This window comes from Streptomyces sp. NC-S4 (genome assembly GCF_054353315.1).
In genome coordinates, this window is the sequence record NZ_CM135937.1 from 5,996,418 (window position 1) to 6,054,088 (window position 57,671).

A 57,671-nucleotide genomic window follows, 5' to 3' on the forward strand; every position below is an offset into this window, starting at 1 on the left:
TAGGCGGCCTGGAAGTCGTGGGTGTCCGACCACAGGTGCGGCAGGTCCTCGCCGTCGAGGACGCGGCGGAACCAGTGCCTCTCGACCTCGGCCATGTGCCGGACCAGCCCCAGCAGGGACAACGTGGACGGGGGCATCGAGGCGCGCCGCAACTGCTCGTCGGTGAGGTCCTCGCACTTCCAGGCGAGGGTGGCCCGGTGGTAGTCGAGGAAGGTCCTGAGGGTCTCGCGTTCGTCCCCGGTCAGGGGCGGGCTGATGCGTTCCATGGCAGCGATCTTGCCCGCTGCGCCCGGGCGGGCATAGGGCTGCGCCCGGGCGGGCGCGGAGCCGGTCCCGCCCCGTCCTACGAGGCGCCGTCGGTCCACATGTACGGCACCGTCACGCCCAGGACCCCGAAGCCCAGCCGCTCCAGGATCGGGCGGCTGTCGTCCGACGCGTCCACCTGCAGGTAGGCGATGCCCAGCTCCGCCGCAAGGCGGGCGCGGTGGGCGACCAGCAGGCGGTAGATGCCCCGGCCACGCCACTCGGGGATCGTGCCGCCGCCCCACAGGCCCGCGAAGGCCAGGCCCGGCCGCATCTCCATCCGGGCGGCGCTCACCGGCGTCCCGCCCGCCATGGCGAGCACCGCGGCGATCGTCTCCGGCTCCTCGCGGAGCTTGTCGAGCAGCTGCTCCCGGATCCGCGGCCGCTCCGTCCCGAAGGCCCCGGCGTGGACCTGCATCATCAGGTCGACGCCCTCCTCGTCCGTCACCACCCGCAGGGTGATCCCCTCCGGCGGCTCCACCGGCAGCTTCGCGAGCTCGGAGGTCAGGCCCACCATCAGGGTCTCGGGCGGCTCCGGCACGAAGCCCGCCGCCCGCAGCCGGTCCCCGAGGTCGGCCGGCCGGTCGTAGTCGTACAGCTTCCACTCGAACTCCGGACAGCCGCGCCCCGCGAAGAACGCCACCTGCGCCGTGATCTCCGCGTCCGCCGTCGCCTCGTCCAGGTCCGACCAGAGCACGCCGTTCCAGCCGAGCGCGGGCGCGACGTGCCGTACGACGGCACCCGCCCGCTCCACGTTCGCCCGCGGGGCGTCCGCCAGCGCACCCTCGCGCACCTCGGCGTCGAAGCGGGCGCGCACCTTCATCAGTTCATCAAGATCGATCGTCATCGTCCCAGCTCACCAGTGCCGGGCAGGCGCCACAACTGCATTAGCCTCACCCCGTGAACCACGACTCCACCATCTACACCGGCAAGGCCACCCCCGACGCCGCCGCCGACCGCGGCTGGCTCCTCGGCCACTTCAAGGACCCCTCCGACCCCCGTCACAGCGAGGACGTGGAGATCAAATGGGGCGTCCACCCGAAGGGCGACGAACGGGAGCGGTGGGCGACCGCAGAGAAGCGCACCGCACTGCTGGTGCTGATCAGCGGACGCTTCCGGCTGGAGTTCCCCGGGCGCACCGTCGTCCTCGCCGAGCAGGGGGACTACGTGCTCTGGGGGCGCGGCGTCGACCATTCCTGGTACGCGGAGGAGGACGCCGTCGTCCTCACCGTCCGGTGGCCCTCGATCCCGGGCTACCGGGTGGACGAGCCCGAAACCCGGCCGGAGGCCGGTGCCTAGAGGTCCCCGCGCTGTGACGATGCACACGAAACGGGCCAACGATCACTGAACGCTGAGATCGTGGAAGGTGTAGACCCTCTGCGCCGAGCCTTCCCGGGGTGATCCCCCGGAGCCCCGGCCGGGGCTTCACGCGTTCATGCGTTCTTTGCGACGGGCTGCCTCCCGGTAAAGATCCGAACCACCAGGGAGCACGTCCGTTGGCTGTAATCGCACGCTGGTGCATGCGCCACCGCCTCCTCGCCGTCCTGATCTGGCTGCTCGCGCTCGGCGGGACCGCGACGGCCGCAGTGACCGCCGGGTCGGCGTTCTCCAACGACTACGAGGTCCCCGGCACCGAGTCCGGCAGGGCGAACACCCTCCTGCGCGAGGCCTTCCACGGCCAGGGCGGCGACACCGACACCATCGTGTGGCGGGCCCCGGACCGGCAGAGCGTGCGCACCCCGGACATAGAGCAGCGCATGACCAGGGCGCTGGAGGCCGTCGCCGGGCTCCCCGGCGTCGGTTCGGTCGCCGGACCCTACGGTCCCGGCCCCGAGAGCGCCGCCCGGATCAGCCCCGACGGGCGCACCGCCTACGCGGTGGTGACCTTCGACCAGCAGGCCGACTCCGTACCCAAGGCCCAGGCCAGGGCGGTCGTGGACGCGGCCAAGAACCCCACCACCGAGGCCGGCGGCCTCCAGGTCGAACTGGGCGGCCGCGCCATCCAGCTCACCGAGGCCCCCACCGCGCACCTCGCCGAGGTCATCGGAGTCGTCGTCGCGGCCCTGGTCCTCTTCCTCGCCTTCGGCTCGCTCGCCGCGAGCCTGATGCCCATCGCGACCGCCCTGGTCAGCGTGGGCACCGCCTATTTCGGCATCACCCTGCTCGGCCACGCGATGCCGGTCGCCGACTTCGCCCCGATGCTCGGCACCCTCATCGGCCTCGGCGTCGGCATCGACTACGCGCTGTTCATCGTCACCCGGCACCGCAAGGGCCTGGCGCGGGGCAGCACGGTCGAGGAGGCGGCCGTGAACGCCGTCGCCACCACCGGCCGGGCCGTCGTCTTCGCCGGTGCCACCGTCTGCATCGCACTGCTCGGCATGCTGGTGCTGCGGCTGAACTTCCTGAACGGCGTCGCGATAGCGGCCTCCGTGACGGTGGTCCTCACGGTCGCCGCCTCGGTCACCCTGCTGCCCGCCCTCCTCTCGTACATAGGCATGCGCGCCCTCTCGCGCCGCGAGCGCCGCAGGCTCGCCGCCGAGGGGCCGCGCCCCGAGCAGACCTCCGGCTTCGCCGCCCGCTGGTCCGCCTTCGTCGAGCGGCACCCCAAACTGCTGGGTGCCTTCGCCACCGCGGTCATGCTGGTGCTGGCCCTGCCCACCCTGTCCCTCCACCTGGGCACGTCCGACCAGGGCAACAACCCGGCCACCTCCACCACCCGGCAGGCCTACGACCTGCTGGCGGAGGGCTTCGGCCCCGGTACCAACGGCCCGCTCACCGTCGTCGCCCGGCTGGACGGCGCAGGCGACCGCCTTGCCGTGGACCGGCTGGCGCAGGCACTGCGCACGACCGAGGGCGTCGCCTCCACCGGCCCCGCCGTCCTCAACCGCAGCGGCGACACCGCCGTCCTGACCGTCGTACCGGACTCCGCCCCGCAGTCCCGGGCCACGAGCGACCTCGTCGACCGACTCCGCCAGGACGTCATCCCGGCCGCCGGGCACGGCAACTCCATGGAGGTCCACGTCGGCGGTGTGACGGCCGCCTACGACGACTTCGCCGAGGTCATCATCGGCAAGCTGCCGCTCTTCGTCGGTGTGGTCATCGCCCTCGGGTGCGTGCTCCTGCTGCTGGCCTTCCGCTCCATCGGCATCCCGCTCAAGGCGGCGGCCATGAACGTCGCCGCCGTCGCCTCCTCCTTCGGCGTCGTGGTCGCGGTCTTCCAATGGGGCTGGGGCAGCGAGCTGCTGGGCCTGGGCAGCGCCGGCCCCATCGAACCCTTCCTGCCCGTGATCATGGTGTCCGTCCTCTTCGGACTGTCGATGGACTACCAGGTCTTCCTCGTCAGCCGGATGTACGAGGAGTGGCTGGAGACCGGTGACAACCGGCGGGCCGTGCGCGTGGGCCTCGCCGAGACCAGCCGGGTCATCAACTCGGCGGCCGTCATCATGATCTCCGTCTTCCTGGCCTTCGTACTCAGCGGCGACCGGATCATCGCGATGTTCGGCATCGCGCTCGCCGCGGCCGTCGCCCTCGACGCCTTCGTGCTGCGCACCCTCCTCGTCCCGGCCCTGATGCACATGCTCGGCGGGGCCAACTGGTGGCTGCCCGCCTGGCTCGACCGGCGCCTGCCCCGGATCAGCATCGAGCCCCCCGAACACCGCCCGCATGCGAGACTTCCGAAGCAGCGGCCCGCCGCGGACCCGGCCACGAGAGAGGACGGTGCCGAGCCCGCCCCCGCCTCCCGGTGATCCGGCCACCCGCCGCCCGAGCCCCAAGGAAGCCCCAGCATGTTCTCGATGGACCTCGCCGAAGACGCCCTGTTGTTCCCGCTGGAGGCCCGGCACGCCCAGGAGTTCTTCGCGCACATGGAGCGCGGACGCGAGTTCATCGGGCAGTACATCGGCTTCCCGGACCGGGCCGCCGACCTCGACTCCGCCCGGGCCCTGCTCGCCAAGTACGCGGCGACGGCGGCGGAGGACGGCGCCCGGTTCTTCGGCATCAGGCTCGACGGCACCCTGGTGGGCGGGGTCCTCTTCCCGGCGTTCGAGGCGGACAACGGCAACTGTGAGATCGGCTGCTGGCTGGAGCCCGACGCGGCCGGCCGGGGCCTGGTCACCAAGGCCTGCCGGGTCCTGATCGACTACGCCTTCGGCGAGCGCGGCATGCACCGCGTCGAGTGGCACGCGGCCTCCGGCAACAAGAAGAGCCTCGCCGTGGCCGCGCGCCTCGGGATGACCCGCGAGGGTGTCCTGCGGGAGAACCACCTCCACCGCGGGGTCCGCCAGGACACCGAGATCTGGTCGATCCTCTCCCACGAGTGGGCCGCGACCCGGTCCGCCTGAGCCCGCCCCGGGCCCGGTCCGGGGGCGGCCCGCCACGGGCTCCGCCGACCGCGGGGCCCCCGGCGGCGGGCACCCGCGGATTCTCAGAAAACTCTCAGACAGGGCGCCTACGGTGCCCCGCATGGACACCACGAAGACCCCCGCCCCGAACGCCGCCGAGGCGGACACCACCCCGGCCGACCTCAAGAAGGCCGAGACCCCCCAGCCGGCCGAGGCCGAGGCCGACTCCGCGGTCACCGACGAGGTCACCGACACGGACCCGGACGACGAGGCGTTCGCCGACGACCGGGCCGAGGACCGGGAGCCCGGCCATGTCGGCTCCGCAGCCTTCGCGATCGTCGCCGCGGGTCTCGGCGTCGTCGCCCTCAGCGGCAGCTGGGTCGCGGGCATCGTGTCCGAGCGTGCGAGCGTCACCGCCCGGCTGGAGCTGACCCAGGCCGCCGACGCCAACGCGCAGATCGCCGCCCAGTTCGTCGACCCGTGGCACACCACCGCGATGGTGAACGGCGTCTTCTCCGCCCTCGCCCTGATCATCGCCACCTTCGTGCTGGCCCTCCCCGCCTTCAGCAGCCCCGAGCGCACCCTCCCCACCTGGGTGCGGTCCGTCTCCTGGGCGGGCATCGGACTGGGCGCCCTCGGCGTGCTGCTCTTCGTCCTCATGTACTTCGACCTCCTCCTCGCCATCCCCAAGGCGGCCGGAGCCGGCGCCTAGGTACTGCCTTAGGCCCGCACGGACCGGACCGGGGCTCCCGGGCCCCGGACTAAGACCCCCTGCCCCCTGCAGATGCGGCATGCGACCGATGTGCCGGTGCCCCCTGGGGCGCGAATCTTGGATCACACCGAACGAGGTGCCCGAGCAACGCGACCAGGGAGCAGAGATGTTCGAGTACGAGATCACCAACGCGGTCCGCAGCACCGACCTCCTCCGTGAGGCGGCCGAATACCGCACGGCCCGGGCGGCGGGACGGGCGCACCGCGCCTCCTCTCCGGACCAGGAACACCGGAGGCGGGTGAGAACGCTCCGGAGCCGGTTCACCCGCTCCGCCCGCTCGGCGTGCTCCGCGCCGCACACCGCGTGAACTGACACGTGATGAGAAGTGCAGCGGTGGTGAGTGCCGCCGGACAGGACGTCTGTGCGATGCTCGGCGGCGTGGAGACCAGATCTGTCAGCCCGGTGTTCGTCGGCCGAGCCGATGAACTGGCCGTACTCACCGACGCACTGACCCGGGCCGCCGGGCAGGAACCGCAGGCGATGCTGATCGGGGGAGAGGCCGGAGTCGGCAAGACCCGCCTCACCGAGGAGTTCCTCTGCGAGGCGGACCGCCGCGGGGCCGTCGTCGCCGTCGGAGGCTGTGTGGAGATCGGGGCGGAGGGCCTTCCCTTCGCCCCGTTCTCGACGGCCCTGCGCACCCTGCACCGGCTGCTTCCCGAGGAACTGGCCGCCGCTGCCGTCGGCCAGGAGGACGAACTCGCCCGCATCCTCCCCGAACTCGGCGACACCCCGCGCGGCCCGCACGACGAGGAGAGCACCGCCCGGCTCTTCGAACTGACGGCCCGGATGCTGGAACGCCTCGCCGCCGACCGCACCGTCGTCCTCGTCCTGGAGGACCTGCACTGGGCGGACACCTCCACCCGGCACCTGCTCTCCTACCTCTTCCGCACCCTCGTCAGCGGCCGGCTCGTCATCGTCGCCACCTACCGCGCGGACGACGTGCACCGGCGCCACCCGCTGCGCCCGCTCCTCGCCGAACTCGACCGGCTCCGCACCGTCCGGCGCATCGAGCTGTCCCGCTTCAACCGGGCCGAGGTGCGCCGCCAGCTCTCCGGCATCCTTGCCGCGCAGCCCGACGAGGACTTCGTGGACTCCGTCTTCGACCGGTCGGACGGCAACGCCTTCTTCGTCGAGGAACTCGTCGCCTCCAAGGCGAGCGGCTGCCGCACCGGACTCACCGAATCCCTGCGCGACCTGCTCCTCGTCCGCGTCGAGGTGCTGCCCGACGAGACCCAGGGGCTGGTGCGCATCGTCGCCGAGGGCGGCTCCACCGTGGAGTACCCGCTGCTGCGCGCCGTCGCCGGGCTCACCGAGGACGAGCTGATCGAGGCGCTGCGCGCCGCCGTCGGCGCCAACATCCTCCTCGCCACCCCCGACGGCGACGGCTACCGCTTCCGGCACTCCCTGGTCCGCGAGGCCGTCAGCGACGACCTGCTGCCAGGGGAGCGGGCCCGCGTCAACCGCCGCTACGCCGAGGCCATGGAGGCCGACGGGTCGCTGGTCCGCGCCGAGGAGCGGGTCATCCGGCTGGCCAGCCACTGGTACCACGCGAACGATCCCGCCCAGGCGCTGCCCGCCGTGCTGGCCGCCTCCGTGGCGGCCCGCCGCCGGCACGCCTACTCGGAGCAACTGCGCCTGCTGGAGCGGGCCATGGACCTGTGGGACAGCGCCCCGGAGGGGGTGCGCGAGGCGCTCCGCCCGGCGGACTACACCGAGGTGTACCCCCCGTGCGGCTGCGACCCGGCCACCACCGCGCTCAAGCGGCTCGACCTGCTGGCCGAGGCCACCGTGGCGGCGCGCTACGGCGGCGAGCGCGACCGCGCCCTGAAGATCACGAAGACGGCGCTGCGCCTGCTGGAGGACGACCCCGACCCGCTGCGGGCCGCCTGGTTCTGGACCGAGCGCTCCCGGCTGATCGTCGGCCTCGGGCGCGGCGACGGCTGGGAGGAGATCGCCAGGGCGCAGGACCTCGTCCGGGGGCTGCCCCCGTCCCAGGTGCACGCCGAGGTCCTGGTCCGGGCCGCGAGCTGGGGCATGCTCCACAAGCCGGGCCCCGGCAACCTCGCCGCCGCCGAACGCGCCGTCGAGTACGCGCGGATGGTCGGCGCCGAGGAGACCGAGCTCAACGCCCGGATCACGGTCGGAGCACTGCTCACCGACTCCGGCGACGCTCCGGGCGGTCTCGCCGAGATGCACGCGGTCCGGGAACGGGCCACGGAGCTCGGGCTCACCATGCTGGCGGGCACTGCGCATATCAATCTCACCTCTCAGTTGGAAAGTCTGGGCCGGTCCCGCGAAGCCGTGGAACTGGCCGAACAAGGGGCCGAACTGGTCCGCAGATCCCGGCTCATGGACAGCGAGGCCTGGGTCTGCGGGAACAAGGCCGAGAGCCTCTACAGCCTCGGCCGCTGGGAAGAGGCCGCCGAGGCGGCCCGGCGCACCCTGCTCGTCGGCCGGAGCGCGGCCCCGCGCGGCTGCGCCTCCGCACGGCTGGCCTATCTGGCACTGGGCCGGGGCGAGTTGACCGAGGCCGCACACCAGCTGGCCGCCGCCCACGTCCACTTCGGCAGCCACGGGGCCCAGCCCCAGCCCCAGCACCGGATCCCGCTCCACCGCCTCACGATCGGCGTGGCCGCGGCGGAAGGCCGGATCGCCGACGTCCGCGCCGAGGCCTCCGCTGCCGCGGCCGGCGGATTCCCGCTCGGTCAGCACCGCTACGCCTGGCCGCTGCTGCTCGCCGCCGCCACCGCGGAGGCGGACGCCCGGGGACTCCCGGCCGCCGAGGCCGGCCGGGACGCGGCTCTGGACGTGCTGCGCACCGCCGCCCGCTGCCTCGCCACCCCGGTCCCGGTGTGGACCGCCCACGCCGAGTACGTCCGGGCCGAGCTGCTCCGTGCCGAGGCCCGGGACACCGTCGCCGACTGGACCGCCGTCGAGCGGGCCGTCCGCCCGCTGGAGCGCCCGTACCTGCTGGCCCGCGCCTGCCACCGGCTCGCGGAGGCCCTGCTGGCCGCCGGTGACCGGGAGCCCGCGGCCGCCCTGCTCCGCGAGGCCTACGCCACCGCCGAGCGGCTCGGCTCGCGCACCCTGCGCGAGGACCTGGGCCTTCTGGCCCGGCGCGCCCGCCTCCCGCTGAGCGCCACCGACAGCTCCGCCGCCCCGCAGGCCCCGGAGACCGATCCGGTCGAGGCGCTCGGGCTGACCAGCCGCGAGCGGGACGTGCTGCGTCTGGTGGCGGCCGGCAGCACCAACCGGAAGATCGCCGAAGAGCTCTTCATCTCACCGAAGACGGCCAGCGTCCACGTATCGAACATCCTGGCGAAGCTGGGTGTCACCGGCCGCGGCGAGGCGGCCGCCCTCGCCCACCGGCTGCGTCTCTTCGCCCCGTCGGCCCCGGTCAGCCCTCGTCCGCAGGCTGCTCGTCCAGGCGTATGAGCACCTTGCCGGAGTCGAGGTCTATCGGGCCCCGTCCCGGATCGTTGTCATTGACGTCGGTCCGGGACAGCTCCAGCCGCTTCTTCTCCTCGTTCGTGTGCTTGCGTCCCGGGTTGAACAGCTCCTCGATCATGTTGAACACCGTGCCCACCGCCCTCTACGTCCCCCGCGGGGAATTGCCGGTCACCGCACCGTCAGGGTCAGGATCCTGTCGTCGCCCGCTTCCGGGGACCCGCGTCCGTCGGTCTCGCTCGTGACCAGCAGCAAGCGGTCCCCGCCGAGGGGTACCACCGTCCGCAGCCGCCCGTACTCGCCCTCCAGGAAGGGCTCGGGCTGCGCCACCAGCTCCGTCCCGGCCAGCGGGATCCGCCACAGCCGCTTGCCCTTCAGCCCGGCCATCCACACCGAACCCTGCGCCCACGCGATCCCGCTCGGCGAGGCCTCGTCGGTCTTCCACACGGCCACCGGATCCCGGAAGCCGGGCTTGCCCGCCTTCCCCTCGGCCTCGGGCCACCCGTAGTTGGCGCCGGGCTCGATCAGATTCAGCTCGTCCCAGGTGTTCTGGCCGAACTCGGCCGCCCACAGCCGTTTGTCCTTGTCCCAGGCGAGCCCCTGCACATTGCGGTGCCCGTAGGAGTAGACGACGGAATCCGCCTCCGGGTTGCCGTGCACCGGATCCCCGTCCGGGGTCATCCGCAGGATCTTGCCGCCCAGCGACTTCTTGTCCTGCGCGAGCCCGGTGTCACCGGTCTCGCCCGTCCCCGCGTAGAGCATCTTGTCCGGACCGAAGGCGATCCGGCCGCCGTTGTGGATGAGGCCCTTGGGAATTCCCCGGAACACCGTGTCCGGAGCGCCCAGTTGCTGCCCGGCGGCTCTCTGTTCGTCGTACCGCAGCCGGGCGATGCGGTTGTCGGACTCGGTCGTGAAGTACACGTACACCAGCCGGTCCGACGCGAAGGTGGGCGACAGCGCGAGGCCCATGAGCCCGCCCTCCCCGCCCGGGGCCACCCCCGGCACCTCGCCGATCAGGGTCACCGCGCCCGAACCCGTCGCGACCCTGCTGATCGTCCCCTTGTCCCGCGAGGCCACCAGCAGGTCCCCGTCCGGCAGCGGGGCCACGCCCCAGGGCGACTCCAGCCCCTTGGCCACCTCGCCGGTCACCGTCACGGCCCCCTTCGCCGGCGGGCCGGCTGCCTCCGGCGACGCGGACGGTCTCCCCGACGGCCCCGGCGACCCGGAGCCCGCCGCGGCCGTGCCCGGTGGGGAGCCGCCCGGCCCCGTACCCGGAGCGCCCTCCGGCGAGCACCCCGCCGCCAGCAGGGCGCCGCAGCCGGCCAGTGCGAGCGCCGTCAGCACACCGCGGCCCCGCCCGCCCCGACCCTCGGATCCCGCCTGCCCGGGAGAACTTCCGTATCGCATGGCCCTGCTCCCTTCCGGTCCTCCGATCGTGCCCTTCATCCCTCTCAACAGCTCCGGCACTTCCCGAAGTTCCACCACTCGTACACTCGATCGAGTGGTTGTCCGGCCGCCCTCGGATCGACCCCGGCCCGCGCCGGTGCCGGCTCAGTCCCAGGCTCCCACCTCGACCGGAAGGGCCGCGATCTCGGCCAGGTCCCCGGCCGAGAGCCGGACCTCCGCCGCCCGCGCGTTCTCCGCCGCCCACGGCGCCCGGTCGGCCCCCGGCACCGGCACCACCTGCGGTCCCTGCGCCAGCACCCACGCCAGGGCCACCTGCGCGACCGTGACCTGGGGGCCGTGCCGCCGGGCCACCTGCCGCAGCCCCGCCAGCAGCACCTGGTTCGACGCCATCGCCTCCGCCGTGAACCGCGGATGACGGGCCCGCACGTCCTGCGGCTCGAACCCCTCACCCGGCGTGAGCGTCCCCGTGAGGAACCCGCTGCCCAGCGGCATCGCCGCCAGGAACCCCACCCCGCGCGCCGCGCACCACGGCAGCAGCTGCCACGCCGCCTGCGGCGACCACACCGACAGCTCCGCCTGCACCGCGCTCACCGGGAACACCTGCTGCAGCCGCTCCAGGTGCCGCAGGGTCGTCCGGTACCCGCGGTCCCCGCTGCGCCCGGCCCCGGGACCTGCCCCGGCGCCCAGCGCGCAGTACCCGAGCGCCCGTACCTTGCCGGCGCCCACCAGCTCGGCCATGGCCCCCCAGGTCTCCTCCACGGGCACGTCCGGATCCACCCGGTGCAGCTGGTAGAGGTCTATGACGTCGGTCCGCAGCCTCCGCAGCGAGGCGTCGCAGGCCCGCCGAAGATAGCCGGGCCGCCCGTCGGCGACCACGTGCTGGTCACCCGCCCGCAGTCCCACCTTGGCCGAGACGAACGCCTCGGACCGCCGCTCACGCAGCACCCGCCCGAGCAGCAGCTCATTGGTGAACGGCCCGTACACGTCGGCCGTGTCCAGCAGGTTCGACCCCAGGTCCAGCGCGGTGTGCACGGCGGCCAGCGACTCCTGTCCCCGCCGCCGCGAAGGCGCGTACGCCCAGCTCATCGGCATACAGCCGAGGCCGACGGCGCCCACCGTCAGCGCCCCCGCCCCGATCGACCTGCGCTCCACCTCTGCGTCCCCCTCCGGCTCCGGCCCTCAAACTAACGGCTTGATCCGGATGCCTTGGCATAGCCTCGTGATCATGACTGCAATGACCCCGGATGTCTGGCTCCCGTTCCCCGCCGAGGAGATCGAGGGCCTCCCCGACTCGTTCCGGTACCGCCTCTGGGACGGCGAGGACGCCTTCCCGGCCGACCCGGCCGACTGCGTCTTCTACGTGACGCCCTACATGAAGTCCCCCGAGGTCACCGTGCGCCCGCTGGCGGCGATGTCCGCGGTCCGGGTCGTCCAGACCCTGACCGCCGGCATCGACGACGTGCTGGGCCGCCTCGGCGACCTGCGCCCCGGCGTGCGGCTGTGCAACGCCGTCGGGGTCCACACGGCCAGCACCGCCGAACTCGCCCTCGCGCTGACCCTCGCCTCCCTGCGCGGCATTCCCGGCATGGTCCGCGGCCAGGACCGCGAGGAGTGGCGTTCCGGGTTCTACGACGCCCTCGCCGACAAGTCGGTTCTGATCATCGGCTACGGATCGATCGGCTCCGCGATCGAGGACCGGCTCCAGGCCTTCGAATGCGGCCCTGTCGCCCGGGTGGCGCGCACGGCCCGGACCACCGGACGCGGCCCCGTGCACACCCTCGCCGACCTGCCCGCGCTCCTGCCCCGGGCCGACGTGGTGATCCTCGTGACACCGCTGACCGACGCCACCCGGGGCCTGGCCGACGCCGGCTTCCTCAGCAGGATGAAGGACGGAGCCCTGCTGGTGAACGTGTCGCGCGGTCCCGTCGTCGTCACCGAGGCCCTCCTGGCGGAAGTGGAGTCGGGCCGGCTGCGCGCGGCGCTCGACGTCACCGACCCGGAACCACTGCCCGCCGGCCACCCGCTCTGGCATGCTCCGAACGTCCTGATCACCCCTCATGTCGGGGGCAGCAGCTCGGCGTTCGAGCCGAGGGCCAAGCGTCTGCTGGCCCGCCAGCTCACCCGGTTCGCGGCCGGTGAGCCGGTGGAGCACACGGTACTGATCACCGAGTGACGCACGATGCGCACGCTCTGCGATTGTTCGAACGCGCTGAGTGGACACAACTCCCCGATTGGTAACGGAGAGTAGAGAGACTATGTCCCTGAGTGACGAAAGTGGTGTATCGTCCGGAAGAAGGGGCTGCGCCACGAACGTCTGGCGCTGGGGAGTGATCGGACACTTTGGGGGGCGACGGGCGATGTACGGCCAATGGACAAAGGATCCGACGCGGCACAGCCGCCGGAGGCGACGCTGCCGAGACTGGGCTGCACCGGAACCAGCCGACGAGGGGGACCGGTGAGTCCGCCGGGGGCGGCACTCCTGAACCGGCCGTCCGTCTCGGGCGGAGGCAAGGGCCTGGCGATGCAGCTGCTCCTCGCAGTGGTCAGCGGCGGGTACGCCGTCGGTGCCGCCCTCAACTGGGGCTCGGAGGAAGTCGCCGAGATCATGGGGGACTTCGGGCTCAGCGCGGCCGGCTTACTCGCCGCCGTCTCCTGCTACTCCTACGCGAGGGCGATCGACAGCCGCGAACGCCCCGCCTGGCTGCTCTTCGCCTTCTCCTCCCTCATGGGTGCCGGCGGCAACGCGGTCTGGGGCTGGTACGAGGTGATCCTGGGCGAGGAAGTGCCGAAACCCTCGCTCGCCGACTTCGCCTTCCTCTGCTTCGCCCCGCCCGCCATCGTGGGCCTGCTCGTCCTCGCCAAACGCCCGGTCACCCGCGCCGGCTGGGTGTGCCTCGGACTCGACTCCTGGCTCATCGGCGGCTCCCTGCTCACACTGTCCTGGAGCCTGGCCCTCGCCCACGCGGCGCGGACCGCCCAGTCCGGCGCCCCCGGCAGCGTCCCGCGCGCCGCGCTCTCCCTCGCCTACCCGCTCCTGGACATCGCGCTCGTCTCGATGGTCCTGGTCCTGCACTTCCGGCGCAGCGAGACCAACCGCTCCGCCGTCAACACCGCCATCGCGGCGCTGGCCCTGACCGTACTCAGCGACGCCCTGTTCACCTCGCCCCTGCTGAGCGCCGAATACCAGTCCGGACAGCTGCTCGACGCCGGCTGGTTCGCGGGCTCGCTGCTCCTCGCGTACGCGCCCTGGGGTGCCCGGCGCCTCCACCCGGGCCCGGAGCCGGCCGGGCGCCAGCGCGCGGACCGGGCGCACAGCCGCCCGATCACCGGCTCGCTGCCCGCCCTCACCCCGTACCTCGCGGCCGCCGTGTGCACCCTCGGCATCCTGTACAACGTCGTGGACGGCCGGAAAGTGGACCGGATGGTCGTCTTCACCGGATGCACGGTCGTGCTCGCCCTCGTCATCCGCCAGGGCATCATGCTCCTCGACAACATCGCGCTGACCCAGGAACTGGCCCAGAAGGAGAACCACTTCCGCTCCCTGGTCCAGGGCTCCAGCGACGTCATCATGATCGCCGCCCCCACCGGAACCCTGCGCTACGTAAGCCCCGCGGCCGCCGGGGTCTACGGCCGGGAGGCGGAGGAGCTGGTCGGCACCGAGCTCGCCGCACTGATCCACCCCGACGACCTCGGCCGGGTGGTCCACGAGGTACGCCGCTTCCTCGCCGCGCCGCCGACCGAGGAGCCCACCACCCGCATCGAGTGCCGCTTCCAGTCGGGCGGCGGCGAGTGGCTCAACGTGGAGTCCACCGTCAACCGCCACCAGGGCGGCCTCATCCTCAACAGCCGGGACGTCACCGAGCGCGTCCGGCTCCAGGCCCAGCTCCAGCACAGCGCCGAACACGATCCGCTGACCGACCTGCCCAACCGGGCCCTGTTCACCCGGCGCGTGCGCCAGGCCCTGACCGGCCGGCGCGCGGGCGACCACAGCACCGCCGTGCTCTTCATCGACCTCGACGGCTTCAAGGCGGTCAACGACACCATCGGCCACCAGGCCGGCGACGAGCTGCTCGTCGAAGCCGCGCGCAGGCTCCAGGACTCGGTCCGGGCCGGGGACACCGCGGCCCGCCTCGGCGGTGACGAGTTCGCCGCGCTGATCCTGGGCGACGGCAACCGTGACCCCGGCGCCCGCGAGTACCAGGTGCGCGAGATCGCCGACCGGCTGCGCACCACCCTCTCCCAGCCGTACCGGATCGGCGGCAGCGAGGTCCGCGTCGCCGCGAGCATCGGAGCGGCCTTCGCCGACCCCGGCATCACCCCTTCGGACCTGATGCGCAACGCGGATCTCGCGATGTACCGGGCCAAGGCCGGCGGCAAGGACCGCGTCGAGCTGTACGCCCCCCAGATGCAGGCCGAAGTCGTGCGCAAGGCCGAGCTGGCCGGGCGGCTGCGGACCGCGCTGCACGAGGGCGAGTTCGCCCTGCTGCACCAGCCCGTGGTCTCGCTGGCCACCGGCGAGGTGTCGGCCGTCGCCGCGCAGGCCCGCTGGCGCTCCGCCCAGGGGATCCTCTTCACCCCGGCGGAGTTCCTCAGGGTCGCCGAGTACAGCGAGGGCGGAGCCGGTGGGCCCGCCGGTCCCGGCGCCGCCGGCCATGACGCCTCACGCACCGCCGAGCTGGGCCGATGGCTGCTGGAGGAGGCCGTGGAGCAGGCCGCCGACCGGCACCGGGCCGGGCACGACGTACCCGTGGCCGTCCGGATGACCGCCCAGCGGCTCCTGGACCGGGCCATGCCGCTCGGCTCCGTGGAGGCCCTGCTGACCCGGCACGGGCTGCCCTCCGGGGCCCTGGTGCTGGAGCTCGCCGTATCCGACCCCAGGGTGCCCTTCGATGATCTGGAGCGCCGCCTGAGCGCCCTGCACCGGCTCGGGGTGGGTATCTCCCTGGACGGCTTCGGCAGCGGCTACGCGGCCATCAGCGCCCTGCGCCGCCTCCCGGTGGACATGCTCAAGCTGGACCGGGGCCTGGTGGAGGGGGTGGTCGAGTCCGCTCGGCTGCACAAGATCACCGCCGGTCTCTTGCGTATCGCAAACGACCTGGGCATGCGGTCGGTGGCGGACGGGGTGGACCTGCCCGAGCAGGTCCTGGCGCTGCGCGCGATGGGGTGCACGCACGGCCAGGGAATGGCCTTTTCCGGCCCGCTCGACGAGTACAGGCTGCGCCGTGCGCTGGTGCGCGGTACGTTCCCAGTACCGGGCGGAGCGGCTCAACCGGCACTGGCCGGCGGCTCCCCCGGGGGCTCGATGGCCATCCATAGAGGCTCACATAATGAGACGCCCGTCCCACCTACTTGACATCACCCTCCCGCCAGAGGGAGGGTCAGTGCCATGCGCACCCGAATTCTCGTACTTGGAAAGCGCGTCGGCTGAAGCTGGGGCCTGCATGTCCCCGCTCAACACCCCGACGCGCTCCCCTCGCTTGCCTCCTGGCACGAGGGGTTTTTTGTTGCACTGGCACAGAGTCGAATCCGCGTAAAACCCTCAGCTTCGAGAAGAGAATGCCGATGACCGAGCAGGCCACCGGGGCCCACCATCCGCAGCCGCGGCCCCGTTCCGGCGGACAGCAGTCCGCCGCAGTTGAGCACGTCACGGGTGCGCAGTCCCTCATCCGCTCTCTCGAAGAGGTGGGGTGCGACACCGTCTTCGGTATTCCGGGCGGCGCCATCCTCCCCGCGTACGACCCGATGATGGACTCCAAGAAGGTCCGTCACATCCTGGTCCGCCACGAGCAGGGGGCCGGCCACGCCGCCACCGGCTACGCGCAGGCCACGGGGAAGGTCGGCGTCTGTATGGCCACGTCCGGACCGGGCGCCACGAACCTCGTCACCCCGATCGCCGACGCGCACATGGACTCCGTCCCGCTCGTCGCGATCACCGGCCAGGTCTCCTCCAAGGCGATCGGCACCGACGCCTTCCAGGAGGCGGACATCGTCGGCATCACGATGCCGATCACCAAGCACAACTTCCTGGTCACCAAGGCCGAGGACATCCCGAAGACGATCGCCGAGGCGTTCCACATCGCGGCCACCGGCCGCCCGGGCCCGGTCCTCGTCGACATCGCCAAGGACGCCCTGCAGGCGAAGACCACCTTCTCGTGGCCGCCCTCCCAGGACCTCCCCGGTTACCGGCCGGTCACCAAGCCGCACGCCAAGCAGATCCGCGAGGCCGCCAAGCTCATCTGCCAGGCCAAGCGCCCGGTCCTGTATGTCGGCGGCGGCGTCATGAAGTCCGGCGCGACCGCCGAGCTGAAGGTCCTCGCCGAGCTGACCGGCGTCCCGGTCTGCACCACCCTGATGGCGCTGGGCTCCTTCCCCGACAGCCACCCGCTGCACGTCGGCATGCCGGGCATGCACGGCTCCGTCACCGGCGTCACCTCGCTGCAGAAGTCGGACCTGCTGATCGCGCTCGGCACCCGCTTCGACGACCGCGTCACCGGCAAGCTGGACAGCTTCGCCCCCTTCGCCAAGATCATCCACGCGGACATCGACCCCGCCGAGATCGGCAAGAACCGCGCGGTCGACGTCCCGATCGTCGGAGACGCCCGCGAGGTCATCGCCGACCTGATCCAGGCGGTCCAGGCCGAGCACACCGAGGGCAACGCCGGCGACTACACCGCCTGGTGGAACGACCTCAACCGCTGGCGCGAGACGTACCCGCTGGGCTACGACCTGCCCGAGGACGGCAGCCTCTCCCCGCAGCAGGTCATCGAGCGGATCGGCGCGCTCGCCCCGCAGGGCACGGTCTTCGCGGCCGGCGTCGGCCAGCACCAGATGTGGGCCTCGCACTTCGTCAAGTACGAGGAGCCCCGCACCTGGCTGAACTCCGGCGGCGCCGGAACCATGGGCTACGCGGTCCCGGCCGCGATGGGCGCCAAGGTCGGCATGCCCGAGCGCACCGTCTGGGCGATCGACGGTGACGGCTGCTTCCAGATGACCAATCAGGAACTGGTCACCTGCGCCCTGAACAACATCCCGATCAAGGTCGCGATCATCAACAACGGCGCGCTGGGCATGGTCCGCCAGTGGCAGACCCTGTTCTACAACCAGCGGTACTCGAACACCGTTCTGCACGCCGACGAGACCGGTCACGACACGGTCGGCTCCCAGCTCGGCGAGTCCATCGCGCCCCGCAAGGGCACGCGCGTCCCGGACTTCGTCAAGCTGTCGGAGGCCATGGGCTGCGTGGCGCTGCGCTGCGAGGACCCGGCCGACCTGGACAAGGTCATCGCCGAGGCCAACGCGATCAACGACCGCACCGTCGTGATCGACTTCATCGTCCACGAGGACGCCATGGTGTGGCCGATGGTCGCCGCCGGCACCTCCAACGACGAGGTCATGGCAGCCCGGGGCGTCCGTCCCGACTTCGGCGACAACGAAGACGACTGAGCCGAGAGAGCCCGAGAGAGAGAACGCCCCACATGTCCAAGCACACGCTCTCCGTCCTGGTCGAGAACACGCCCGGCATCCTCGCCCGGATCGCCGCCCTGTTCTCCCGCCGCGGGTTCAACATCGACTCCCTCGCGGTCGGCGTCACCGAGCACCCCGACATCTCCCGCATCACCATCGTCGTCAACGTCGAGGACCTCCCGCTGGAGCAGGTGACCAAGCAGCTGAACAAGCTGGTCAACGTGCTCAAGATCGTCGAGCTGGAGTCCCACAACGCCATCGAGCGCGAGCTCGTCCTGGTGAAGGTCCGCGCCGACAACGAGACCCGTTCGCAGATCGTCGAGATCGTCCAGCTCTTCCGCGCCAAGACGGTCGACGTCTCCCCGGAGGCCGTCACCATCGAGGCCACCGGCGGCTCCGACAAGCTCGGCGCGATGCTCAAGATGCTGGAGCCCTTCGGCATCAAGGAGCTCGTCCAGTCCGGCACGATCGCCATAGGGCGTGGCGGACGGTCCATCACGGACCGCAGTCTGCGCGCGCTCGACCGCAGCGCCTGACCCGCCGGGCCCGCCGCGGACACGCGAGCCGGGCCGGACACGCCCTGCTCGCATAGCGAGACCGAGAAACTCAGATTCCGTTCCCCGCCGTACGGTGGGAGCAACACCAGCGCACCAAGGAGATATCCCAGTGGCCGAGCTGTTCTACGAGAACGACGCCGACCTGTCCATCATCCAGGGCCGCAAGGTCGCGGTCATCGGTTACGGCAGCCAGGGCCACGCCCACGCGCTGTCGCTCCGTGACTCCGGCGTCGACGTCGTCGTCGGTCTGAAGGAGGGCTCGAAGTCCAAGGCCAAGGCCGAGGAGCAGGGTCTGAAGGTCGTCCCCGTGGCCGAGGCCGCCGCCTGGGCGAACGTCATCATGATCCTCACCCCGGACCCGCTGCAGGCAGAGATCTACGAGGAGTCCATCAAGGACCACCTCGAGGAGGGTGACGCGCTCTTCTTCGGCCACGGCTTCAACGTCCGCTACGGCTTCATCAAGCCCCCGGCCAACGTGGACGTCGCCCTCGTCGCTCCGAAGGGCCCCGGCCACCTGGTCCGCCGCCAGTACGAGGAGGGCCGCGGCGTCCCGTGCATCGCCGCCGTCGAGCAGGACTTCACCGGTTCCGCTTTCGCGCTCGCGCTCTCGTACGCGGCCGGCATCGGCGGCACCCGCGCCGGCGTCATCAAGACCACCTTCACCGAGGAGACCGAGACCGACCTGTTCGGTGAGCAGGCCGTCCTCTGCGGTGGCGCCTCCGCCCTGGTCAAGGCCGGTTTCGAGACCCTGACCGAGGCCGGCTACCAGCCGGAGATCGCCTACTTCGAGTGCCTGCACGAGCTCAAGCTCATCGTCGACCTCATGTACGAGGGCGGCCTGGAGAAGATGCGCTGGTCGGTCTCCGAGACCGCCGAGTGGGGCGACTACATCACCGGCCCGCGCGTCATCACCGACGCCACCAAGGCCGAGATGAAGAAGGTCCTCGAGGAGATCCAGAGCGGCAAGTTCGCCGAGGAGTGGATGGCCGAGTACAAGGCCGGTCTGCCGAAGTACAACGAGTACAAGAAGGCCGACTCCGAGCACCTGCTCGAGACCACCGGCAAGAAGCTGCGCAAGCTGATGAGCTGGGTCGACAACGACGAGAGCTGATCTCGCGGCGGCGGGGCCGGGACGGTTGAGTCCCGGCCCCGCCGCGCATCACCGTGCGGTACGGCACCTGCCGCACCGGTGACCGGAGCGCCGGGATCGGAGCCCTCACGGGGGCCGCTTGTCCAACCCGGCCAACCACGGAAGAGTGATCCTTCCGTACAGGCGGAAAACCGGTCCGCCCGCGCCACTACACTGCTCAACACATACGCGTCAGGCCCACAGTGTCGTGCGTCTTCCACGCGGCTACCCCCTCCACCGCCTGCGGCCGTCGGGACGGCCGTCCGCACTGGACTTGTGAGGACCCACGTGAGCTCGAAACCTGTCGTACTCATCGCCGAAGAGCTGTCGCCCGCCACCGTCGAGGCGCTGGGCCCGGACTTCGAGATCCGGCACTGCAACGGCGCGGACCGCGCCGAGCTGCTGCCCGCGATCGTCGACGTGGACGCGATCCTCGTCCGCTCCGCCACCAAGGTCGACGCCGAGGCCATCGCCGCGGCCAAGAAGCTGCGGGTCGTCGCGCGCGCCGGCGTCGGTCTGGACAACGTGGACGTCTCCGCCGCCACCAAGGCCGGTGTGATGGTCGTCAACGCGCCGACCTCGAACATCGTGACCGCGGCCGAGCTCGCCTGCGGCCTGCTCGTCGCCACCGCCCGCAACATCCCGCAGGCCAACACCGCCCTGAAGAACGGCGAGTGGAAGCGGAACAAGTACACGGGTGTCGAGCTCAGCGAGAAGACCCTCGGCGTCGTCGGCCTCGGCCGCATCGGCGTGCTGGTCGCCCAGCGCATGTCGGCCTTCGGCATGAAGATCGTCGCGTACGACCCCTACGTGCAGCCCGCGCGCGCCGCCCAGATGGGCGTCAAGATGCTGGCGCTGGACGAGCTCCTGGAGGTCGCCGACTTCATCACCGTGCACCTGCCCAAGACCCCCGAGACCCTCGGTCTCATCGGGGACGAGGCCCTGCACAAGGTGAAGCCGTCGGTCCGCATCGTCAACGCCGCCCGCGGCGGGATCGTCGATGAGGCCGCGCTGTACACGGCCATCAAGGAGGGCCGCGTCGCCGGCGCCGGCCTCGACGTGTACGCGAAGGAGCCCTGCACGGACTCCCCGCTGTTCGAGCTCGACCAGGTCGTCTGCACCCCGCACCTCGGCGCGTCCACGGACGAGGCCCAGGAGAAGGCCGGTGTCTCGGTCGCCAAGTCGGTGCGCCTCGCGCTCGCCGGTGAGCTCGTGCCGGACGCGGTCAACGTCCAGGGCGGGGTCATCGCCGAGGACGTCCGTCCCGGTCTGCCCCTCGCCGAGAAGCTGGGCCGCATCTTCACCGCCCTCGCGGGCGAGGTCGCGGTCCGCCTCGACGTCGAGGTCTGCGGCGAGATCACCCAGCACGACGTCAAGGTGCTGGAACTCTCCGCCCTCAAGGGTGTCTTCGAGGACGTCGTCGACGAGACGGTCTCCTACGTCAACGCCCCGCTGTTCGCGCAGGAGCGCGGCGTCGAGGTCCGCCTGACCACCAGCTCGGAGTCCCCGGACCACCGCAACGTGGTGACCGTGCGCGGCACCCTGTCGGACGGTCAGGAGGTCTCGGTCTCCGGCACGCTCGCGGGCCCGAAGCACCTTCAGAAGATCGTGGGCGTCGGCGAGTACGACGTGGACCTGTCGCTCGCCGACCACATGGTCGTGCTGCGCTACACCGACCGCCCCGGCGTGGTCGGCACCGTCGGCCGCGTCCTCGGCGAGGGCGGTCTGAACATCGCGGGCATGCAGGTCGCCCGGGCCGAGGAGCACGGTGAGGCGCTCGCCGTCCTCACCGTCGACGCCGCGGTTCCCGGAGACGTCCTCGCGGCCATCGCCACCGAGATCGGCGCCGTCTCGGCGCGCACGGTCAGCCTCGCCTGAGCCCGTCGGGGAAGACGTGACGGAAGGGCCCGGGGGAGATCCCCGGGCCCTTCCGCGTTCCGTCGGCCGCGTGTCGCGGTGGGCGGTTCAGTGGTACGTCGCCTCGTGGGCGCGGACCTCGGGCTCGGCCGCGGGCTCCGCCGCGGGCGGGACGGGTGCTTCGATCCCGCGCATCAGAGCCGCGGCGAGCACGGCCGCCCCGAGCAGCAGCGCCGTACCGCCCCAGGCCGCGTACTGCATTCCGTGGACGAAGGCCTCCCGGGCCAGGGCCAGTACCTGCTCCCCGGCCGGCCCGCCGATGTGGTGGGCGGTGGCGACGGCGCCGCCCAGCGTCTCCCGTACGGAAGGCTCGGCACCGGCCAGGTCGGCGCGGTAGACCGCGGTGCCCAGGCTGCCGAGGACCGCCATGCCCAGGGCGCCGCCGAACTCCGTCCCGGTCTCCAGCAGGGAGGCGGCGGAACCGGCCTTCTCGGCGGGAGCCGAGGCCAGCGCCATGTCGGACACCAGGGACAGCACGGTGACGATGCCCGAGGCGAGCACCCCGGCGCCGGTGAGGATCAGCCACAGGGAGTCGGTGCCCACCAGGCTGATCAGGACGAACCCGACGGCGGCGAGGGCGAACCCGCCGGCGATGACGTGGGCCCGGTCCACCTTCTGGGCCAGGGCCGCGCCTACCGGGGCCGCGGCGCCGATGAGAACCGAGGGGGCCAGGCTCCACAGGGCGGCTTCCAGGGTGCCCATCCCGAGCACCGACTGCAGGTACTGGGTGGTGAAGTAGGCCGAACCCATCATGGCGAAGGCGGCGGCGGTGTTCAGGGCGATGCCCGCCCCGAAACCGCGGCCCCGGAACAGTGCCCGGCTCACCATGGCGTCGTCACGGGTGCGCTGGCGGCGGACGAAGACGTACCCGAAGACCAGGCCGACGGCGAGGCAGGCGAGGTAGAGCGGCTCGAAGCCCTCGGCGGCGATCTCCTTGAGCCCGTAGACGACCGGCAGTACGGCGGCCATGGAGAGCGGGACGCTCAGCAGGTCGAAGCGGCCGGGGGCCGGGTCCTTGAACTCCGGTACCAAGGCCGGGACCAGGAGCAGCAGGAGCAGCATCGCGGGCACGTTGATGAGGAAGACGGAGCCCCAGTAGAAGTGGTTCAGCATCACCCCGCTGAGCACCGAACCGAGCGCGATGCCACCGGTCATGGCCCCGGACCAGATGGCGATGGCCTTGCCGCGCTGCTTGTCGTCCTGGAACAGGTTCCGTACGAGGGCCAGCGTGGAGGGCATCAGGGTCGCGCCGCCGATGCCGAGCAGGACGCGGGCCGCGATGAGCATCTCGGCGCTGGTGGCACAGCCGGCGCCGATCGAGGCGAGGCCGAAGGCGGTCGCGCCGATCAGCAGCAGCTTGCGGCGGCCGATCCGGTCGCCGAGCGAGCCCATCGTGATCAGCAGGCCGGAGAGGGCGAAGGCGTAGCTGTCGAAGATCCAGAGCTGCTGGGTGGAGCTCGGGTCGAGCTGGTCGGTGATGGCCGGGATGGCGAAGTAGAGGACGGAGACGTCCATCGAGACCAGGAGCAGGGGCAGCAGGAGGACGGTGAAGGCGGTCCATTCGCGGCGGCCGGCACGTCGCGCTGTGGCAGCGGGAGTTGTCATGAGCAGGAATGTACACACGTCTTAAACGCTTGTCTATGACGACTGTCTAGAACTGTTGTCTTGGACGCTTGTCTTGCTACCGTGTGGCCATGGGACATCGTGAAGATCTGCTCGAAGGCGCCAAGAAGTGCCTGGTCGAGAAGGGGTTCGTGCGCACGACCGCGCGCGACATCGTCGGCGCCTCGGGGACCAATCTGGCCTCCATCGGCTACCACTACGGCTCGAAGGACGCCCTCCTCACCCAGGCCTTCATCGGCCTGATGGAAGAGTGGGGCGCGGTGTTCGAGGACGGACTCGACGGCGAGGGCGGATCGTTGGAGCGCTTCCGCTCCCTGTGGGAGGGCGTGCTGGAGCAGCACGAGAAGTCCGGCCCGATCTGGGCGGCCAGCCTGGAGGTGGCGCTCGGCCGGGACCAGCGGCCGGAGTTGAGGTCCATGCTCGCGGCCTCGCAGGCCGAGGGCCGCCGGGGGCTGATCTCGATGCTCACCGGGACCCCGGAGGACCAGCTCGACGAGCGGGACGTGCGCACGCTGGGCGGCTTCTACCAGGCCCTGCTGAACGGCTTGATGATCCAGTGGCTCTTCGACCCGGAGTCGGCCGCGACCGCCGAGGAGTTCACCGAAGGCATGCGCCGGGCGGCCGAGATGATGACGCGGCCCCAGGACTGACCGGAGGAGCCGCCTCATCCGCCGGGCCCGCCCGCCCCCGGCCGGACCGCCGCGCACGCATCGAGCAGGTGGCCGCCCGGACGGCTCAGGCCAGGCGGGACGCCTTGAGGGCCATGTGGAGCAACAGGCGGTCCTCGCCCTCGTCCAGGTCGAGACCGGTCAACTGTTCCACCCGGGCCAGGCGGTAGTAGAGGGTCTGGCGGTGGATGCCCAGGGCGGCCGCCGCGCGGCCCGCCTGGCCCGCGCAGTCCAGGAAGACCTCGGCGGTGCGGGCGAGTTCACGGTTGGCCGGGGTCAGCAGGGTGCGGGCCGCGGGGTCGTCCACAGGATCGGCGGCGAGCGCCGCCAGCAGCCGGTACGGGCCGATCGCCGACCACTGGGCGACCGGGCCGAAGCGGGGCTGGGCCGCGGCCGCCCGGGCGGCCGCGACGGCCTGCTCCCAGGCGGCGGGCAGGTCGGCGAGGCCCCGTACGGGGTCGCCGACGCCCGCGGTCACCCCGCGGGCGACCGCCGTGGTGGCCCCGGCGCCCGCGCCCGTGCCCTTCCCGCCGACGGCCTTGCCCGTTCCCGCCGCCTCCGCGGCGCGCGGCAGCAGCCGGGCCACCGCCGCCAGGGCCGGAGCCAGCGCGTCCGTCGAGCGCAGCCGGAGCAGCACCGCCAGAGCCGGCTCGCCCGCGGGCTCCGGCCCGGGTCCCGGCCCCGCCGCCGCACCGGGCCCGGCGCCGCCGCCCGGCTCGCCCGCGCCCCGCCGCGGTACGACGCACACCGCCGCCGCGCCCGGTACCGACGCCGGAGCCTCCCCGGGCCACGGCGCCACGCAGACCGCCGCGTGCAGCCCGTCCCCACCCGGCCCGAGGGCGGCCCGCAACGCGGCCACCGCCATGTCCTGCGGCCAGCCCGGGCCGGCCGTGAGCACCGCCAGGAACTCCCGCGACAGGTCGGCCCCGGCCCTCGCCTCCTCGGCGAGCAGCACCCCGATGCGCTGGGCGACCTCCATGGCCGCGTCCAGCGCCGCCTGCTCCGGCCCGGGCTTGCCGGGCTCCTGGTCCAGCAGCCATACGTAGCCCTGCACGATGCCCCGGTACCGCACGGGCAGGCAGATCCGCCCCCGGAACACCCCCGCGTCCGGCGCCGCCGGGATCCGGACCGGCCCGGTGGCGCGGGCGATGCCGAAGCCCTCGAACCAGGACCGGACGTCCGCCGTCGACTGCCGGGTCAGGATCGAGCGGGTCCGTACCGGGTCCATGGCCAGATCGTCGTCGCTGTCGTGGGCGCCGAAGGCGATCAGCCGGAAGTCCCGGTTCTCCAGGGTCGCCGGGGCGCCGAGCAGCGCGGAGATCTCGTCCACCAGGTCCTGGTAATCGCCCTTCACGCCGACATTCTCCCACCTCGGCGCGGGCTCTTCAGACAGATGTATGAGATCCGGGACACGGATGCGTGACAGCTGTCGATGGCAGAGGATCGAAGCGATCCTTAGGTTTCACGGTGGTTTTACTAGCGCTTTTCTCCTGAGCCCCGTTGGAGGTGCCCCCGTGCTGGGTCCCGTGATCCTCGCCGCTTCGCGCAGCGACAAGATGCGTCGTATCGTCTCCGCCGCCCCGGTGACCAAGCCCGTGGTGAACCGGTTCATCCCCGGCGAGACCGTCGATCAGGTCATCCCGATCGTCGAGGAGCTCACGCGGGCCGGCCTGGAGGTCACCCTCGACGTCGTCGGCGAGGACATCACCGAGGTCGAGCAGTCCTACGCCGCCCGGGACGCCTACCTCCTGCTCATCGAGCGCCTCGCGGAGCTCGGTCTCGGCGAGAAGGCCGAGATGTCCGTCAAGCTGTCGATGTTCGGCCAGGCCCTGGAGGGCGGCCACGAGCTGGCGCTCGCCAACGTCCGCCCGGTCGTCGAGGCCGCGGCCGCCATCGGCACCACCGTGACGCTCGACGCCGAGGACCACACCACCCTCGACTCGATGTTCGCCATCCACGAGGAGCTGCGGAAGGACTTCCCGCAGACCGGCTGCGTGATCCAGGCGTACCTCTTCCGCACGGAGGCCGACGCCCGCCGCCTCGCCGCCAACGGCAGCCGCGTCCGCATCGTGAAGGGCGCCTACAAGGAGCCCGCCGAGGTCGCCTACCTGGACAAGGCGGAGATCGACAAGGCGTACGTCCGGATCCTGAAGATCCTCATGGACGGCGAGGGCTATCCGATGATCGGGTCGCACGACCCGCGCCTGATCGCCATCGGCCAGGAGCTCGCCCGCAAGGCCGGGCGCAAGCTGGACGAGTACGAGTTCCAGATGCTGTACGGCATCCGCAGCGAGGAGCACCTGCGGCTCGCCGCCGAGGGCCACCGGATGCGCGTCTACACCGCGTACGGGACGGACTGGTACGGCTACTTCATGCGCCGCCTCGCGGAGAAGCCGGCCAACCTCCTCTTCTTCGTCCGCTCGATGATCACCAAGAACTAGGCACCCCACTAGCTCAAGGAGTTACCAGCCCCATGGATGCTGTGACCCAGGTCCCCGCGCCGGTCAACGAGCCGGTCCACTCGTACGCCCCCGGCACCCCGGAGCGCGCGCGTCTCGAGGCGCAGCTCAAGCAGCTGTCCGAGAACCCGATCGACCTCCCGATGACGATCAACGGCGTCAAGCGGATGGGCGGTGGCGAGCGCTTCGACGTGGTCCAGCCGCACGACCACAAGTCGGTGCTCGGCACCTACGCCAACGCCACCGAGGCCGACGCGCAGGAGGCCATCGACGCCGCCCTCGCCGCCGCCCCGGCCTGGCGCTCGATGTCCTTCGACGACCGCGCCGCGATCATCCTGCGCGCCGCCGAGCTGCTGTCCGGTCCGTGGCGCGAGAAGCTCGCCGCCTCCACCATGCTGGGCCAGTCGAAGACCGCGCAGCAGGCCGAGATCGACACCCCGTGCGAGCTCGTCGACTTCTGGCGCTTCAACGTCCACTTCGCCCGCCAGATCCTGGCCGAGCAGCCGGTCGCGAACTCCGCCGGCGTGTGGAACCGCAGCGACCACCGTCCGCTCGAGGGCTTCGTCTACGCGATCACGCCGTTCAACTTCACGGCCATCGCGGGCAACCTGCCGACCGCCCCCGCGCTCATGGGCAACGTGGTCCTGTGGAAGCCGTCCCCGACGCAGACCCACTCGGCGATCCTCCTCATGGAGCTCCTGGAGGAGGCCGGCCTGCCCAAGGGCGTCATCAACCTGGTGACCGGCGACGGCATCGCGGTGTCGGAGGTGGCCCTGAACCACCCCGAGCTGGCCGGCATCCACTTCACCGGCTCGACCAAGACCTTCCAGTACCTGTGGAAGACGGTCGGCAACAACATCGAGAAGTACAAGTCCTACCCGCGCCTGGTCGGCGAGACCGGTGGCAAGGACTTCGTCGTCGCGCACCCGTCCGCGGACCGCGCCGTCCTGAAGACCGCCCTGACCCGCGGCTCCTTCGAGTTCCAGGGCCAGAAGTGCTCGGCGTCCTCGCGCGCCTACGTCCCGGCCTCGATCTGGAACGACGGCTTCAAGGAGGCCTTCGCGGCCGAGGTCGACGGCATCACCATGGGCGACGTCCGTGACCTGACCAACTTCATCGGTGCCGTCATCGACGAGCGGTCCTTCGCGAAGAACAAGGCCGCCATCGACCGTGCCATCGCCGACCCGACCTGCGAGATCATCGCCGGTGGCACGTACGACGACTCGGAGGGCTACTTCGTCCGTCCGACCGTCATCGCGTGCACCGACCCGGAGAACGAGGTCTTCACGACCGAGTACTTCGGCCCGATCCTCGCCGTGCACGTCTACGAGGACGCCGACTTCGACGCGATGCTCGCGCAGATGGAGTCCGTCTCGGCGTACGCCCTGACCGGCTCGATCATCGCGGCGGACCGGTACGCGGCCGCCGACGCGATGGAGAAGCTCCGCTTCGCGGCGGGCAACTTCTACATCAACGACAAGTCCACCGGCGCCGTCGTCGGCCAGCAGCCCTTCGGCGGTGGCCGCGCCTCGGGCACCAACGACAAGGCGGGTGCCGCGAGCAACCTGCAGCGCTGGACCTCGACCCGCTCCATCAAGGAGACGCTGGTCGCGCCGACCGAGTACGCGTACCCCCACATGGGCTGACCTCCGCCCCGCTGAACCCCGCCCCCGCCCCGGCACCCCCAAGTCCGGTGCGGGGGCGGTATCCATTTCCCCACCCGTCAACTCCTGCTAGCCTGAGCAAAGTTGTCGTGTACGGCGACACGCTCCAGTACTCGGGCCCGGTTACCCGAGGGAGCCGAGGGCTCTCACGAGTTCCCGTACGGGGTGGGGTGTTTTGCCAGGAGATACGAGACCTCTACGCGTCCGTGCCGGGACGACGCCAGGGGAGACGTATGTCCAGGCGCACCGACAACCGCCATCGTGTGGCCACCATCTGCCGCGAGGCCACCGGCCTGCCGCACCGCGCCTGCCTCGGCTGGGCGGAGTCGGGCCTGATCACCCGCCACCGACCGGTCCCGGAACCCGAGGACGAGGCGCAGCGCATCCTCGAATCGCTCCTGGTGGCCGAGCTCGCCGACGGGCTCCGGGAACACGAGTGCCGTGACGGCGCCCTGTTCGGCTTCACCGCCGCCCGGCCGGCTCCCGCCGGTCTGGCACTCGTCCTGCAGCCGGCGATGGCCGACCGGGTCCTTTCCGCGGTGCTGCCGCGCATCGACGAGCACTACGGCGGACTGCGCGGGGTGCCGGGGCTGCGCATCGCCCCGGTGGGCCGTAGCTGGGCGCTGAACCAGCTGCCGAGCCGGGCAACGGTGACGCTGGTGCACCCCGATCCGGACTGGCGCCCGCTGCTGCCGGAGCACGGTGACGGACTGACGCAACTGTGGCGGCGCAACCGTCATCGCCTCCATCCCGTGGAAGCGGCGGAGCTCGGCGGGCGCGCCGACGCGGGAGGCGACCCCGGATCGGTCATGGCACAGGACTGGCTGAACAGCAGACTGCTGAGGCGTCCGGGGCTGCTGAGCGCAGCCGGGGCCGCACACGGATCGGCCAACGTGTACACCCACGGCGGGGACGTGGTCGTCGAGTGGTGCTGCGGAGTGGAACGGGACGAACTGGAGCGGCGTCTGCGTCGCAGCGGCCTGGCGGAGCGGCCGGACCGGATCGCCGAGCGGCTGCGGGACCAGCCGTGGTTTCCGGGTGAGATCGCGATGGGCGGAGCCTTCGTCACCCTGCGGCGCGGGCCCTGTTACGCGTCGGCCGCCCCGGCGGGGAGGGCGCTGTGATGCTGACCGCGGCAATCGTGACGGCGGCCGTGCTCGGGGTCGCGAAGGTGGTGCGGGACTGGCTGATCCTGCGGCAGGTGCGGGCCGCCATGGACGCCGGCAGCCCCGAGGACCGGGTGCGGATCGGGATGCGGCTCGCCGAGGCCCTCGGCGGCGGGCAGTCCGGGCCGGCTCCGGAGCCGCCCGCCGGGGAGGTCGTCACACCTCCACGATGACCTGGTCCAGGGACTTGCGCAGGAGGTCCGGGACCTCGCAGTCGTCCGCCGGGTAGCCCACCGGGACGACGGCGAAGGCCTTCTCGTTCTCCGGGCGGTCCAGGACGTGGCTGAGGAAGCGCATGGGACTGGGGGTGTGGACCAGCGCCGCCAGGCCGGACAGGTGGAGCGCGGACAGGAGCATGCCGACCGCGATGCCGACCGATTCGTCGACGTAGTAGTGCTTGCGCTTCGTGCCGTCCGGGCCGAGCCAGTAGCGCTGCTGGAAGACCACGATCAGTGCCGGGGCGTCCGTGAGGTGGGTCTTCACGGCGTCCGTGCCGATGGGACGCAGGGCGGCGAGCCATTCGTCGCCCAGCCGGCCGTCGTAGGACAGCTGCTCCTCCTGCTCGGCGGCCGCGCGGATCTGCTGCCGGACAGCCGGGTCCTTGACCAGGACGAAGGTCCACGGCTGCTGGTGCGCCCCGGAGGGGGCGGTCGCGGCGCAGGCGATGGCGTCCCGGACCACCTGCTCGGGTACCGGATCGGGGGAGAAGTGGCGTACGGTCCGCCGCTCGTCCATCCGGGCCCGCAACTCGGCGGCGCGCGCGATCGATTCCGGCTGCGGCATCCGCTCGGGCCGGTAGGCGGTGGGACGGTACGGCTGGCCGTGGGTGGGGGTCCACTGCTGGGTATCGGGCGACATGGGGCGAGTCTGCCGAGGCATTGGTCCAGACCGCTAGTGCCGCTTCGGCCGATGGCGGCCGGTGTGCGCGGTTCGGCGTCCGCAATGCGGTCCTTGGTACGGTCGCGGGACGGGCGCGGCCGCGCCCGCACGCGGTGCACCGAACGGCTGGAGCAGTGATGGACACGCGGACCGCGCACACCTCGCAGCTGACCGCCGACGGGCTGAGGGAGGTCCGGGACCTGCTCGACGCGGCCTTCGAAGGGGACTTCTCCGACGAGGACTTCGAGCACGCGCTCGGCGGGATGCACGTCCTGGTCCGTCTGGACGGCCGGCTCGTCGCGCACGGCAGCGTCGTGCAGCGGCGGGTCCTGCACCGCGGACGCGCCCTGCGCACCGGATACGTGGAGGCCGTGGCCGTACGGGCAGGCCTCAGGCGCCGCGGCCTCGGCGGGCAGGTCATGGCACGGCTGGAGCGGTTCGTGGCCGGGGCCTACGTGCTGGGCGCGCTGTCGGCGTCGCAGGAGGGGGCCGGGCTCTACCTCGCCCGCGGCTGGTCGGTGTGGCCGGGCCGGGTGGGGGCCCTCTCGCCGGACGGGCCGGTGCGGCTGCCCGAGGAGGAGGGCTCCACCTATGTATGGGCACCGCCCGGCGGGATCCGGCTGGACCCGGCCGGGCGGCTCGACTTCGACTGGCGGGACGGGGACGTTCTCTAGGCCGGGCCCGGGTGGGCTACGCGCCCGTGATGCTGGCCGAACCCGTCTCGATGTGGCCCGTGTAGCGGCGCGACCAGGTGCCGTCGGAGTCGGCGAGGATCGTGAAGTCGTACCAGCCCTTGCTGTAGGCCACCGCGTTGAAGAAGTCCTCGCGCGAGGAGTTCGCCGGGACCGTGTAGGTCCACGGGCCGTCCGTGCGGTAGGCGTTCGAGCGGATCGTGAAGGTGACGGGTGAGCCGGAGGAGTTCTTCATCCTGAAGTAGACCGCCGGCTTGCCGGTGCCCGGCTCGACCGCGAACCGGGCCGCCACCTCGATGTCCTTGCCCGGCTTCGACGCGTCGCCGATGAAGCGGCGCAGGAAGCGGTTCGGCCCGTGCATCGAGATGTCGTACTTGCCCGAGCCGTGGCCGAGGCCGATGTGGAAGTAGTCGCTGCTCGTGCCGCCCGGGTCGACGGTGTACTGCCAGGCCGTCGTGTCCCGGTGCTGGTGCGGGTGGATCGAGAAGTGCGCCGCCCGCTTCGCCTCGGTGCCCTGGTTGGCCATCGAGAACCAGGCCGTGATCTGGCCGGCCGGTCCGAACTCGAAGCGGTCCAGGTTGCCGTTCGCCTGGTACGGCAGGGCCCGCGCCGGTCGGGTACCGGGCTCCTGCGCCGGGAGGGCGTTGTCCTGGGGCGCCGGGTTGGGGAGCGGGGCGCAGGTCGCCTGGCCGATCACCTTGGCGGTGGAGGGGAGGCCCGCGGGGACCCCGTAGACCGGGTGCGCGAAGTCGAAGACACCGGTCAGGTCGCCGACCACCTTGCGGCGCCAGGCGCTGATGTTCGGACAGGTGGCGGGGGTGCCGAGGGCGGCCGTCCACTTCTCCATGAACCGCAGCACCGAGGTGTGGTCGAAGACCTCCGAGCTCACCCAGCCGCCGCGGGTCCAGGGGGACATCACGATCATCGGGACGCGGAAGCCGAGGCCGATCGGCAGGCCGTCGAGGTATTCGCCGGGAGTGCCGGGCGGGGCGACCGGCGGGGGGACGTGGTCGAAGAAGCCGTCGTTCTCGTCGTAGTTGAGGAAGAGGACCGTGGAGTCGAACACCTCGGGGTTCGCGGCCAGGGCGCGGTAGACCAGGTCCACGAAGTGGGCGCCGTCGCCGGGCGGGGCGTAGGGGTGCTCCGAGAAGGCCTCGCTGGCCACGACCCAGGACACCTGGGGGAGGGTGCCCGCCACGACGTCGGCGCGTATCGCGGCGGCGATGTCGTCCGGGGTGGAGCCGGTGACCCGGGGGACCGAGCCCATGCCCCGGTCCCACAGCGGGTTCCCGGGGGCCGCGTCGGTGAAGTTCTTGAAGTAGGCGAGACCGTTGTCGCCGTAGTTGTCCTGGGCGTTCTGGTAGACCTTCCAGCTCATGCCGGCCCGCTGGAGGGCCTCCGCGTACGTCTCCCAGGTCAGCCCGGACTCGTCGCCTCCGTCCTTGCTGGTGGCGTCGATCCTGCCGCTCCACAGGAAGGTGCGGTTGGGGCCGGTCGCGCTGAGGGCGGAGCAGAAGTACGCGTCGCAGATCGTGTAGTTGTCGGCGAGGCCGTAGTGGAAGGGAATGTCCCCCCGGTCGAGGTGGCCGAGGGTGCGGACGTTGCCGACGCCCGTGACCCAGTTGTCCATCCGGCCCTTGTTCCAGGCGGCGTGCTGCGAGGTCCAGCTGTGCGGGAGGTCGCCGGTGCACTGGGCCAGGGTCTCGCTGTCCGCGCCGCCCGCCGGCGGGGTGGCGGACAGCTTCCACGGGTACTGGCGGCCGCCCCAGTTGGGCTGGTTGAACATGCCCCAGCCGCCCGGGATGTTGCCGGCGGCGCGGTCGCCGAATCCGCGGACACCCTTCAGCCTGCCGAAGTAGTGGTCGAAGCTGCGGTTCTCCTGCATCAGGATCACCACGTGCTTCACATCGGTGATGGTGCCGGTCGCGGCGGCCGCCGCCGCCGTCGTCGGTGTGACCGCGGGCAGGGTGGCGCCCGCCACGAGCCCGGCGCCGATACCCACGAAACCTCTGCGGCTGATCGGTGTCACTGGCCTCTCGCCTCCAACTCAAGTGCCCCGCTGGCACATCGACGGCAAGAGTGGCGGCGCCGGGATCAAAGGTCTACATCCGTGCGGTAAGAAATCGGTGAACATAGGGGTGGCTGGAATCAGCCACCGGTCCGGACCAGCATCTTGCCCAGGTTCTCCCCGCGGAGCATGCCCAGGAAGGCCTCCACCGTCCGGTCAAATCCCTGGACAACGGTGGTGTCGGTACCGATCCGGCCACTGCGCAGATGCGGGACGAGGAAGTCCTCCAACTCGTCCTGCAGATTGGTGTGATTGCGAACCAATACACCTTCCAGGCGCAGGGACTTGTGTACGACCTCGAAGAGGTTGCGGGGCGCGGCCGGCGAGCGGTCCCCGTTGTACATCGAGATCGCACCCACCCAGGCGATCCGCCCGTGCGCGCGCAGCGCGCCGATCGCCCCCTCCAGGTGGTCCCCGCCGACGTTGTCCACGTAGACGTCGATACCGTCCGGGGCGGCCTGCGCGAGCTGCTCGCCGACCGGCCCGTCGTGGTAGTCGAACGCCGCGTCGAAGCCGAGCGCGCCGGTGAGGTGGCGGACCTTGGCCGCCGAGCCCGCGCTGCCGATGATCCGCCGGGCGCCCAGCAGCCGGGCGATGTGGCCGGTGGCCGTGCCGACCCCGCCCGCGGCGGCGGAGACGAAGAGGTCCTCGCCGCTGCGCAGGGCCGCCGTCCGGGTGAGGGCCGCGTACGCGGTCAGGCCGGTACCGCCCAGGATGGAGAGGTACGCCTCCAGCGGGACGCCGTCGTGGCCGTGCAGCTTGCGCGTTCCGTCCGCGCCGAGGGTGACCAGGGCGTGGGTCCGCCAGCCCGCGCGGTGGAAGACCAGGTCGCCCTCGCGCAGCCCCGGGTCGCGGGAGGCCAGCACCCGGCCCACCGAGCGGCCCTCCAGCGGGGTGTTCAGCTCGAAGCCGCCCTCACCGCCGTCCATCATGCCGCGGTGGTACGGGTCCACCGAGAGCAGGAGGTTCTCGACGAGCGCGGTGCCGGACGCCGGCTCCGGGACCGGGAAGGCGGCGTAGGCGAAGTCCCCGGCGGTGGGGAAGCCGGTGGGGCGGGCGATCTGGTGGACGGCGTGAGCGGTCTTCGTGGTCATGGGCCCAACGCTAGGAAGGAATGGCCGGCCCGGACAGGGGGTTGCGTTCATGGAACCGGCACGTCCATGAACGACGCTCATAGAACGAGGTGGAAGCGCCCATGGCGGGAAGCACTGCCGACCTGCTGCCCCAGGAACTGCGGATCCTGGTCGCCGTCGCCGAGAGCGGCGGCTTCAGCGCCGCCGCGGCCGCCCTCGGCCTGACCCAGTCGGCCGTCTCCCACTCCGTGCGCGGCAGCGAGGCCAAGGTCGGCGCGGTGCTCTTCGAACGCGGCCGCGGCGGGGCCACCCCGACCCCCGCGGGGGAGCGGGCCGTCGCCCTCGCCCGCCGGATCCTGCGGATGTACGAGGTCCTCGGCGCGGAGGTGCGGGGCGCGGGCCGCGGCGCGGTGGAGGGGGTGCTGCGGATCGCCGCGTTCCGCAGCGCGGCCCTGCACCTGCTGCCACCCGCGCTGGAGCGGCTCACGGCCCGGCACCCGGGCATCCGGCCCGAGGTCCGCGTGGTGCGCGAGATCGGTGCGGGAGCGGCCGGGGAAGTGGCGGCGGGCCGCGCCGACCTGGGCATCGCCACGCTGGGCGGCTCGCAGGAGGTCGCCCCCGGGCTGCTGACCGGGGTGCTGGCCCAGGAGGCGTACCGGCTGGTCCACCCGGCCGGGCACCCGGACCCGAAGGGCCTGCCGCTGATGGACTGGGACGAGAACTGCGGTTCCTACACCCGCTCCTGGTGGCGGGCCCAGGACTGGATCCCGCGGGCGACGGTCAAGGCGGAGGACGACGCGATGGTGCTGACCATGGTCGGCCGCGGACTCGGCATGGCGATCATGCCCGAGCTGTCCCTGAGGGAGGCGACCGAGGCGGTGGACGTCACCGATCTGGGCCCCGCGGGGCCGGTGAGGCAGGTGGGATACGTCACTACGTCGGAATCGGCCTCAACTCTCGCCGTAAAGGCCCTGATCAGGGAACTTCGCTCCGAGAAGGGCTGAAACGGACCCTCCGGAAGGGGCTTTCCGGGGCGCTGCGCGTCTCAGATAGTAGGAAGCCCGAGTAATTGCCGAGACATACAACGGGACCTGGCCTAGCTTTGTAGAAGCCGAACGTCTCGCCGATCAGGCGAATGGCGGTCGAGAGCGCGCGCCCCTGGCAGGCAACCCCTGCGGCGCACTGCTCCCCGCCTCTTCCGGCGCCTTGAAGGAACCCCTCATCCGTGGCCCCGCCACGCCGTGATCTCAAGGAGTCGATCACCATGACCGCTTCCACCGCCGCCCGCCGCGTCCGCCACACCTCCGCCTCGGCCGACGACCGCAAGAACGCCGCCGCCGCTCTCCAGCGCGCCCTCGACCGCCGTGACAACGGCGGGTCGACCGGTCACTGACCTGCGCCGCCCGAGACGTTCTGCGTCCGCATTCGTCCACATGGTGGACGCAGAATGTCTGAGGGCTGGGACACGGAGTACGGTTCCGTCATGTCGACCAGCATCAATCTCGCAGTGATCCCCGGTGATGGCATCGGCCAGGAAGTCGTGGCTCAGGGACTCAAGGTCCTTACCGCGGTCCTGCCCCAGGATGTGAAGCTGGAGACCAAGCAATACGATCTCGGCGCCCAGCGCTGGCACCGCACCGGTGAGACCCTGCCGGACGCGGAGCTCGAAGCCCTCAAGCACCACGACGCGATCCTGCTGGGTGCCATCGGCGACCCCTCGGTTCCGTCCGGCGTGCTGGAGCGGGGCCTGCTGCTGAAGCTCCGCTTCGCCTTCGACCACTTCATCAACCTGCGCCCGTCGAAGCTGTTCCCGAACACGGCCACCCCGCTGGCCGGGCGTCCGGAGATCGACTTCGTCGTGGTCCGCGAGGGCACCGAGGGCCCGTACACCGGCAACGGCGGCAGCCTGCGCACCGGCACCCCCGCCGAGGTGGCCACCGAGGTCAGCATCAACACCGCGTACGGCGTCGAGCGCGTCGTCCGCGACGCGTACGAGCGGGCGAACGCCCGCCCCCGCAAGAAGCTGACGCTGGTCCACAAGAACAACGTCCTCGTGTACGCGGGTCACATGTGGAAGAACATCTTCGACAAGGTCGGCCAGGAGTACCCCGAGGTCACCACCGACTACCTGCACGTCGACGCCGCGACGATCTTCTTCGTCACCCAGCCCGAGCGCTTCGACGTCATCGTCACGGACAACCTCTTCGGTGACATCCTCACCGACCTGGCCGCCGCCGTGACCGGCGGAATCGGCCTCGCCGCCTCCGGGAACATCAACCCGACCGGCGCCTTCCCGTCCATGTTCGAGCCCGTCCACGGCTCGGCCCCGGACATCGCGGGCACCGGCAAGGCCGACCCGACCGCGACGATCCTCTCCGTCGCCCTCCTGCTGCGTCACCTGGGCTACGAGGCCCAGGCCGTCCGCATCGAGGACGCGGTCTCCGCCGACCTGGCGGAGCGCGACGGAACCTTCCGCTCCACCGACGCGATCGGCGACGCCCTCGCCGCTCGGGTAGCCGGCTGACCCGGCAGCTCCACCTCAGGAAGCCGCCGGGTCACAATGGGACCCGGCGGCTTTTCCTGCGCGGCCCCGGGTGCCACCATCTCCCCTGGGCCGCTCTCCCCGCTTCTCCGAAGCCTGCCCGCGCGCGATAATCGAACGCGAGGCCGCGGAATGCGGGGAAGCTCGGACGTCCTAGTACGCCGTGAGCGCGGTCCGCCATACACAACCGGTGAAGGACAAGCACTCATGACGACGCCCACGATCGAGCTCAAGCCCTCCTCGAACCCGCTGTCCGATGCGGAGCGCGAGGCGATCCTGGCCAGCCCCGGCTTCGGCCGCCACTTCACCGACCACATGGTGACGATCAAGTGGACGGAGGGCCGCGGCTGGCACGACGCCGAGCTGGTCCCGTACGCGCCGCTCTCGATCGACCCGGCGAACATGACGCTGCACTACGCGCAGACGATCTTCGAGGGCCTCAAGGCCTACCGCCAGCCCGACGGCACCGTGGCCACCTTCCGCCCCGAGGCCAACGCCGCGCGCTTCCAGGCCTCGGCCCGCCGCATGGCCATGCCGGAGCTGCCGACCGAGCTCTTCATCGAGGCCTGCGACGCGCTGATCAAGCAGGACCGCGCCTGGGTGCCGGACTCCGGCGAGGCCTCCCTCTACCTGCGCCCCTTCATGTTCGCCTCCGAGGTCGGCCTCGGCGTCCGCCCGGCGAACGAGTTCCTCTTCATCGTCATCGCCTCGCCCGCCGGCGCGTACTTCCCCGGCGGCGTCAAGCCCGTCTCCGTCTGGCTCTCCGAGGACTACGTCCGCGCGGTCAAGGGCGGCACCGGCGCCGCGAAGACCGGCGGCAACTACGCGGCCTCGCTGGTCGCGCAGGCCCAGGCGGCCTCGCACGGCTGCGACCAGGTGGTCTGGCTGGACGCCGTCGAGCACCGCTGGATCGAGGAGATGGGCGGGATGAACCTGTACTTCGTGTACGGCGACCGCATCGTCACCCCGGAGCTCACCGGCTCGCTCCTTCCCGGCATCACCCGCGACTCCCTCCTCACCATCGCCCGCGACCTCGGCTACACCGCCGAGGAGGGCCGTCTGACCACCGAGGACTGGCAGCGCGACAACGCGAACGGCACCCTCACCGAGGTGTTCGCGTGCGGCACCGCCGCCGTCATCACCCCGGTCGGCTCGGTCAAGTCCGAGCGCGCCAACTGGACCCAGGGCGACGGTGAGCCGGGCCAGGTCACCATGCGTCTGCGCAAGGCGCTGCTGGAACTCCAGACCGGCCACAGCGCCGACAACCACGGCTGGATGCACCCGCTCGGCTAGTCTGCGCCGCGGGTCGCCCCGCAGGTGCTCCGGAAACCGGGAAGCGCCTCCGGCGAGCGGGAACGGGGACCGTCGAGGTCCTTCTTCCCGCCCCGCCGGAGGCGCTTTTCACGTGAAGGGGCGTACCGGGGACCGCCCCGACCCGCCGCGGGCGTCGCCCCGTTCAGATCCCGACCGCGTTGGAGGCGGGCAGCCAGATCTGCAGCTGGTAGACGAAGTCGCTCCAGAGCCCGGTGACGAGGAGCACTCCGACCGCGATGAGGAACCCGCCGCCGATCCTGAGCACCAGCGAGTAGTGCCGCTTGACCCAGCCGAACGCCTTCATGGAACGGCGGAAGGCGACGGCCGCGAGGATGAAGGGAACGCCCAGCCCCAGGCAGAAGAAGGACACGAGCAGTGCGCCCCGGCCCGCGCTCTCCTGCCCCATGGACAGGCTCATCACCGTTCCGAGGGTCGGGCCCATGCAGGGCGACCACCCGAGTCCGAACGTGAAGCCGAGAACCGGTGCGCCGAGCAGTCCGGCTCCGGGCTTGCGGTGGATCCGGAAGTCGCGCTGCGTGAAACCGGGGAGGAATCCCATGAAGGCGAGACCGAACAGGATCGTCAGGCTTCCCAGAATTATGTTGAGCGTGTCCTTGTGTGCGGACAGGGTATTGCCGAAATAGCCGAAGAAGGCGCCCTGGGTGACGAATGGGGCCGAGAATCCGAGTACGAAGAGGAAGGCGCCCAGGAACATGCGGCCACGCTTTTCCTCCCGCGCCCCGGGGTCCAGCGTGGAGGCGGAAAGCCCCGTGACGTAGCCGAGGTATCCCGGGACGAGTGGCAGTACGCAGGGGGAGAAGAACGAGATGAGGCCGGCCAGGAGGGCCACCGGTACGGCGGCGACCAGGGTGCCGCTCGTCACCACCGACGTAGTCGATGCCAGGACCACCAGGGCCTCCTTGTTCGCGGCCCGGTCGAGGCACGTGCGCAGACGGTAGGTGTCCCCAGTGTGGCACGCGGCATCCGGGCGGCCTCGGTCAGGGTGCGCGGCCGGGCGCCGGGGGATCGGCACCGATAACTTCCCTATGTGTGCATTGGAGTTGTTCACGGCAATTGCCGGATTAAATTCCTGTGACACACGGTGCGGGCCTCGGATACGGTCGCGCTTCGGGGTGGGTGATCCGACAGGGGGTCGACCGGGGGCTTGACCGGCCCTCGATCAAAAGAGCCCGCCCCGAAACAAAGGGGAAAGAATTGAAGATCAGCAGGCGTGTCGTACGGCCCGTTTCTGTTGCCCTGATGGTTCCGGCTCTGGCGCTCGGAGCGGCGACGAACGCATTCGCCGACGGCAATGTGTCCTGGCGCAACGTGGCCACCGGGAAATACCTGATGGTCGGGCAGGGCACCTTCGGGATGGTACTGACCGGCGACGACAGCGCTCCCAGGTGGCGCGAGGTCAAGCAGGGCGACGGATCCTGGCAGCTCAAGGCCCACAAGGGCTCCGGCAATGTATGCCTCGACAGCAACGCCGCCGGCGACGTCTACCTCCGGAGCTGCCAGGACGGCAACGACCACCAGAAGTGGTGGGAGACGAAGACCTCCAGCGGCTGGAAGATCAAGAACAAGGCCACCGGCCGGGTTCTGGACAGCAACCAGCGGGGGCAGGTCTACACGCTGCCGGACAACGGCGGCAACTACCAGCGCTGGTCCTGACCGGCGCACCACGTACGCAGGCCCGCGCCCCGGCATCCCCGGGGCGCGGGCCTGCGCCCGTACGGGGGACCTCAGGCGGCCGCCGGCTCCTCGGCGGCGGTGACCGCCGGCGCCGGGGCGGGGGAGCGGCGTGCGGTGAGAGCGGCGTACACGAGTCCGCCCGTCAGACCGGACAGGACGAAGGAGCAGTCCACCCCGCCGGTGAGGGAGAGCAACGGGCCCTCGTAGAAGGGGGTGGTCACGGCGAGCAGGCCGATGCCGGCGCCGATCGCCCAGGAAGCGGTGGCGGCGACGTTCCAGCCGGAGCGGTACCAGTAGATCCCGCCCACCGAGCGGCGGTTGAAGACCTGGAGCGCGTCGGCGTCGTAGTGCCCGCGGCAGCGCACGTACCCGATGAGGGTGATCACGGCCCACGGGGTGCCGATCGCGGTCAGGACCAGCACGAACGAGGTCATCGCGGACTGTACGTCCCACTCGAAGGAGCCGATGAAGACGAAGGCCGTGGAGACCGCCGCCGCGACCAGGGTGGCCGTGGTCCGGGTGGCCCTGGGCACGATGGCGTCGAGGTCGAGGCCCATCGAGTAGAGCATGAGCCCGGCGTTGCCGACCGAGCCGGCCGCGGCGGCGGCGAGCAGCGGGATCAGGTACCAGAAGGGCGAGGCCGCCACCAGCGGACCGGCGTACTCGGTTCCGGCCCGGGCGGCGAGCGCGGTGTAGGTGCCGAACAGCTGCGGGACCAGAAGGCCGAAGAGCAGTCCGAACCCGGTGGCCCACAGCACCTTGCGGGAGCTGTGCCGCTGCGGGGAGATGTACCGGGTGTAGTCGCCGAGCAGGGTGATGAAGGCGACCGGGCCGCTGAGTCCGGCGGCGACGGCGGCGAGGATCCAGGTCGGCCAGAAGGAGCCGAGCAGGTACGCGGTGTCCGGCGGGGCCGCGGTGGTGAAGTCCCCGGAGTAGGCGAGGACGCCGATGGCCAGCAGTACCACCATGGCGACGGCCAGGATCTTGCTCATGCGCAGCAGCAGCTTGTAGCCGAAGACGGCCGCGACGACGGTGCACGCGGCGAGTACGCCGTACATCAGGCCGCGCGTGGCACCGGTGTCCGGCAGCCCGGTGAGCCGGGAGAGGACGCCCACCATCACGTCGCCGCCGATCCACAGGGTGAGTGCGGTGTAGCCGAGCGAGAGCAGCAGACCCACCACCGAGCCCACGAGCCGGCCGCGGACGCCGAACTGCGCGCCGCTGGAGGTCGAGAGGTTGGTCGCGGTGCGCAGGGAGACGAGCGCCAGCGGCGCGGTGAAGGCGATGCCGACGAGCGTGCCGGTCACGACGGCGGTGACCGAGGGCCACAGGCCCAGTCCGAAGGACGGGGGCAGCCAGCCGAAGACGATCACACCGAGGCAGAGGTTGGAGCCGAGAAGGATCGAGATCAGGTCGCGGGGACCGCTCGTCCGCTCGTCCTCGGGGATGGTGTCGACTCCGCGCTGTTCGATGGGCATGGGGGACTCCCTTGGCAGGGCGGGGGGTGGTTGCGCTTTGTTTGAGCGACACTCAATGTGACTCAAGGCTTGCCTTCAGGTCAATGATTCCCTCCCAAGAAATGAAGAGTTAGAGTGATGCTCTAAGCCATCGACTCAAGAGGTGGTGGATCGGCCCCGAGGAGGTCCGGCTCGACTCCCGGGTGGGCGCGGTCGATGCGGACGCGCGCAGCGGGCCGGTCGCCCTCAACCGCCCGTACTTCCCGTACGTCAGCACAGCCCGTAAGGACCTGCCTGCCATGACCGCCCATCAGCCCGCCAAGCCCGTCGACGCCGGATTCCGGATGCCCGCCGAGTGGACGCCCCACGAGCGCACCTGGATGGCCTGGCCCAGCCCCAACCCGACCTTCACCAACGCGCAGGAGCTCGCCGACGCCCGCGAGGCCTGGGGTGCCGTCGCCCGCGCGGTCCGCGCGTACGAGCCGGTGACCCTCGTGGTCTCGCCCGGCGACGCGGACAGCGCCCGGGCGATCGTCGGCGACGACGTCCGGCTGGTCGAGCAGGAGCTCGACGACGCCTGGATGCGCGACATCGGCCCGACCTTCGTCACCAACGACGCCGGCGAGCTCGCCGCCGTCGACTGGACCTTCAACGGCTGGGGCGCCCAGGAGTGGGCCCGCTGGGACCACGACTCGAAGATCGCCCGGCACGTCTCGGACGTGGCCGGCACCCGTACGTACAGCACCGAGCTCGTCAACGAGGGCGGCGCCATCCACGTCGACGGCGAGGGCACCGTACTGCTCACCGACACCGTCCAGCTGGGCGAGGGCCGCAACCCCGGCTGGACCCGCCAGCAGGTGGAGGCCGAGATCCACGCCCACCTCGGCACCACCAAGGCGATCTGGCTGCCGTACGGCCTGGCCGGCGACTACGGCACCTACGGGACCCAGGGCCACGTCGACATCGTCGCCGCCTTCGCGCGCCCCGGCGTCGTCATGGTCCACACCCAGCCCGACCCGGCCCACCCGGACCACGAGCGCTGCAAGACCATCGCCGCCATCCTGCGCGCGTCCACCGACGCCCGCGGGCGGCAGCTGGAGGTCGTGGAGATTCCGGCGCCGACGGTGCTGGAGGAGGACGGGGAGTGGGTGGACTACTCGTACATCAACCACTACCTGTGCAACGGCGGTGTCGTGCTGTGCGCGTTCGACGACCCGCGCGACGAGGAGGCCGCGGAGATCTTCCGCGGACTGTTCCCCGAGCGGACCGTGACCCTCGTCGACGCACGTACGATTTTCGCCGGGGGTGGCGGTATCCACTGCATCACCCAGCAGCAGCCGAAGGTCTGATCCGCAGACGGCCGGCAGCCGACCGACGAGGAGTGGTCCATGGTGGCGGGTGGAGTACCGGTACGCGCGGCGCGCAAGAACGCGCCCCCGCGCGAGGACGTACTCGTCGCCGCCATGGCCACGATCGCCGAGCGCGGCCTGGAAGGCCTGACCATGGCCGGGCTGGGCCGCGAGGTCGGCATGAGCAGCGGTCATCTCCTCTACTACTTCCGCAGCAAGGACGAGCTCCTGCTGCAGACCCTGGAGTGGAGCGAGGCGGAGCTGGGCGGCGAGCGGCGGGCCCTGCTCGCCCGCCGCGGTCCGGTGGGCGAGCGCCTGCAGGCGTACGTGGACCTGTATGTGCCCACGCGCGCCCGCGACCCGCACTGGACGCTGTGGCTGGAGGTCTGGAACCGTTCCCAGAACGCCGGCCCCCAGGAGCGCGAACGGCAGGCCGCCATCGAGGGCGCCTGGCACCGCGACCTGGTCGCGCTGCTCGCCGAGGGCGTCTCGCGCGGGGAGTTCCGCCCGGTGGACGCCGACCGCGTGGCGACCCGGATCCGGGCCCTGCTCGACGGATTCAGCATCCAGCTGGCGGTGGGTCTGCCGACCGCTTCCCGCGAGGAGATCCTGGACCACGTTCGCGAGTACCTCACCGAGGCGCTCGCGCCGCACGGCGGGGCCGGGGAGCCGTCACGGACGGGCGGTGACCGCATCGTGAGATAGCTGTCCATCCGCGGCGGGCGTTGTGGCACACTGCCAGCGTGCCTGCTCAGCTCATGATTATCGCCAGCAGCGCGCCGGTCCCCAGTGGCCGCTGAACCGTGGAAGAACTTCGCGGAAGCGGCCACCGTGCCTCGGACCCGCGCGCAGACCTCTCGCTACCCGCGAGAGGTTTTTTCGTTTCCCGGACCATCCCTGCCGGGACCGGACCGCGCGCGATGATGGGGGCAGTGGATGCCGGGCATATCCGGAACCACTCATCCGACAGGAGTCAGATCAGCATGACGACGACACCAGAGGCGGCAGCAACCGTGCTGTCAGAAGGCCTGGACGACGGCTTCCACGTCTTCGACACCACCCTGCGCGACGGCGCCCAGCGCGAGGGCATCAACCTCACCGTCGCCGACAAGCTGACGATCGCCCGGCATCTGGACGACTTCGGAGTGGGCTTCATCGAGGGCGGCTGGCCCGGCGCCAACCCCCGTGACACCGAGTTCTTCTCCCGCGCCCGCGCGGAGATCAGCTTCAAGAACGCCCAGCTGGTCGCCTTCGGCGCGACCCGGCGCGCGGGCGGTTCCGCCGACCAGGACCCGCAGGTGCGGGCCCTGCTGGAATCCGGCGCCCCGGTCATCACGCTCGTCGCCAAGTCCCACGACCGCCACGTCGAGCTCGCCCTGCGCACCACCCTCGACGAGAACCTGGAGATGGTCCGCGACACCGTCTCCCACCTGGTCGCCCAGGGCCGCCGCGTCTTCGTCGACTGCGAGCACTTCTTCGACGGCTACCGGGCCAACCCGGAGTACGCGAAGTCCGTCGTGCGCACCGCCCACGAGGCGGGCGCCGACGTGGTCATCCTCTGCGACACCAACGGCGGCATGCTGCCCGCGCAGGTGACCGCCACCGTCGCCACCGTCCTCGCCGACACCGGCGCCCGCCTGGGCATCCACGCCCAGGACGACACCGGCTGCGCCGTCGCCAACACCCTGGCGGCGGTGGACGCCGGCGCCACCCACGTGCAGTGCACGGCCAACGGGTACGGCGAACGCGTCGGCAACGCCAACCTCTTCCCCGTCGTCGCCGCCCTGGAGATCAAGTACGGGCGCAAGGTGCTCCCCGACGGGGCGCTCGCCGAGATGACCCGCATCTCGCACGCCATCGCCGAGGTCGTCAACCTCACCCCCTCCACGCACCAGCCCTACGTCGGCGTCTCCGCGTTCGCGCACAAGGCGGGCCTGCACGCCTCCGCCATCAAGGTCGACCCGGACCTCTACCAGCACATCGACCCCGAGCGGGTCGGCAACACCATGCGGATGTTGGTCTCCGACATGGCCGGCCGTGCCTCCATCGAGCTCAAGGGCAAGGAGCTCGGCGTCGACCTCGGCGGGGACCGCGCGCTCATCTCCCGGGTCGTGGAGCGGGTCAAGGCGCGCGAACTCCAGGGCTACACCTACGAGGCGGCCGACGCCTCCTTCGAACTGCTGCTGCGCGCCGAGGCCGAGGGCCGCGCCCGCAAGTACTTCCGCATCGAGTCGTGGCGGGCGATCGTCGAGGACCGCCCGGACGGCACCCACGCCAACGAGGCCACGGTCAAGCTGTGGGCCAAGGGCGAGCGGATCGTCGCCACGGCCGAGGGCAACGGCCCGGTCAACGCGCTGGACCGGGCGCTGCGGGTGGCGCTGGAGCGGTTCTACCCGCAGCTCGCCAAGTTCGAGCTCGTCGACTACAAGGTCCGCATCCTGGAGGGCACGCACGGCACGGAGTCCACGACCCGCGTGCTGGTCGCCACGACGGACGGCGAACGCGAGTGGTCCACGGTCGGCGTGGCCCCGAACGTGATCGCGGCGTCCTGGCAGGCCCTGGAGGACGCGTTCACCTACGGCCTGCTGCACGCGGGCGTCGAACCCGCCGAGTAGCCCGCCGGGCTCCGCCCGGTGAGGCCCTTATGTCCAGCTCACACGGGAAAGTACCGGTTCCGGTAGCGTCATGGATATGAGGACCAGGCTGATATCCACGCGTGTCGGACCGCTGCTCTGCGGCCTGCTGCTGGCGCTGGCGACGACCGGCCTCGTCGCCGCGCCGCAGGCCGCGGCGGCCGACGGGGTCGCCGCCGTGGGGGAGGCCCTCGAGAAGGGCCCGGTCTACGTGGCTCCCGGGGCCGAGGCGCAGTTGTCCACGGCCCAGGCGGACGCGCTGGCGAAGAAGATCAAGGACGCCGGGAAGCCGGTGTTCGTGGCCGTGCTCCCGGCCACCTCCGCGTTCCCCGCCGACAAGGTGCTCGGCGCGGTCCGCGCCGAGACCGGGATCACCGGGCTGTACGCGATCCGGCTCGGTGACGGCTTCGACGCCGGCGCGGACAGAGCGGTCATGCCGCGCAACGCCGTGCGCAACCTCACCGAGGCCGTGAAGACCGGCGCACCAGTGAACGCGAACACGCAGCTCAACAACTTCGTGGACCAGGCCCTGCCCCAGGTCGGGGGCAGCGCCCCGGCCTCCTGGGGCACGACCGGAGCCGACCGCGGCGCCCCGGTCGGCGCGCTGATCGCCCTCGGCGCGGTGGCCGTGGTGGGCGGCGGCGGTGCGTACGCGCTGGTCCGCCGCAACCGGAAGAAGAAGGAAGAGACCCGGCGCGAAGCCGTCGCCCGGCTGAGCGTGGTCGTCGACGAGGACATCACGGCCTTCGGCGAGGAGCTCGAACGGCTCGACTTCCACCCCGGTGAGCCCGGCGCCGACGACGCCATGCGGGGGGACTACGAGCAGGGCCTCGACTCGTACGAGAAGGCCAAGCAGATCATGGCCTCGGTCCAGCGGCCCGACGAGGTCAAGGGCGTCACACAGGCACTGGAGGACGGCCGCTTCGCGCTGGCCACCCTCGACGCGCGCCGTCAGGGCAGGCCGCTTCCCGAGCGCCGCTCGCCCTGCTTCTTCGACCCGCGCCACGGGCCGAGCACCGAGGACGCCACCTGGGCTCCGGCCGGCGGGGCGGCCCGTACCGTGCCGGTCTGCACGGCGGACGCCGTACGGCTGCGCGACGGCCTGGACCCGGAGGTCCGCACGGTGGACACCGAGCGCGGGCCGCGGCCGTACTACGACGCCGGCCCGGCGTACGGTCCCTGGGCCGGCGGCTACTTCGGCGGCGGCATCCTGCCCGGCCTGCTGGCCGGCACGCTGCTCGGTTCGATGATGTCCAGCCCCGCCTATGCCTCGGACTTCGGCGGCGGCACGGGCAGCGGCTTCGAGGGCGGGGACTTCTCCGGGGCCGACTTCGACCCGTCCGACTTCGGCGGCGGGGACTTCGGCGGCGGAGGGTTCGACGGGGGCGGCGGCTTCGACGGCGGGGGCGGCTTCTAGGGGGTGTGGGGCCGCCCCCGGTTCCGAGCGTCCGGGGAGCCCGTGCGTCAGGCCTGCTTGATGGCCGAGATGTCGAAGGTCAGCTTCACCTTGTCGCTGACCATCACACCGCCGGCCTCCAGGGCGGCGTTCCACGTCAGGCCCCAGTCGGAGCGCAGGATCTCGGTGGAGCCCTCGAAGCCGACGCGCTCGTTGCCGTAGGGGTCGGTGGCCGAGCCGTTGAACTCCAGGTCGATGGAGAGCGGGCGCGTGACGTCCTTGATGGTCAGCTCACCGGTGATGCGGTACGCGTCCCCGCCGAGCTGACGTGCCTCGGTGGAGCGGAAGGTCATCAGCGGGAAGGCCTCGGCGTCGAAGAAGTCGCCGCTGCGCAGGTGGGCGTCGCGGTCGGCGATGCCGGTGTCGACGGAGGCGATCTTCACGTCGATGGAGGCGGTGGAGCGCGCCGGGTCCGCGCCGTCCAGGTGCAGGCTCCCCTCGTGCTCGGCGAAGGCTCCGCGGACGTTGGTCACCATGGCGTGGCGGACGGTGAAGCCGATGCTGCTGTGGGCGGGGTCGATGACGTAGTCCCCGGTGAGCGCGGCGAGTGCCGGGTCCACTGCCAGGGTGGCGACGGCGCCGTCCTGGACGTTCACGTTCTGGCTGCGGCGGGTGAAGAGACCCATGACTTGCTCCTTGGTGGTTTCCTGCTCGGTCCGAATAGTCTGTTGAATCTTCAACGACTTCAACGGGAACGACGCTAGACCCATTCTGTTTAAATTTCAACATCTAGGCGGGGTGTCAGGTCATTTTGTGAAGGTCCCACAACGGGCGAGCGCCTCGTCTGGCGGAGTCCGTACATCCAGTGGGCGTACTGTGCGGGCCGGACAGCGGAAGACTTCCGAGACTGTGAGGAATGAACGGAGGTTTTTCATCACGATCTTCGTAAGGTCGGTACATGACCGTTGTGGACCAGACCCCGAGCGAGCCGACGGACGCCCGCGGGCGCGTGGCCGAGCTGCACTCCCTGCGCGAGCAGGCGCGGCGTGGACCGAGTGACCGTGCGACCGAGGCCCAGCACGCGAAGGGCAAGCTGACGGCGCGCGAGCGCATCGCGCTGCTCCTCGACGAGGGTTCCTTCAGGGAGGTCGAGCAGCTGCGCCGCCACCGGGCGACCGGCTTCGGCCTCGAGAACAAGAAGCCCTACACCGACGGTGTCATCACCGGCTGGGGCACGGTCGAGGGCCGGACGGTCTTCGTCTACGCGCACGACTTCCGTATCTTCGGCGGCGCTCTGGGCGAGGCCCACGCCACGAAGATCCACAAGATCATGGACATGGCCATCGCGGCCGGTGCCCCGCTGGTCTCCCTCAACGACGGCGCCGGCGCCCGTATCCAGGAGGGCGTCTCCGCGCTCGCCGGCTACGGCGGCATCTTCCAGCGCAACACCAGGGCCTCGGGCGTCATCCCGCAGATCTCGGTGATGCTCGGCCCGTGCGCGGGCGGCGCCGCGTACTCCCCGGCGCTGACGGACTTCGTCTTCATGGTCCGCGAGACCTCGCAGATGTTCATCACCGGCCCGGACGTGGTCCGCGCGGTGACCGGCGAGGAGATCACCCAGAACGGCCTCGGCGGCGCCGACGTGCATGCCGAGACCTCGGGCGTGGCGCACTTCGCGTACGACGACGAGGAGACCTGCATCTCCGAGGTCCGCTACCTCATCTCGATGCTCCCCTCCAACAACCGCGAGAACCCGCCCGTCCACGAGACGTCCGACCCGGCCGGCCGGCGCAGCGAGGTCCTCCTGGACCTGGTGCCCGCCGACGGCAACCGCCCGTACGACATGCACAAGGTCATCGAGGAACTCGTCGACGACGGCGACGTCCTGGAGATCCACGAGCGCTGGGCCCGCAACATCATCTGCGCGCTGGCGCGGATGGACGGCCAGGTCGTCGGCATCGTCGCCAACCAGCCCGCCCACCTCGCAGGCGTCCTGGACATCGAGGCCTCCGAGAAGTCCGCGCGGTTCGTCCAGATGTGCGACGCCTTCAACATCCCGATCATCACGCTGCTGGACGTCCCCGGCTTCCTGCCGGGCGTCGACCAGGAGCACGGCGGCATCATCCGCCACGGCGCCAAGCTGCTGTACGCGTACTGCAACGCCACCGTCCCGCGGATCTCGCTGATCCTGCGCAAGGCCTACGGCGGCGCGTACATCGTCATGGACTCCCAGTCCATCGGTGCCGACATCACCTACGCCTGGCCGACCAACGAGATCGCCGTGATGGGCGCCGAGGGCGCGGCCAACGTCATCTTCCGCAGGCAGATCGCGGACGCCGAGGACCCCGAGGCCATGCGCGTACGCATGGTCAAGGAGTACAAGGCCGAGCTGATGCACCCGTACTACGCGGCCGAGCGCGGCCTCGTCGACGACGTCATCGACCCCGCCGAGACCCGCGAGGTGCTCGTCAGCGCCCTCGCGATGCTCCGCAACAAGCACGCCGATCTGCCGTCCCGCAAGCACGGCAACCCGCCGCAGTAACCGCGAAGGAGACCTGCCACCACATGACCACCGCCACTGACACCCTGCTGCGCGTCGAAAAGGGCAACGCCCGTCCCGAGGAGCTCGCCGCGATAACCGCGATCCTGCTCGCCCGCGCGGCCGCCACGCCCGAGGAGACCCCGGCGCGCGTGCCCGGCCAGGCCGGCTGGCGCCGCCTGGAGCGCACGCCCGGCTTCCGCGCCCCGCACAGCTGGCAGGGCTGAGTCCCACAGCCCAGAAGGCCCCGCACCCGTCCAGGGTGCGGGGCCTTCCGCGTACCACCGCCGAGGACGCCGGCCGCAGGGGGCCACGCGGGCGCACGGGAGGCCGGGAAGCCGTCACCGGCACGCCCCATGACGAAGGCCCCCGTGTCGTGTGACACAGGGGCCTGTCGGGTGCGGCGGGGCCGCTACCGCAGCCGCGCCATCAGCGCGTGCTCGACGAGCGTGATGAGTGCGCTCTTGGCGTCCGCGCGGTGGCGGGCGTCGGTGGTGATGATCGGGGCGTCCGGGCCGATCTGCAGGGCCTCGCGGACTTCCTCCGGCGTGTAGGGCTGGTGTCCGTCGAAGCCGTTGAGGGCGATGACGAACGGCAGGCCGCTGTTCTCGAAGTAGTCGACGGCGGGGAAGCAGTCGGCGAGACGGCGCGTGTCCACGAGGACGACGGCACCGATGGCGCCGCGGACGAGGTCGTCCCACATGAACCAGAAGCGGTCCTGGCCCGGCGTTCCGAAGAGGTACAGGATCAGGTCCTGGTCGAGCGTGATGCGGCCGAAGTCCATGGCGACCGTGGTGGTCGTCTTGTCACCGGTGTGGGTGAGGTCGTCGATCCCGGCCGAGGCGCTGGTCATCACGGCTTCGGTGCGCAGCGGGTTGATCTCGGAGACCGCGCCGACGAACGTGGTCTTGCCCACGCCGAAGCCGCCCGCCACCACGATCTTCGCGGAGGTGGTGGAGCGGGGAGCCGCTCCGCCGTTAGAGCTTGCGAAGTCCACTGAGCACCCTTTCGAGCAGTGTCACGTCTGGCTGGCCACCGGCAGACTCGTCGCCGCCGGGCTGGTGAATGGCGACAAGGCCCGCCTCCGCCAGGTCGGCGACGAGGATGCGGGCGACACCAAGAGGAATGGAGAGAAGTGCCGAGATCTCCGCTACGGATTTGATCTCCTGGCACAGGCGGCAGATGCGCTGGTGCTCGGGCAACTGCCCTTGCAGACGAGCGGGATCCGCCGTGGTACTGACCAGCGCCTCGATGGCGAGCTGGTAGCGCGGCCGAGTACGGCCGCCGGTCATCGCGTACGGACGCACCAGCGGATTGTGAGCCTTCGGAGCAGGCTGGCGCGCGGCGCGCGGCGGCTGCTGCGGAGGCATCTGGGGCTGTCCGTACTGCTGCTGCTGGTAGGGATTCTGCTCCGGCACGGGCCGGCTCGGCGCGGAGGGGAAGTTGAAGCGGTTCTGGTCGTGCCCACCCTGCGGCTGCTGCGCGCCGCCATAAGGATGTCCTCCGGGTGTTGTCACGTCTCCTCCTCCGACTCCAAGAACGCAGTACTCCCTGTGGAACCGCGCCACCGCACCCTACGGTGCGATGGCGCGAAACGCACTGCCTGTTTGCTAGTTGAGAAGGCTTCCCTGCAGTTCGGCACGCAGGTCCGGGGTCAGGACACTGCCCGCGCGATCCACCAGAAGAGCCATCTCGTAGCCCACGAGGCCGATGTCGCACTCCGGGTGCGCGAGCACCGCGAGGGACGATCCGTCCGAGACGGACATGAGGAAGAGGAATCCCCGGTCCATCTCGACCACGGTCTGGTTGACGGCGCCACCCTCGAAGATGCGAGAGGCACCGGCGGTCAGCGAGGTCAGTCCGGAGGCCACGGCCGCCAGCTGATCGGCGCGGTCGCGCGGAAACCCGTCGGACATCGCCAGAAGAAGGCCGTCGGCGGAGACCACCACCGTGTGCGACACCCCGGGGGTGTTGTCCACGAAATTGGTGATCAACCAGTTCAGGTTCTGTGCCGCCTGGCTCATCGGGCTCACACTAACGCTCCTGGTCATAGCTGTTACTTGACTGCTCAGAACCCGCGCTGCGTCCCTGCTGGACACCCCGCCGCAGGTTGCTCAACCTGCCGCGGACGTCCTCCGGAGCGCGGGAGACCTGGGGGCCGCCCTGCGGGGTCGTCTCCGCTGCGCCCTCGACCAGGTTGGCCTTGGGCACTCGCCGAGGGAGACCGGACGAGGTGATCCCGCCCGCCTTCGGCTCACGGAGCTTTCCGGCCTGCTGCCAGCGTTCGTCGTTGCGCGAACGCCAGGCGGCGGTGCCTTCAGTTTCCTCCGGGGCCTGCTCCGTCTCGGCGGGCTGCTGCTGACGCGGCGACCGCTGTTCGAAGAGGGATCCGGTGGACTCCGCTTGCTGCTTCCCGGACGGCCACTGCTGCTGGCTGCCGCGACGCGGCAGGCCCGCTCCGGTCATCGCGTGACCGGTGTCGGCAGCGGCACCCGGACGGTCGAAGCCTACGCGCTCCGGAGCCGGTTCGGGGACGGCCTGGGATTCCGATTCAGTCCCGTAATCCTGCTGGTAGGCAGCCGGATAGGTGTTCTGATCGGGCCATTCGGCCTGTGCCGGCACGGCTTCGAAGCCATTGTCGTAGCCCTGGGCGGCCGGCTGCTGGTCCGGGTAGCCGTCTTCCGTATAGCCGTAGTCCTGCTGCGGGTACGCGTCGTAGCCCTGCTGCGCCTGCTGGGCCTCGTAGGAGGTGTCGTAGCCCTGCTCGGACTGCTGCTCGTAGCCCTGGTACTCCTGGTACCCGTGCTCCGGCTGCGGTTCCGCATAGTCCTGGGCCGGGAACTGCTGCTGTTCCTGCGGGTAACCCACCTGGGCCGCCAGCGCGGCCCGGCGCTCCTGCTGTCCCAGGGACCGGCCGACCGGGTCGGCAGCGAGGCCCTCGGAGCCCTGCTGGTCGTACCGCGAGTCGTCGAAGCCGAGCTCGGCGGCCGTGCGCAGCGGGGCGGCCTGCTGGGCCTGCTGCTCCGGGATGATCTGCGAGACCGTGAAGTCGTCGTCCGGGATGCCCTCGCCACCGCCACCGTGGGTGATGGCGTCGGGGAGCATGATCAGCGAGGTGGTACCGGCAGCCTCGCCCGAGGGACGCAGCTGGACGCGGATGCTGTGGCGGTCCGCCAGCCGGCCGACCACGAACAGACCCATGCGCTGAGAGATCGCGGCGTCCACGGTCGGCGGGTTGGCCAGCTTGTGGTTGATGTCCGCGAAGTCCTCGGCGGTGAGGCCGATGCCCTTGTCGTGGATCTCGACCATCACGCGGCCGTCGGGCAGACGCGTGGCGTTGACGCGGACCTTGGTCTGCGGGGAGGAGAACGTGGTGGCGTTCTCCAGGAGCTCGGCGAGCAGGTGCACGAGGTCGGTCACGGCCTGGCCGTGGATCTCGGCCTCCGAGACGCCGGAGAGCTCGATGCGCTCGTACTGCTCCACCTCGGAGGAGGCGGCGCGCAGCACGTCGACCAGCGGGACCGGCTGGTCCCAGCGGCGGCCCGGCTCCTCGCCCGCGAGGATGAGGAGGTTCTCGCCGTTGCGGCGCATACGGGTGGCCAGGTGGTCCAGGCGGAAGAGGTTCTCCAGCTGGTCCGGGTCGGCCTCGTTGTTCTCCAGGTCGGTGATGAGGGTCAGCTGGCCCTCGATCAGCGACTGGTTGCGCATGGAGAGGTTGGTGAAGATCGCGTTGACGTTCCCTCGCAGGAGCGCCTGCTCGGCCGCGAGCCGTACCGCTTCCCGGTGGACCTGGTCGAAGGCGCGGGCGACCTCGCCGATCTCGTCCTGGGAGTCGATGGGGATCGGGAGGACACGGGTGTCCACCTTGCCGGGATCGGTGCGCGAGAGCTGGTCGACGAGCATCGGCAGGCGCTGCTCGGCGATGTCGAAGGCGGCGGTGCGCAGGCGGGCCATCGAGCGGCCCATCTGGCGGGCCATCATGCCCGCGAGGATGAAGGCGGCGAGCAGGGCCACGACCACGATGGCGCCGTTGACGATCGCGTCGGTGCGGGCGTCGTCGGAGACCGCGACGGCGTCCTTGACGGCCTTGTCGAGGAGTTCCTTCTCGACCTCGTCGTAACCGTCGAACTTCGCGGTGGCGGCGGCCTGCCAGAAGGCGGGGGTCGCGCCGGTCTCGGAGAGCTTCTTCTTGCTCTCGCTGTTGGCGATCGCCTCGGTCATGCCGAGGAGCGGGGAGTTGTTGACCGTGGGCGGCGGCGTGAAGCGGACACCGGCCTGCTCGGCCTGGTGCTTCGCGTCGGCGATCTTGGCCTGGCCCTCTTCGGACTTCTTGGCCATGACCGCCTTGAGGCGGTTCACGTCGTCCTCGGTGCCCGCCGCGACGTACTCGCCGATGGCGATCTCTTCGAGGTAGGCGTAGGAGGAGAAGGCGACGAGCTGGGCCTTGCGCGTGTTCTCGTCGTTGCTCGGGCGCACCAGCAGGTGCGTACCGACGGCGCGCTGCAGCGAGTTCGCCGCCTTGGCCAGCTGGATCGCGTAGACCATGCGGCCGTACGAGGTCACGTTGCCCGTGCCGAGACCGAGCTCGTTCGCGAACTGCATGAGGTAGTGCTGGACCAGCACATAGCCCTCTTCGGTCGGGATGGGGCCGGCCGCGGTGGGCAGATTCTTCTTCGGGCTCTCGATGGCCGCCTGGTACGCCTTCTCGCGTACGGCGTCCAGCTTGGGCTCCTCCGCGCGGAAGAGGTCCAGGCGCCGCTCCAGGCCGAGGTTCTTCGGCATGTCCTGGACGGCCTTGTCGAACTTCTCCTTGGCCGCGGTGGTGTCCGCGTAGGCCTTGAGGACCTTCGGGTCCTTCGTCTGGCCGTTCAGGAGGGGCTCGGCGGTCAGGTCACGCTCGTTGAGCAGTGCCTGGCTGTAGCCCGAGGCCGCCTGGACGACCGTGGCTATCTTCTCGGCGTCCTTGGCCTCGTTCCAGGTGTCGATGGAGCCCTTCACCTGGAAGCCGCCCATGACCAGACCCACGAGGGCCGGCACGAGCAGGATGGCGTTCAGACGTGTCGGCACACGCCAGTTGCGGGGCGAGAACCTGCTGCTGCTCCCGCTGCTCGCGGGCGGGTCCACGGGCACGTCGACGGGCGACGCGGCCGCTCGCGGCGGCGGGGTGAAGTTGCCGCGCGCGGGTTCATCCGCGGGGCTTGCGATGCTTCGCCTCACTCGACCAACAACCTCTCGGCGGTGCTACTAGCTAGTTCGTTGAATTCCAGCACGGTTAACGGCCGTGTTCCAAACAGTTGAAACCGGCCACACCCAGAAGCTTATGCCCTACATAAACCGGACATAAAGAGCGTCCTGCGGCAAAAACGGGGGCAGTTGTGCGCGCAGTGGTACCAGACGACCGCACCCCGTTGCCAAATGGCTGCAATTCTCTGTCGAAACGTTATGAACGACAGGGGCGGGCCGTGTCGTAGGACACAGCCCGCCCCTCCCGCGCGACAACTGAAACCGTGTTACTTGAGCCGCGCCATCAGCGCGTGCTCCACGAGCGTGATGAGCGCGCTCTTGGCGTCCGCGCGGTGGCGGGCGTCGGTGGTGATGATCGGAGCACCGGGGCCGATCTGCAGCGCCTCGCGGACCTCCTCCGGCGTGTAGGGCTGGTGCCCCTCGAAGCCGTTGAGGGCCACGACGAACGGCAGGCCGCTGTTCTCGAAGTAGTCGACCGCCGGGAAGCAGTCGGCGAGACGGCGCGTGTCCACGAGCACGATCGCACCGATGGCGCCGCGGACCAGGTCGTCCCACATGAACCAGAAGCGGTCCTGGCCCGGCGTACCGAAGAGGTACAGGATCAGGTCCTGGTCGAGCGTGATGCGGCCGAAGTCCATGGCGACCGTGGTGGTCGTCTTGTCACCGGTGTGGGTGAGGTCGTCGATGCCCGCGCTCGCGGACGTCATGACGGCTTCGGTGCGCAGCGGGTTGATCTCCGACACGGCTCCGACGAACGTGGTCTTGCCCACGCCGAAGCCGCCCGCCACCACGATCTTCGCGGAGGTGGTGGAGCGGGGAGCCGCTCCGCTAGATGTTCCGAAGGCCACTGAGCACCCTTTCGAGCAGCGTTACATCCGGCGTGCCGCCGGCCTCTCCATTGCCCGGCTGGTGGATGGCCACCATTCCGGCCTCGGCCAGGTCGGCGACGAGGATCCGGGCGACACCGAGCGGCATCGACAGCAGTGCGGAGACCTCGGCGACCGACTTGACCTCGCGGCACAGCGTGCAGATGCGCTGGTGCTCGGGGAGCAGGCCGGACAGGTGCATCGGATCGGCGGTCGTGCTGACCAGCGCCTCGATGGCGAGCTGGTAGCGGGGCCGGGTCCGGCCGCCGGTCATCGCGTACGGACGCACCAGCGGCTGATCGCCTTCCGAGTACGAGTCTCCGTACGAATCGGAGTAGGCGGGGGGCGGGGTCATTGATCCTCCGGGCTGGACAGCAGTGGTCAGCGTGCCGTCTTACGGGGCGGCCGGTGGGGGGGACGGGATGACGGCCTGGCGGGGGTACTGGATTTCGGGGCGGGCCCCGATCCCCCGGCCGGTAGTACCGTCCGGCCGGGAGAGTGGGAAGTCAGCCGAGCAGACTTCCCTGCAGTTCGGCGCGCAGGTCCGGGGTGAGGACACTGCCCGCGCGATCCACCAGAAGAGCCATCTCGTAGCCCACGAGGCCGATGTCGCACTCCGGGTGCGCCAGTACGGCCAGCGAGGATCCGTCCGAGACGGACATGAGGAAGAGGAATCCCCGGTCCATCTCGACCACGGTCTGGTTGACGGCGCCACCCTCGAAGATACGGGAGGCACCGGCGGTCAGCGAGGTCAGTCCGGAGGCCACGGCCGCCAGCTGATCGGCGCGGTCGCGGGGGAATCCTTCGGACATCGCCAGAAGGAGTCCGTCGGCGGAGACCACCACCGTGTGCGACACCCCGGGGGTGTTGTCCACGAAGTTGGTGATCAACCAGTTCAGGTTCTGTGCCGCCTGGCTCATCGAACTCAACTAACGCTCCTGCTGGTAAGTGGGGTCGATGTGGTAACTGCCGGTCGCCGGTCCGTTGTTGCCGGCCTGACGGCCCTGCTGGATACCGCGTCGGAGGTTGGTCAGACGGCCACGGACGTCGTCCGGTGCGCGCGAGACCTGCGGGCCCGACTGCGCCTCGGCCTGCTGCTGCGCGGTGCCGGCCACGAGGTTCGCCCGCGGGACCCGGCGGGGCAGCCCCGAGGTCGTGATGCCGCCGGCGGCGGGCTGGCGCACGCGCTCTGCCTGCCGCATCAGCTCGTCGTTCGGCGAGGACTTCCAGCTGACGGTCGGCATCGCGCCGGTCGCCGTGGCCGCGGAATCGGCCGCCTGCTCCTGGCCGCGCTGCGGCAGCGGCTGCTGCTGCGGCGCCGGAGCCGCCGGAGCGGACTGCTGGCCCTGCTGGGGGACGGCCGTGCCCGGTCCCTGCGCGGGGGGCTGCTGCCCCTCCTCGCGGAACCAGTTCGACTCCAGGGTGTCGAAGATCGGGCTGCGGGCCTCGCCGGGGCTCTGGGCCGGGGGCAGTGCCTCCGGCCGGTGAGCCTGCGGGAGCCGCGGGGTCTCGGGCCGCGCGGGCGGTACGGGTGCGTACCCGTTGCCGGCCTGCGGAGCCTGGGCCTGGGGCTGCTGCGGGGCGTAGCCGCCGACACCGGGGCCGCCGGGACGCTGGGGCTGGTAGCCCGGGCGCTCGAACTGTCCGGTGGTGGACGGGTCCATGGGGCCCCGCACGTCCGGACGCTCGAACTGTCCGGTCGTGCTGTTGCCGGCGTCCGCCTGGGGCATCGGGGCGTTGAAGTCCGGGCGGGCGAACTCGGCCGTCGAGCCGGGGCCCGAGAGCTCGTCGTGACCGCGCGCCTGGTCGCTGCCCCAGCTGGTGGTCTGCGGCCCGGGAAGCTCCGCACGAGGAGCTCCACCGCGCGGCGGCAGCTGCGGCCGGGGGCCGTTGGGAGCCGGCGCCGCGGGAGCGGCCGGCTGCTGGGGCTGCTGCTGCGACTGCTGCTGCGGTTGCGGCTGCTGGGGTCGTTCGAAGGCGTTGCCCTGCGGGTATCCGGTCGGACCGGAAGCCGGGCGGGCCTGCGGGCCGCCGAATCCGGGGCTGGGGACCGGACCGCGGGTCGGCAGCGGCGCACCGGAACCGAAGGCACCCTGGCCCGCGGTGGTCGGACCCTGCTGCGGACGGCCGCCGGGAGCACCGGGACCACCCTGCTGCGGGCGACCGCCCTGCGGACGCTGGCCGGCACCGTCGCGGCCCGGCAGAGCGGCGCGCTGGCCGCCACCGGCGACCTGACCGCGCTGCGGGCCCGAACCCACGGACGGACGTGCGGCCGCGCCGCCCACGGCACCCTGCGCACCGGGAGCACCCGGAGCACCGCCGGGACCGCCCTGGCCCGGCATCGGAGCCGGCTTCTTGCCGCCCTGGGCGACGTCCACCGGCAGCATGACGAGGGCCGTCGTACCACCCGAGTCGGAGGGGCGCAGCTGGATGCGGATGCCGTGTCGCAGGGACAGGCGGCCGACCACGAACAGACCCATGCGCCGGGAGACGGAGACGTCCACGGTCGGCGGCGACGCGAGTCGCTCGTTGATCGCGGCGAGGTCCTCGGGGGAGAGGCCGATGCCGGTGTCGTGGATCTCGACGAGCACGCGGCCGTCGGGCAGCGCGTGACCGGTGACCTTGACCTTGGTCTGCGGGGAGGAGAACGAGGTGGCGTTCTCGAGCAGCTCGGCGAGGACGTGCACGAGGTCGTTGACCACGCGGCCGGCGACGTCGGTGCCCGGCACCGAGGCCAGCTCGACGCGCTCGTACTGCTCCACCTCGGACGCGGCGGCACGGAGCACGTCGACGAGCGGGACGGGGCGGGTCCACCGGCGGCCCGGCTCCTCGCCCGCGAGGACGAGGAGGTTTTCGCCGTTACGGCGCATGCGGGTCGCGAGGTGGTCGAGCTTGAAGAGCGAGGACAGCTGGTCCGGGTCGGCCTCGCGCGACTCCAGTTCGGAGATGAGCGAGAGCTGACGCTGGATGAGGCCCTGCGAGCGGCGCGAGAGGTTGGTGAACATCGC

The 57,671-nt window shown here is 71.2% G+C and carries 50 protein-coding genes (2 of these 50 cut by a window edge); 29 read left to right on the forward strand and 21 right to left on the reverse strand.

Annotation, left to right across the window (positions count from 1 at the left end):
- On the reverse strand, positions 1–266 hold the 5' portion of the coding sequence (locus ACXNSR_RS27175) for a DinB family protein (RefSeq protein WP_458638029.1). It extends 235 nt beyond the left edge of the window; only the first 266 of its 501 coding nucleotides appear in the window; its start codon is at positions 264–266; the stop codon falls past the left edge of the window.
- 77 nt (positions 267–343) lie between these two features.
- Complete coding sequence (locus ACXNSR_RS27180; RefSeq protein WP_458638030.1) at positions 344–1,150, reverse strand: GNAT family N-acetyltransferase; 807 nt, start codon at positions 1,148–1,150, stop codon at positions 344–346.
- Positions 1,151–1,203: 53 nt separating this feature from the next.
- Between ACXNSR_RS27180 and ACXNSR_RS27185 the strand changes: the two genes are divergently transcribed.
- The 6 genes from ACXNSR_RS27185 (at position 1,204) to ACXNSR_RS27210 (ending at position 8,850) form a co-directional block, all read left to right on the forward strand.
- Positions 1,204–1,602, forward strand: a complete 399-nt coding sequence (locus tag ACXNSR_RS27185) for a cupin domain-containing protein (RefSeq protein ID WP_458638031.1) — start codon at positions 1,204–1,206, stop codon at positions 1,600–1,602.
- Between the two features lie 197 nt (positions 1,603–1,799).
- Positions 1,800–4,049: an MMPL family transporter gene (locus ACXNSR_RS27190; protein ID WP_458638032.1), complete on the forward strand. Its 2,250-nt coding sequence runs from the start codon at positions 1,800–1,802 to the stop codon at positions 4,047–4,049.
- Between the two features lie 39 nt (positions 4,050–4,088).
- Entirely contained in the window at positions 4,089–4,643 is a 555-nt protein-coding gene (locus ACXNSR_RS27195) for a GNAT family N-acetyltransferase (RefSeq protein WP_458638033.1), read from the forward strand.
- Between the two features lie 121 nt (positions 4,644–4,764).
- Complete coding sequence (locus ACXNSR_RS27200) at positions 4,765–5,355, forward strand: hypothetical protein (RefSeq protein WP_458638034.1); 591 nt, start codon at positions 4,765–4,767, stop codon at positions 5,353–5,355.
- Positions 5,356–5,521: 166 nt separating this feature from the next.
- Positions 5,522–5,722, forward strand: a complete 201-nt coding sequence (locus ACXNSR_RS27205) for a hypothetical protein (RefSeq protein ID WP_458638035.1) — start codon at positions 5,522–5,524, stop codon at positions 5,720–5,722.
- A 59-nt stretch (positions 5,723–5,781) separates the two neighbouring features.
- Entirely contained in the window at positions 5,782–8,850 is a 3,069-nt protein-coding gene (locus ACXNSR_RS27210) for a helix-turn-helix transcriptional regulator (RefSeq protein WP_458643405.1), read from the forward strand.
- Here ACXNSR_RS27210 and ACXNSR_RS27215 read toward each other — a convergent pair.
- From ACXNSR_RS27215 to ACXNSR_RS27225, 3 genes are all read right to left on the reverse strand, one after another.
- Complete coding sequence (locus ACXNSR_RS27215; RefSeq protein ID WP_458638036.1) at positions 8,813–8,992, reverse strand: DUF6191 domain-containing protein; 180 nt, start codon at positions 8,990–8,992, stop codon at positions 8,813–8,815. The genes ACXNSR_RS27210 and ACXNSR_RS27215 overlap by 38 nt on opposite strands.
- 41 nt (positions 8,993–9,033) lie before the next feature.
- Positions 9,034–10,269 carry a PQQ-dependent sugar dehydrogenase gene (locus ACXNSR_RS27220; RefSeq protein WP_458638037.1) on the reverse strand — a complete coding sequence of 412 codons (1,236 nt, stop codon included), beginning with the start codon at positions 10,267–10,269 and terminating at the stop codon, positions 9,034–9,036.
- 144 nt (positions 10,270–10,413) lie between these two features.
- Positions 10,414–11,421, reverse strand: coding sequence for an aldo/keto reductase (locus tag ACXNSR_RS27225; protein WP_458638038.1), 1,008 nt, complete (start codon positions 11,419–11,421; stop codon positions 10,414–10,416).
- A 73-nt stretch (positions 11,422–11,494) separates the two neighbouring features.
- Here ACXNSR_RS27225 and ACXNSR_RS27230 point away from each other — a divergent pair, with 73 nt between their 5' ends.
- From ACXNSR_RS27230 to serA, 6 genes are all read left to right on the forward strand, one after another.
- Complete coding sequence (locus ACXNSR_RS27230; RefSeq protein WP_458638039.1) at positions 11,495–12,442, forward strand: 2-hydroxyacid dehydrogenase; 948 nt, start codon at positions 11,495–11,497, stop codon at positions 12,440–12,442.
- Between the two features lie 282 nt (positions 12,443–12,724).
- Complete coding sequence (locus tag ACXNSR_RS27235; protein ID WP_458638040.1) at positions 12,725–15,622, forward strand: EAL domain-containing protein; 2,898 nt, start codon at positions 12,725–12,727, stop codon at positions 15,620–15,622.
- A gap of 203 nt (positions 15,623–15,825) precedes the next feature.
- The gene (locus ACXNSR_RS27240) at positions 15,826–17,712 is read left to right on the forward strand and encodes an acetolactate synthase large subunit (RefSeq protein ID WP_458638041.1); all 1,887 of its coding nucleotides are present in this window, start codon (positions 15,826–15,828) and stop codon (positions 17,710–17,712) included.
- Between the two features lie 32 nt (positions 17,713–17,744).
- Positions 17,745–18,269, forward strand: coding sequence for an acetolactate synthase small subunit (gene ilvN, locus ACXNSR_RS27245; RefSeq protein WP_030010002.1), 525 nt, complete (start codon positions 17,745–17,747; stop codon positions 18,267–18,269).
- A 130-nt stretch (positions 18,270–18,399) separates the two neighbouring features.
- Complete coding sequence (gene ilvC / locus ACXNSR_RS27250; RefSeq protein ID WP_458638042.1) at positions 18,400–19,401, forward strand: ketol-acid reductoisomerase; 1,002 nt, start codon at positions 18,400–18,402, stop codon at positions 19,399–19,401.
- A gap of 306 nt (positions 19,402–19,707) precedes the next feature.
- Positions 19,708–21,297, forward strand: coding sequence for a phosphoglycerate dehydrogenase (gene serA / locus ACXNSR_RS27255; RefSeq protein WP_458638043.1), 1,590 nt, complete (start codon positions 19,708–19,710; stop codon positions 21,295–21,297).
- A gap of 87 nt (positions 21,298–21,384) precedes the next feature.
- Here serA and ACXNSR_RS27260 read toward each other — a convergent pair whose 3' ends face one another.
- The gene (locus tag ACXNSR_RS27260) at positions 21,385–22,941 is read right to left on the reverse strand and encodes an MFS transporter (protein WP_458638044.1); all 1,557 of its coding nucleotides are present in this window, start codon (positions 22,939–22,941) and stop codon (positions 21,385–21,387) included.
- A gap of 89 nt (positions 22,942–23,030) precedes the next feature.
- Between ACXNSR_RS27260 and ACXNSR_RS27265 the strand changes: the two genes are divergently transcribed.
- Complete coding sequence (locus tag ACXNSR_RS27265; protein WP_458638045.1) at positions 23,031–23,609, forward strand: TetR/AcrR family transcriptional regulator; 579 nt, start codon at positions 23,031–23,033, stop codon at positions 23,607–23,609.
- Between the two features lie 85 nt (positions 23,610–23,694).
- Here the strand turns inward: ACXNSR_RS27265 and ACXNSR_RS27270 are convergent, their stop codons facing one another.
- Positions 23,695–24,981, reverse strand: a complete 1,287-nt coding sequence (locus tag ACXNSR_RS27270; RefSeq protein ID WP_458638046.1) for a PucR family transcriptional regulator — start codon at positions 24,979–24,981, stop codon at positions 23,695–23,697.
- Between the two features lie 160 nt (positions 24,982–25,141).
- On the opposite strand from ACXNSR_RS27270, the gene ACXNSR_RS27275 reads away from it, so the two are divergent.
- The 4 genes from ACXNSR_RS27275 to ACXNSR_RS27290 all read left to right on the forward strand — a co-directional run bounded on the left by ACXNSR_RS27275 (position 25,142) and on the right by ACXNSR_RS27290 (position 29,089).
- Positions 25,142–26,068 (forward strand): proline dehydrogenase family protein, encoded by a 927-nt coding sequence (locus ACXNSR_RS27275; RefSeq protein WP_458638047.1) that lies wholly within the window; start codon positions 25,142–25,144, stop codon positions 26,066–26,068.
- A gap of 32 nt (positions 26,069–26,100) precedes the next feature.
- Complete coding sequence (gene pruA, locus ACXNSR_RS27280; RefSeq protein WP_458638048.1) at positions 26,101–27,732, forward strand: L-glutamate gamma-semialdehyde dehydrogenase; 1,632 nt, start codon at positions 26,101–26,103, stop codon at positions 27,730–27,732.
- Between the two features lie 251 nt (positions 27,733–27,983).
- Positions 27,984–28,874, forward strand: a complete 891-nt coding sequence (locus ACXNSR_RS27285) for a hypothetical protein (protein WP_458638049.1) — start codon at positions 27,984–27,986, stop codon at positions 28,872–28,874.
- Positions 28,874–29,089 carry a hypothetical protein gene (locus ACXNSR_RS27290; protein ID WP_458638050.1) on the forward strand — a complete coding sequence of 72 codons (216 nt, stop codon included), beginning with the start codon at positions 28,874–28,876 and terminating at the stop codon, positions 29,087–29,089. The genes ACXNSR_RS27285 and ACXNSR_RS27290 overlap by 1 nt, the downstream gene beginning before the upstream one ends.
- Here ACXNSR_RS27290 and ACXNSR_RS27295 read toward each other — a convergent pair.
- The gene (locus ACXNSR_RS27295; RefSeq protein WP_458638051.1) at positions 29,073–29,774 is read right to left on the reverse strand and encodes a nitroreductase family protein; all 702 of its coding nucleotides are present in this window, start codon (positions 29,772–29,774) and stop codon (positions 29,073–29,075) included. The genes ACXNSR_RS27290 and ACXNSR_RS27295 overlap by 17 nt on opposite strands.
- 158 nt (positions 29,775–29,932) lie before the next feature.
- Here ACXNSR_RS27295 and ACXNSR_RS27300 point away from each other — a divergent pair, with 158 nt between their 5' ends.
- On the forward strand, positions 29,933–30,469 hold the full coding sequence (locus tag ACXNSR_RS27300; RefSeq protein WP_458638052.1) for a GNAT family N-acetyltransferase: 537 nt from the start codon (positions 29,933–29,935) through the stop codon (positions 30,467–30,469).
- Positions 30,470–30,485: 16 nt separating this feature from the next.
- Here ACXNSR_RS27300 and ACXNSR_RS27305 read toward each other — a convergent pair whose 3' ends face one another.
- Both ACXNSR_RS27305 and ACXNSR_RS27310 read right to left on the reverse strand, forming a co-directional pair.
- Positions 30,486–32,516 (reverse strand): phosphocholine-specific phospholipase C, encoded by a 2,031-nt coding sequence (locus ACXNSR_RS27305; protein WP_458638053.1) that lies wholly within the window; start codon positions 32,514–32,516, stop codon positions 30,486–30,488.
- Between the two features lie 119 nt (positions 32,517–32,635).
- Positions 32,636–33,649 carry an NADP-dependent oxidoreductase gene (locus tag ACXNSR_RS27310; protein WP_458638054.1) on the reverse strand — a complete coding sequence of 338 codons (1,014 nt, stop codon included), beginning with the start codon at positions 33,647–33,649 and terminating at the stop codon, positions 32,636–32,638.
- A gap of 101 nt (positions 33,650–33,750) precedes the next feature.
- On the opposite strand from ACXNSR_RS27310, the gene ACXNSR_RS27315 reads away from it, so the two are divergent.
- From ACXNSR_RS27315 to ACXNSR_RS27330, 4 genes are all read left to right on the forward strand, one after another.
- The gene (locus ACXNSR_RS27315) at positions 33,751–34,632 is read left to right on the forward strand and encodes a LysR family transcriptional regulator (RefSeq protein ID WP_458638055.1); all 882 of its coding nucleotides are present in this window, start codon (positions 33,751–33,753) and stop codon (positions 34,630–34,632) included.
- A gap of 260 nt (positions 34,633–34,892) precedes the next feature.
- A complete protein-coding gene (locus ACXNSR_RS27320; protein WP_458638056.1) occupies positions 34,893–35,021 on the forward strand; it encodes a hypothetical protein in 129 nt (42 codons plus the stop codon).
- A 90-nt stretch (positions 35,022–35,111) separates the two neighbouring features.
- The gene (locus tag ACXNSR_RS27325; RefSeq protein ID WP_252309876.1) at positions 35,112–36,152 is read left to right on the forward strand and encodes a 3-isopropylmalate dehydrogenase; all 1,041 of its coding nucleotides are present in this window, start codon (positions 35,112–35,114) and stop codon (positions 36,150–36,152) included.
- A gap of 225 nt (positions 36,153–36,377) precedes the next feature.
- On the forward strand, positions 36,378–37,463 hold the full coding sequence (locus tag ACXNSR_RS27330; protein ID WP_458638057.1) for a branched-chain amino acid aminotransferase: 1,086 nt from the start codon (positions 36,378–36,380) through the stop codon (positions 37,461–37,463).
- Between the two features lie 163 nt (positions 37,464–37,626).
- Here the strand turns inward: ACXNSR_RS27330 and ACXNSR_RS27335 are convergent, their stop codons facing one another.
- Positions 37,627–38,397 (reverse strand): cytochrome c biogenesis CcdA family protein, encoded by a 771-nt coding sequence (locus ACXNSR_RS27335; RefSeq protein ID WP_458643406.1) that lies wholly within the window; start codon positions 38,395–38,397, stop codon positions 37,627–37,629.
- Between the two features lie 347 nt (positions 38,398–38,744).
- Between ACXNSR_RS27335 and ACXNSR_RS27340 the strand changes: the two genes are divergently transcribed.
- A complete protein-coding gene (locus tag ACXNSR_RS27340; protein ID WP_458638058.1) occupies positions 38,745–39,158 on the forward strand; it encodes an RICIN domain-containing protein in 414 nt (137 codons plus the stop codon).
- A 71-nt stretch (positions 39,159–39,229) separates the two neighbouring features.
- Here the strand turns inward: ACXNSR_RS27340 and ACXNSR_RS27345 are convergent, their stop codons facing one another.
- Entirely contained in the window at positions 39,230–40,657 is a 1,428-nt protein-coding gene (locus ACXNSR_RS27345) for a cytosine permease (RefSeq protein ID WP_458638059.1), read from the reverse strand.
- A gap of 278 nt (positions 40,658–40,935) precedes the next feature.
- Here ACXNSR_RS27345 and ACXNSR_RS27350 point away from each other — a divergent pair, with 278 nt between their 5' ends.
- From ACXNSR_RS27350 to ACXNSR_RS27365, 4 genes are all read left to right on the forward strand, one after another.
- A complete protein-coding gene (locus ACXNSR_RS27350; protein WP_458638060.1) occupies positions 40,936–41,985 on the forward strand; it encodes an agmatine deiminase family protein in 1,050 nt (349 codons plus the stop codon).
- Between the two features lie 39 nt (positions 41,986–42,024).
- Positions 42,025–42,690, forward strand: a complete 666-nt coding sequence (locus ACXNSR_RS27355) for a TetR/AcrR family transcriptional regulator (protein WP_458638061.1) — start codon at positions 42,025–42,027, stop codon at positions 42,688–42,690.
- A gap of 278 nt (positions 42,691–42,968) precedes the next feature.
- Positions 42,969–44,600, forward strand: coding sequence for a citramalate synthase (gene cimA, locus ACXNSR_RS27360; protein ID WP_458638062.1), 1,632 nt, complete (start codon positions 42,969–42,971; stop codon positions 44,598–44,600).
- 76 nt (positions 44,601–44,676) lie between these two features.
- Entirely contained in the window at positions 44,677–46,035 is a 1,359-nt protein-coding gene (locus ACXNSR_RS27365) for a hypothetical protein (RefSeq protein WP_458638063.1), read from the forward strand.
- A 47-nt stretch (positions 46,036–46,082) separates the two neighbouring features.
- Here ACXNSR_RS27365 and ACXNSR_RS27370 read toward each other — a convergent pair whose 3' ends face one another.
- Positions 46,083–46,700 (reverse strand): YceI family protein, encoded by a 618-nt coding sequence (locus ACXNSR_RS27370; protein ID WP_458638064.1) that lies wholly within the window; start codon positions 46,698–46,700, stop codon positions 46,083–46,085.
- A 272-nt stretch (positions 46,701–46,972) separates the two neighbouring features.
- Between ACXNSR_RS27370 and ACXNSR_RS27375 the strand changes: the two genes are divergently transcribed.
- Together ACXNSR_RS27375 and ACXNSR_RS27380 are read left to right on the forward strand one after the other, a co-directional pair.
- A complete protein-coding gene (locus tag ACXNSR_RS27375; protein ID WP_458638065.1) occupies positions 46,973–48,556 on the forward strand; it encodes an acyl-CoA carboxylase subunit beta in 1,584 nt (527 codons plus the stop codon).
- A gap of 23 nt (positions 48,557–48,579) precedes the next feature.
- Positions 48,580–48,780: an acyl-CoA carboxylase subunit epsilon gene (locus ACXNSR_RS27380; RefSeq protein WP_189748744.1), complete on the forward strand. Its 201-nt coding sequence runs from the start codon at positions 48,580–48,582 to the stop codon at positions 48,778–48,780.
- Between the two features lie 185 nt (positions 48,781–48,965).
- Here ACXNSR_RS27380 and ACXNSR_RS27385 read toward each other — a convergent pair whose 3' ends face one another.
- From ACXNSR_RS27385 to ACXNSR_RS27420, 8 genes are all read right to left on the reverse strand, one after another.
- Entirely contained in the window at positions 48,966–49,550 is a 585-nt protein-coding gene (locus ACXNSR_RS27385) for a GTP-binding protein (RefSeq protein WP_007266770.1), read from the reverse strand.
- Entirely contained in the window at positions 49,531–50,070 is a 540-nt protein-coding gene (locus tag ACXNSR_RS27390) for a DUF742 domain-containing protein (RefSeq protein WP_189748657.1), read from the reverse strand. Before ACXNSR_RS27390 ends, ACXNSR_RS27385 begins: the two co-directional genes overlap by 20 nt.
- Positions 50,071–50,163: 93 nt before the next feature.
- Positions 50,164–50,577, reverse strand: coding sequence for a roadblock/LC7 domain-containing protein (locus ACXNSR_RS27395; RefSeq protein ID WP_030037347.1), 414 nt, complete (start codon positions 50,575–50,577; stop codon positions 50,164–50,166).
- A gap of 10 nt (positions 50,578–50,587) precedes the next feature.
- Positions 50,588–53,770, reverse strand: coding sequence for a sensor histidine kinase (locus ACXNSR_RS27400; protein WP_458638066.1), 3,183 nt, complete (start codon positions 53,768–53,770; stop codon positions 50,588–50,590).
- A 293-nt stretch (positions 53,771–54,063) separates the two neighbouring features.
- Entirely contained in the window at positions 54,064–54,645 is a 582-nt protein-coding gene (locus ACXNSR_RS27405; protein WP_046776286.1) for a GTP-binding protein, read from the reverse strand.
- Complete coding sequence (locus tag ACXNSR_RS27410) at positions 54,626–55,018, reverse strand: DUF742 domain-containing protein (RefSeq protein WP_030014827.1); 393 nt, start codon at positions 55,016–55,018, stop codon at positions 54,626–54,628. The genes ACXNSR_RS27405 and ACXNSR_RS27410 overlap by 20 nt, the downstream gene beginning before the upstream one ends.
- A 151-nt stretch (positions 55,019–55,169) precedes the next feature.
- Positions 55,170–55,583 carry a roadblock/LC7 domain-containing protein gene (locus ACXNSR_RS27415; protein WP_030708442.1) on the reverse strand — a complete coding sequence of 138 codons (414 nt, stop codon included), beginning with the start codon at positions 55,581–55,583 and terminating at the stop codon, positions 55,170–55,172.
- Between the two features lie 9 nt (positions 55,584–55,592).
- A protein-coding gene (locus ACXNSR_RS27420; RefSeq protein WP_458638067.1) for a sensor histidine kinase crosses the window boundary here: on the reverse strand, positions 55,593–57,671 show its 3' portion. The gene runs 1,539 nt beyond the window's last position; the window shows 2,079 of its 3,618 coding nt (coding positions 1,540–3,618); its start codon lies off the right edge, out of view — the gene reads right to left on this strand; the stop codon is at positions 55,593–55,595.

Coding starts and splice junctions, on each gene's coding strand:
- ACXNSR_RS27180 (WP_458638030.1), bottom strand. CDS start 1,150: ATGACGATCGATCTTGATGAACTGATGAAGGTGCGCGCCCGCTTCGAC.
- ACXNSR_RS27195 (WP_458638033.1), top strand. CDS start 4,089: ATGTTCTCGATGGACCTCGCCGAAGACGCCCTGTTGTTCCCGCTGGAG.
- ACXNSR_RS27200 (WP_458638034.1), top strand. CDS start 4,765: ATGGACACCACGAAGACCCCCGCCCCGAACGCCGCCGAGGCGGACACC.
- ACXNSR_RS27205 (WP_458638035.1), top strand. CDS start 5,522: ATGTTCGAGTACGAGATCACCAACGCGGTCCGCAGCACCGACCTCCTC.
- ACXNSR_RS27210 (WP_458643405.1), top strand. CDS start 5,782: ATGCTCGGCGGCGTGGAGACCAGATCTGTCAGCCCGGTGTTCGTCGGC.
- ACXNSR_RS27220 (WP_458638037.1), bottom strand. CDS start 10,269: ATGCGATACGGAAGTTCTCCCGGGCAGGCGGGATCCGAGGGTCGGGGC.
- ACXNSR_RS27230 (WP_458638039.1), top strand. CDS start 11,495: ATGACTGCAATGACCCCGGATGTCTGGCTCCCGTTCCCCGCCGAGGAG.
- ACXNSR_RS27240 (WP_458638041.1), top strand. CDS start 15,826: ATGCCGATGACCGAGCAGGCCACCGGGGCCCACCATCCGCAGCCGCGG.
- ilvN (WP_030010002.1), top strand. CDS start 17,745: ATGTCCAAGCACACGCTCTCCGTCCTGGTCGAGAACACGCCCGGCATC.
- ACXNSR_RS27260 (WP_458638044.1), bottom strand. CDS start 22,941: ATGACAACTCCCGCTGCCACAGCGCGACGTGCCGGCCGCCGCGAATGG.
- ACXNSR_RS27265 (WP_458638045.1), top strand. CDS start 23,031: ATGGGACATCGTGAAGATCTGCTCGAAGGCGCCAAGAAGTGCCTGGTC.
- pruA (WP_458638048.1), top strand. CDS start 26,101: ATGGATGCTGTGACCCAGGTCCCCGCGCCGGTCAACGAGCCGGTCCAC.
- ACXNSR_RS27285 (WP_458638049.1), top strand. CDS start 27,984: ATGTCCAGGCGCACCGACAACCGCCATCGTGTGGCCACCATCTGCCGC.
- ACXNSR_RS27290 (WP_458638050.1), top strand. CDS start 28,874: ATGCTGACCGCGGCAATCGTGACGGCGGCCGTGCTCGGGGTCGCGAAG.
- ACXNSR_RS27295 (WP_458638051.1), bottom strand. CDS start 29,774: ATGTCGCCCGATACCCAGCAGTGGACCCCCACCCACGGCCAGCCGTAC.
- ACXNSR_RS27300 (WP_458638052.1), top strand. CDS start 29,933: ATGGACACGCGGACCGCGCACACCTCGCAGCTGACCGCCGACGGGCTG.
- ACXNSR_RS27310 (WP_458638054.1), bottom strand. CDS start 33,649: ATGACCACGAAGACCGCTCACGCCGTCCACCAGATCGCCCGCCCCACC.
- ACXNSR_RS27315 (WP_458638055.1), top strand. CDS start 33,751: ATGGCGGGAAGCACTGCCGACCTGCTGCCCCAGGAACTGCGGATCCTG.
- ACXNSR_RS27320 (WP_458638056.1), top strand. CDS start 34,893: ATGACCGCTTCCACCGCCGCCCGCCGCGTCCGCCACACCTCCGCCTCG.
- ACXNSR_RS27325 (WP_252309876.1), top strand. CDS start 35,112: ATGTCGACCAGCATCAATCTCGCAGTGATCCCCGGTGATGGCATCGGC.
- ACXNSR_RS27330 (WP_458638057.1), top strand. CDS start 36,378: ATGACGACGCCCACGATCGAGCTCAAGCCCTCCTCGAACCCGCTGTCC.
- ACXNSR_RS27340 (WP_458638058.1), top strand. CDS start 38,745: ATGGTTCCGGCTCTGGCGCTCGGAGCGGCGACGAACGCATTCGCCGAC.
- ACXNSR_RS27345 (WP_458638059.1), bottom strand. CDS start 40,657: ATGCCCATCGAACAGCGCGGAGTCGACACCATCCCCGAGGACGAGCGG.
- ACXNSR_RS27350 (WP_458638060.1), top strand. CDS start 40,936: ATGACCGCCCATCAGCCCGCCAAGCCCGTCGACGCCGGATTCCGGATG.
- ACXNSR_RS27355 (WP_458638061.1), top strand. CDS start 42,025: ATGGTGGCGGGTGGAGTACCGGTACGCGCGGCGCGCAAGAACGCGCCC.
- cimA (WP_458638062.1), top strand. CDS start 42,969: ATGACGACGACACCAGAGGCGGCAGCAACCGTGCTGTCAGAAGGCCTG.
- ACXNSR_RS27365 (WP_458638063.1), top strand. CDS start 44,677: ATGAGGACCAGGCTGATATCCACGCGTGTCGGACCGCTGCTCTGCGGC.
- ACXNSR_RS27370 (WP_458638064.1), bottom strand. CDS start 46,700: ATGGGTCTCTTCACCCGCCGCAGCCAGAACGTGAACGTCCAGGACGGC.
- ACXNSR_RS27375 (WP_458638065.1), top strand. CDS start 46,973: ATGACCGTTGTGGACCAGACCCCGAGCGAGCCGACGGACGCCCGCGGG.
- ACXNSR_RS27380 (WP_189748744.1), top strand. CDS start 48,580: ATGACCACCGCCACTGACACCCTGCTGCGCGTCGAAAAGGGCAACGCC.
- ACXNSR_RS27395 (WP_030037347.1), bottom strand. CDS start 50,577: ATGAGCCAGGCGGCACAGAACCTGAACTGGTTGATCACCAATTTCGTG.
- ACXNSR_RS27410 (WP_030014827.1), bottom strand. CDS start 55,018: ATGACCCCGCCCCCCGCCTACTCCGATTCGTACGGAGACTCGTACTCG.
- ACXNSR_RS27415 (WP_030708442.1), bottom strand. CDS start 55,583: ATGAGCCAGGCGGCACAGAACCTGAACTGGTTGATCACCAACTTCGTG.